At 64.2% G+C, this 54,751-nt stretch carries 61 protein-coding genes and 1 tRNA gene (1 of these 62 cut by a window edge); 33 read left to right on the top strand and 29 right to left on the bottom strand.

What is annotated here, in order from left to right; genetic code table 11:
- The 5 genes from mltG to fabD all read right to left on the bottom strand — a co-directional run.
- Positions 1–602: the 5' portion of an endolytic transglycosylase MltG gene (mltG, locus tag Q0139_RS06400; RefSeq protein ID WP_298019187.1), read on the bottom strand. The gene continues 367 nt to the left of window position 1, outside the view; the window shows 602 of its 969 coding nt (coding positions 1–602); the start codon lies at positions 600–602; its stop codon lies off the left edge, out of view.
- Positions 603–606: 4 nt separating this feature from the next.
- Entirely contained in the window at positions 607–1,863 is a 1,257-nt protein-coding gene (gene fabF / locus Q0139_RS06395; protein WP_298019184.1) for a beta-ketoacyl-ACP synthase II, read from the bottom strand.
- Positions 1,864–2,031: 168 nt separating this feature from the next.
- Complete coding sequence (locus Q0139_RS06390; protein ID WP_298019181.1) at positions 2,032–2,265, bottom strand: acyl carrier protein; 234 nt, start codon at positions 2,263–2,265, stop codon at positions 2,032–2,034.
- Between the two features lie 82 nt (positions 2,266–2,347).
- A complete protein-coding gene (gene fabG / locus Q0139_RS06385) occupies positions 2,348–3,085 on the bottom strand; it encodes a 3-oxoacyl-ACP reductase FabG (RefSeq protein WP_298019178.1) in 738 nt (245 codons plus the stop codon).
- Positions 3,086–3,238: 153 nt separating this feature from the next.
- Positions 3,239–4,174: an ACP S-malonyltransferase gene (fabD, locus tag Q0139_RS06380; RefSeq protein ID WP_298019175.1), complete on the bottom strand. Its 936-nt coding sequence runs from the start codon at positions 4,172–4,174 to the stop codon at positions 3,239–3,241.
- A gap of 99 nt (positions 4,175–4,273) precedes the next feature.
- Between fabD and Q0139_RS06375 the strand changes: the two genes are divergently transcribed.
- The 3 genes from Q0139_RS06375 to Q0139_RS06365 all read left to right on the top strand — a co-directional run bounded on the left by Q0139_RS06375 (position 4,274) and on the right by Q0139_RS06365 (position 7,654).
- Positions 4,274–5,683 carry a phosphotransferase family protein gene (locus Q0139_RS06375; protein WP_298019171.1) on the top strand — a complete coding sequence of 470 codons (1,410 nt, stop codon included), beginning with the start codon at positions 4,274–4,276 and terminating at the stop codon, positions 5,681–5,683.
- Positions 5,680–6,951: an acyl-CoA dehydrogenase family protein gene (locus Q0139_RS06370; protein WP_298019166.1), complete on the top strand. Its 1,272-nt coding sequence runs from the start codon at positions 5,680–5,682 to the stop codon at positions 6,949–6,951. Before Q0139_RS06375 ends, Q0139_RS06370 begins: the two co-directional genes overlap by 4 nt.
- 88 nt (positions 6,952–7,039) lie before the next feature.
- Positions 7,040–7,654 carry a hypothetical protein gene (locus Q0139_RS06365; RefSeq protein ID WP_298019163.1) on the top strand — a complete coding sequence of 205 codons (615 nt, stop codon included), beginning with the start codon at positions 7,040–7,042 and terminating at the stop codon, positions 7,652–7,654.
- On the opposite strand, the gene Q0139_RS06360 is transcribed toward Q0139_RS06365, so the two are convergent.
- Entirely contained in the window at positions 7,651–7,962 is a 312-nt protein-coding gene (locus Q0139_RS06360; RefSeq protein WP_298019160.1) for a PilZ domain-containing protein, read from the bottom strand. The two genes, Q0139_RS06365 and Q0139_RS06360, sit on opposite strands and share 4 nt — an antisense overlap.
- A gap of 269 nt (positions 7,963–8,231) precedes the next feature.
- On the opposite strand from Q0139_RS06360, the gene rpsF reads away from it, so the two are divergent.
- From rpsF to Q0139_RS06335, 5 genes are read left to right on the top strand one after another with little or no spacing between them, the layout of a single operon-like run.
- Complete coding sequence (gene rpsF, locus Q0139_RS06355; protein WP_298019157.1) at positions 8,232–8,600, top strand: 30S ribosomal protein S6; 369 nt, start codon at positions 8,232–8,234, stop codon at positions 8,598–8,600.
- A 3-nt stretch (positions 8,601–8,603) separates the two neighbouring features.
- Entirely contained in the window at positions 8,604–8,828 is a 225-nt protein-coding gene (rpsR, locus tag Q0139_RS06350) for a 30S ribosomal protein S18 (RefSeq protein WP_185801459.1), read from the top strand.
- A gap of 10 nt (positions 8,829–8,838) precedes the next feature.
- Positions 8,839–9,540 (top strand): 50S ribosomal protein L9, encoded by a 702-nt coding sequence (rplI, locus tag Q0139_RS06345; RefSeq protein ID WP_298019152.1) that lies wholly within the window; start codon positions 8,839–8,841, stop codon positions 9,538–9,540.
- Between the two features lie 47 nt (positions 9,541–9,587).
- Positions 9,588–10,607, top strand: a complete 1,020-nt coding sequence (locus tag Q0139_RS06340) for a hypothetical protein (protein WP_298019150.1) — start codon at positions 9,588–9,590, stop codon at positions 10,605–10,607.
- A 3-nt stretch (positions 10,608–10,610) separates the two neighbouring features.
- A complete protein-coding gene (locus Q0139_RS06335) occupies positions 10,611–11,273 on the top strand; it encodes a Fe2+-dependent dioxygenase (RefSeq protein WP_298019148.1) in 663 nt (220 codons plus the stop codon).
- A 53-nt stretch (positions 11,274–11,326) separates the two neighbouring features.
- Here the strand turns inward: Q0139_RS06335 and Q0139_RS06330 are convergent, their stop codons facing one another.
- The 8 genes from Q0139_RS06330 to Q0139_RS06295 all read right to left on the bottom strand — a co-directional run bounded on the left by Q0139_RS06330 (position 11,327) and on the right by Q0139_RS06295 (position 16,258).
- On the bottom strand, positions 11,327–11,857 hold the full coding sequence (locus Q0139_RS06330) for a hypothetical protein (RefSeq protein ID WP_298019145.1): 531 nt from the start codon (positions 11,855–11,857) through the stop codon (positions 11,327–11,329).
- A 19-nt stretch (positions 11,858–11,876) separates the two neighbouring features.
- Entirely contained in the window at positions 11,877–12,494 is a 618-nt protein-coding gene (folE, locus tag Q0139_RS06325) for a GTP cyclohydrolase I FolE (RefSeq protein WP_298019142.1), read from the bottom strand.
- Positions 12,495–12,549: 55 nt separating this feature from the next.
- Positions 12,550–13,611 carry a methyltransferase domain-containing protein gene (locus Q0139_RS06320; RefSeq protein WP_298019139.1) on the bottom strand — a complete coding sequence of 354 codons (1,062 nt, stop codon included), beginning with the start codon at positions 13,609–13,611 and terminating at the stop codon, positions 12,550–12,552.
- A gap of 200 nt (positions 13,612–13,811) precedes the next feature.
- A tRNA-Arg gene (locus tag Q0139_RS06315) sits at positions 13,812–13,888 on the bottom strand.
- 33 nt (positions 13,889–13,921) lie between these two features.
- Positions 13,922–14,398 carry a DUF1178 family protein gene (locus Q0139_RS06310; protein WP_298019136.1) on the bottom strand — a complete coding sequence of 159 codons (477 nt, stop codon included), beginning with the start codon at positions 14,396–14,398 and terminating at the stop codon, positions 13,922–13,924.
- Entirely contained in the window at positions 14,395–15,231 is an 837-nt protein-coding gene (locus Q0139_RS06305) for a carbon-nitrogen hydrolase family protein (RefSeq protein WP_298019132.1), read from the bottom strand. The genes Q0139_RS06310 and Q0139_RS06305 overlap by 4 nt, the downstream gene beginning before the upstream one ends.
- 3 nt (positions 15,232–15,234) lie before the next feature.
- A complete protein-coding gene (gene grxC, locus Q0139_RS06300) occupies positions 15,235–15,492 on the bottom strand; it encodes a glutaredoxin 3 (protein ID WP_298019129.1) in 258 nt (85 codons plus the stop codon).
- Between the two features lie 31 nt (positions 15,493–15,523).
- Positions 15,524–16,258: a ComF family protein gene (locus Q0139_RS06295; RefSeq protein WP_298019126.1), complete on the bottom strand. Its 735-nt coding sequence runs from the start codon at positions 16,256–16,258 to the stop codon at positions 15,524–15,526.
- On the opposite strand from Q0139_RS06295, the gene Q0139_RS06290 reads away from it, so the two are divergent.
- Positions 16,257–17,150 carry a methyltransferase domain-containing protein gene (locus Q0139_RS06290; protein ID WP_298019123.1) on the top strand — a complete coding sequence of 298 codons (894 nt, stop codon included), beginning with the start codon at positions 16,257–16,259 and terminating at the stop codon, positions 17,148–17,150. The two genes, Q0139_RS06295 and Q0139_RS06290, sit on opposite strands and share 2 nt — an antisense overlap.
- Positions 17,151–17,199: 49 nt before the next feature.
- Here the strand turns inward: Q0139_RS06290 and Q0139_RS06285 are convergent, their stop codons facing one another.
- Positions 17,200–17,613 (bottom strand): (deoxy)nucleoside triphosphate pyrophosphohydrolase, encoded by a 414-nt coding sequence (locus Q0139_RS06285; RefSeq protein WP_298019121.1) that lies wholly within the window; start codon positions 17,611–17,613, stop codon positions 17,200–17,202.
- 63 nt (positions 17,614–17,676) lie between these two features.
- On the opposite strand from Q0139_RS06285, the gene Q0139_RS06280 reads away from it, so the two are divergent.
- Together Q0139_RS06280 and Q0139_RS06275 are read left to right on the top strand one after the other, a co-directional pair.
- Positions 17,677–17,850 carry a Flp family type IVb pilin gene (locus Q0139_RS06280; protein WP_298019118.1) on the top strand — a complete coding sequence of 58 codons (174 nt, stop codon included), beginning with the start codon at positions 17,677–17,679 and terminating at the stop codon, positions 17,848–17,850.
- Positions 17,851–18,005: 155 nt separating this feature from the next.
- Complete coding sequence (locus Q0139_RS06275) at positions 18,006–18,167, top strand: Flp family type IVb pilin (protein ID WP_298019115.1); 162 nt, start codon at positions 18,006–18,008, stop codon at positions 18,165–18,167.
- A gap of 168 nt (positions 18,168–18,335) precedes the next feature.
- Here Q0139_RS06275 and Q0139_RS06270 read toward each other — a convergent pair whose 3' ends face one another.
- The 4 genes from Q0139_RS06270 to Q0139_RS06255 all read right to left on the bottom strand — a co-directional run bounded on the left by Q0139_RS06270 (position 18,336) and on the right by Q0139_RS06255 (position 23,601).
- On the bottom strand, positions 18,336–19,805 hold the full coding sequence (locus Q0139_RS06270) for a M48 family metalloprotease (RefSeq protein WP_298019112.1): 1,470 nt from the start codon (positions 19,803–19,805) through the stop codon (positions 18,336–18,338).
- 73 nt (positions 19,806–19,878) lie between these two features.
- Complete coding sequence (locus Q0139_RS06265) at positions 19,879–20,823, bottom strand: acetyl-CoA carboxylase carboxyltransferase subunit alpha (RefSeq protein ID WP_298019109.1); 945 nt, start codon at positions 20,821–20,823, stop codon at positions 19,879–19,881.
- Positions 20,824–20,833: 10 nt separating this feature from the next.
- Positions 20,834–21,754 carry a tyrosine recombinase gene (locus Q0139_RS06260; protein ID WP_298019106.1) on the bottom strand — a complete coding sequence of 307 codons (921 nt, stop codon included), beginning with the start codon at positions 21,752–21,754 and terminating at the stop codon, positions 20,834–20,836.
- Positions 21,755–21,759: 5 nt separating this feature from the next.
- Positions 21,760–23,601 (bottom strand): hypothetical protein, encoded by a 1,842-nt coding sequence (locus tag Q0139_RS06255; protein ID WP_298019103.1) that lies wholly within the window; start codon positions 23,599–23,601, stop codon positions 21,760–21,762.
- A 178-nt stretch (positions 23,602–23,779) separates the two neighbouring features.
- On the opposite strand from Q0139_RS06255, the gene Q0139_RS06250 reads away from it, so the two are divergent.
- On the top strand, positions 23,780–24,337 hold the full coding sequence (locus Q0139_RS06250) for a shikimate kinase (RefSeq protein WP_298019100.1): 558 nt from the start codon (positions 23,780–23,782) through the stop codon (positions 24,335–24,337).
- Positions 24,334–25,431 (top strand): 3-dehydroquinate synthase, encoded by a 1,098-nt coding sequence (gene aroB, locus Q0139_RS06245; RefSeq protein WP_298019097.1) that lies wholly within the window; start codon positions 24,334–24,336, stop codon positions 25,429–25,431. Before Q0139_RS06250 ends, aroB begins: the two co-directional genes overlap by 4 nt.
- Here aroB and Q0139_RS06240 read toward each other — a convergent pair.
- The 6 genes from Q0139_RS06240 to murC all read right to left on the bottom strand — a co-directional run bounded on the left by Q0139_RS06240 (position 25,428) and on the right by murC (position 31,726).
- Positions 25,428–27,245, bottom strand: coding sequence for a cation:proton antiporter (locus Q0139_RS06240; RefSeq protein ID WP_298019095.1), 1,818 nt, complete (start codon positions 27,243–27,245; stop codon positions 25,428–25,430). The two genes, aroB and Q0139_RS06240, sit on opposite strands and share 4 nt — an antisense overlap.
- Complete coding sequence (locus Q0139_RS06235; protein ID WP_298019091.1) at positions 27,245–27,676, bottom strand: iron-sulfur cluster assembly scaffold protein; 432 nt, start codon at positions 27,674–27,676, stop codon at positions 27,245–27,247. Before Q0139_RS06235 ends, Q0139_RS06240 begins: the two co-directional genes overlap by 1 nt.
- Positions 27,677–27,686: 10 nt before the next feature.
- Positions 27,687–28,241, bottom strand: a complete 555-nt coding sequence (locus Q0139_RS06230) for a hypothetical protein (RefSeq protein ID WP_298019088.1) — start codon at positions 28,239–28,241, stop codon at positions 27,687–27,689.
- A gap of 92 nt (positions 28,242–28,333) precedes the next feature.
- Positions 28,334–28,858 (bottom strand): CvpA family protein, encoded by a 525-nt coding sequence (locus Q0139_RS06225; RefSeq protein ID WP_298019085.1) that lies wholly within the window; start codon positions 28,856–28,858, stop codon positions 28,334–28,336.
- Positions 28,859–28,867: 9 nt separating this feature from the next.
- Positions 28,868–30,241, bottom strand: coding sequence for a DNA repair protein RadA (radA, locus tag Q0139_RS06220; protein WP_298019082.1), 1,374 nt, complete (start codon positions 30,239–30,241; stop codon positions 28,868–28,870).
- 87 nt (positions 30,242–30,328) lie between these two features.
- A complete protein-coding gene (gene murC, locus Q0139_RS06215) occupies positions 30,329–31,726 on the bottom strand; it encodes a Mur ligase family protein (RefSeq protein WP_298019079.1) in 1,398 nt (465 codons plus the stop codon).
- A gap of 51 nt (positions 31,727–31,777) precedes the next feature.
- On the opposite strand from murC, the gene Q0139_RS06210 reads away from it, so the two are divergent.
- From Q0139_RS06210 to Q0139_RS06155, 12 genes are all read left to right on the top strand, one after another.
- The gene (locus Q0139_RS06210) at positions 31,778–32,623 is read left to right on the top strand and encodes an LD-carboxypeptidase (RefSeq protein ID WP_298019077.1); all 846 of its coding nucleotides are present in this window, start codon (positions 31,778–31,780) and stop codon (positions 32,621–32,623) included.
- A 150-nt stretch (positions 32,624–32,773) separates the two neighbouring features.
- Positions 32,774–33,976, top strand: a complete 1,203-nt coding sequence (locus Q0139_RS06205) for an ATP-binding protein (protein ID WP_298019075.1) — start codon at positions 32,774–32,776, stop codon at positions 33,974–33,976.
- A gap of 48 nt (positions 33,977–34,024) precedes the next feature.
- A complete protein-coding gene (locus Q0139_RS06200) occupies positions 34,025–36,325 on the top strand; it encodes a patatin-like protein (RefSeq protein ID WP_298019071.1) in 2,301 nt (766 codons plus the stop codon).
- Positions 36,326–36,392: 67 nt separating this feature from the next.
- Positions 36,393–36,743, top strand: coding sequence for a lipopolysaccharide assembly protein LapA domain-containing protein (locus tag Q0139_RS06195; protein WP_298019068.1), 351 nt, complete (start codon positions 36,393–36,395; stop codon positions 36,741–36,743).
- Positions 36,740–37,414, top strand: a complete 675-nt coding sequence (gene pyrF / locus Q0139_RS06190; protein WP_298019065.1) for an orotidine-5'-phosphate decarboxylase — start codon at positions 36,740–36,742, stop codon at positions 37,412–37,414. Before Q0139_RS06195 ends, pyrF begins: the two co-directional genes overlap by 4 nt.
- 96 nt (positions 37,415–37,510) lie before the next feature.
- Entirely contained in the window at positions 37,511–38,158 is a 648-nt protein-coding gene (locus Q0139_RS06185; RefSeq protein ID WP_298019062.1) for a phosphoribosylanthranilate isomerase, read from the top strand.
- Positions 38,155–39,384 (top strand): tryptophan synthase subunit beta, encoded by a 1,230-nt coding sequence (gene trpB / locus Q0139_RS06180; protein ID WP_298019059.1) that lies wholly within the window; start codon positions 38,155–38,157, stop codon positions 39,382–39,384. The genes Q0139_RS06185 and trpB overlap by 4 nt, the downstream gene beginning before the upstream one ends.
- Positions 39,381–39,695 carry a hypothetical protein gene (locus Q0139_RS06175; protein WP_298019056.1) on the top strand — a complete coding sequence of 105 codons (315 nt, stop codon included), beginning with the start codon at positions 39,381–39,383 and terminating at the stop codon, positions 39,693–39,695. Before trpB ends, Q0139_RS06175 begins: the two co-directional genes overlap by 4 nt.
- Positions 39,692–40,480: a tryptophan synthase subunit alpha gene (gene trpA / locus Q0139_RS06170; protein WP_298019053.1), complete on the top strand. Its 789-nt coding sequence runs from the start codon at positions 39,692–39,694 to the stop codon at positions 40,478–40,480. Before Q0139_RS06175 ends, trpA begins: the two co-directional genes overlap by 4 nt.
- On the top strand, positions 40,480–41,334 hold the full coding sequence (accD, locus tag Q0139_RS06165) for an acetyl-CoA carboxylase, carboxyltransferase subunit beta (protein WP_298019050.1): 855 nt from the start codon (positions 40,480–40,482) through the stop codon (positions 41,332–41,334). Before trpA ends, accD begins: the two co-directional genes overlap by 1 nt.
- Positions 41,335–42,648, top strand: coding sequence for a folylpolyglutamate synthase/dihydrofolate synthase family protein (locus Q0139_RS06160; protein ID WP_298019047.1), 1,314 nt, complete (start codon positions 41,335–41,337; stop codon positions 42,646–42,648).
- Positions 42,649–42,706: 58 nt separating this feature from the next.
- A complete protein-coding gene (locus tag Q0139_RS06155) occupies positions 42,707–43,120 on the top strand; it encodes a DUF6628 family protein (RefSeq protein ID WP_298019044.1) in 414 nt (137 codons plus the stop codon).
- Here Q0139_RS06155 and Q0139_RS06150 read toward each other — a convergent pair.
- Entirely contained in the window at positions 43,117–44,832 is a 1,716-nt protein-coding gene (locus tag Q0139_RS06150; RefSeq protein WP_298019042.1) for an MFS transporter, read from the bottom strand. The genes Q0139_RS06155 and Q0139_RS06150 overlap by 4 nt on opposite strands.
- A 93-nt stretch (positions 44,833–44,925) precedes the next feature.
- On the opposite strand from Q0139_RS06150, the gene Q0139_RS06145 reads away from it, so the two are divergent.
- The 5 genes from Q0139_RS06145 to Q0139_RS06125 all read left to right on the top strand — a co-directional run bounded on the left by Q0139_RS06145 (position 44,926) and on the right by Q0139_RS06125 (position 49,218).
- Positions 44,926–45,687: a pseudouridine synthase gene (locus Q0139_RS06145; RefSeq protein WP_298019038.1), complete on the top strand. Its 762-nt coding sequence runs from the start codon at positions 44,926–44,928 to the stop codon at positions 45,685–45,687.
- Complete coding sequence (gene rsmD, locus Q0139_RS06140; RefSeq protein WP_298019035.1) at positions 45,684–46,220, top strand: 16S rRNA (guanine(966)-N(2))-methyltransferase RsmD; 537 nt, start codon at positions 45,684–45,686, stop codon at positions 46,218–46,220. Before Q0139_RS06145 ends, rsmD begins: the two co-directional genes overlap by 4 nt.
- A 96-nt stretch (positions 46,221–46,316) precedes the next feature.
- Entirely contained in the window at positions 46,317–46,493 is a 177-nt protein-coding gene (locus Q0139_RS06135; RefSeq protein WP_298019032.1) for a hypothetical protein, read from the top strand.
- Between the two features lie 71 nt (positions 46,494–46,564).
- A complete protein-coding gene (locus Q0139_RS06130) occupies positions 46,565–48,850 on the top strand; it encodes an ATP-dependent helicase (RefSeq protein WP_298019029.1) in 2,286 nt (761 codons plus the stop codon).
- Complete coding sequence (locus Q0139_RS06125; protein WP_298019026.1) at positions 48,847–49,218, top strand: DUF4180 domain-containing protein; 372 nt, start codon at positions 48,847–48,849, stop codon at positions 49,216–49,218. Before Q0139_RS06130 ends, Q0139_RS06125 begins: the two co-directional genes overlap by 4 nt.
- Here the strand turns inward: Q0139_RS06125 and Q0139_RS06120 are convergent.
- Complete coding sequence (locus tag Q0139_RS06120; protein WP_298019024.1) at positions 49,215–49,832, bottom strand: hypothetical protein; 618 nt, start codon at positions 49,830–49,832, stop codon at positions 49,215–49,217. The two genes, Q0139_RS06125 and Q0139_RS06120, sit on opposite strands and share 4 nt — an antisense overlap.
- A gap of 145 nt (positions 49,833–49,977) precedes the next feature.
- On the opposite strand from Q0139_RS06120, the gene Q0139_RS06115 reads away from it, so the two are divergent.
- Genes Q0139_RS06115 through Q0139_RS06105 form a run of 3 tightly spaced genes read left to right on the top strand, consistent with a single transcriptional unit; the run spans position 49,978 to position 52,946 of the window.
- Entirely contained in the window at positions 49,978–51,270 is a 1,293-nt protein-coding gene (locus tag Q0139_RS06115; RefSeq protein ID WP_298019021.1) for an MFS transporter, read from the top strand.
- The gene (gene cysK / locus Q0139_RS06110) at positions 51,267–52,187 is read left to right on the top strand and encodes a cysteine synthase A (protein WP_298019018.1); all 921 of its coding nucleotides are present in this window, start codon (positions 51,267–51,269) and stop codon (positions 52,185–52,187) included. The genes Q0139_RS06115 and cysK overlap by 4 nt, the downstream gene beginning before the upstream one ends.
- Before the next feature lie 18 nt (positions 52,188–52,205).
- Positions 52,206–52,946 (top strand): NRDE family protein, encoded by a 741-nt coding sequence (locus Q0139_RS06105; RefSeq protein ID WP_298019015.1) that lies wholly within the window; start codon positions 52,206–52,208, stop codon positions 52,944–52,946.
- Here Q0139_RS06105 and Q0139_RS06100 read toward each other — a convergent pair.
- Both Q0139_RS06100 and Q0139_RS06095 read right to left on the bottom strand, forming a co-directional pair.
- Positions 52,943–53,662, bottom strand: a complete 720-nt coding sequence (locus tag Q0139_RS06100) for a hypothetical protein (RefSeq protein ID WP_298019012.1) — start codon at positions 53,660–53,662, stop codon at positions 52,943–52,945. The genes Q0139_RS06105 and Q0139_RS06100 overlap by 4 nt on opposite strands.
- A gap of 38 nt (positions 53,663–53,700) precedes the next feature.
- A partial coding sequence (locus Q0139_RS06095; RefSeq protein ID WP_298019008.1) for an acyl-CoA dehydrogenase C-terminal domain-containing protein occupies positions 53,701–54,751 on the bottom strand: 1,051 nt, incomplete at its 5' end.

The following is a 54,751-nucleotide window of genomic DNA, read 5'->3' as shown; positions in this document are numbered from 1 at the left end:
ACGGCGGTTTCCTTTTCGACGATCGAGGCGAGGATCACGGCCTCTTCCGGCGTCCGCACGACGGTATCGGATGACCGGTTCGCCCAGGCGCGCGCCAGTTCCTCGTCCATCGCCGCCTGCATGCGCGCCACGACATCTGCACGCGATTCCCCACGTTCGTAGCTGTAGCTGTTCGCAAGAATTGAACCCTCTGCGGGCACCGGGATGTCGCCGGTCAGCAGCTCGGTTGCCATCAGCCGCTCGTGCACCAGCACCGAGGGCATCCCCTCGGGAATCGTCACGAGCCTTTGCAGTGCCGCGCCCTCCTGAAGGATCCGCAACGCTTCGGACTGGCTGACATAGGCCGGCATCTCGAATTCGCCGGCCTGGATATGGGCGTTGCTGCCGAGCACACGCGCGAAATATTCAAAGCGCTGCGCCGAGCGGATCACGCCGGCCTCTTCCAGCGTCGCGGCCGCGTCAGCCAGCGTCGAACCGCTGGCGATCGACACCGTTGTCGCTTCCTCGAGCGGCCCCGGCCCGCTCCATGTGCGGATTCCCGCAAAGACAAGGACGGCGGCGAGAACCGCGACGACGAGCGCGGTACAGCCGATGCGGCGCATGTCGCTAGACGGCCTTCATCACAAGGCTGGCATTGGTGCCGCCGAAGCCGAAGCTGTTGTTGAGCACGGCTTTGACCTCGCGCTCACGGGCCTCGAGCGGTACCAAATCCATGCCCTCGGTACCGTCCTCGGGATCTTCGAGGTTGAGCGTGGGCGGCACAACCTGATCGCGCATCGCAAGAATGCAGAAGATCGATTCGACCGCGCCGGCACCGCCGAGCAGATGGCCGATCGCCGATTTCGTCGAGCTCATCGAAAGGCTGTTTGCCGCATCGCCGAACAGCCGTTTGACCGATTCAAGCTCGATCAGGTCGGCCATTGTCGAGGTGCCGTGGGCGTTAATGTAATCGATGTCGCCCGGCGCGAGCCCGGCCTTGTTCAGTGCCATTTCCATCGAACGATAGGCACCGAGCCCTTCCGGGTGCGGCGCCGTCACATGATGCGCGTCGCCGGAAAGGCCGTAGCCGACGACCTCGGCATAGATGTTCGCGCCGCGCGCCTTGGCGCGCTCATATTCCTCCAGCACGACGACGCCCGCGCCCTCACCCATAACGAAGCCGCTGCGGCCCTTGTCATAGGGACGGCTGGCGCCTTCGGGATCGTCATTGCGGTTGGTGCATAACGCCTTGGCCTGCGCGAAGCCGGCAATGCCGATCGGACAGATCGTGGCCTCGGCGCCGCCCGCGAGCATCACATCGGCATCGTCGAGCGCGATCATCCGCGCCGCATCGCCGATCGAATGCGCGCCCGTCGAACAGGCCGTCACCACCGCATGGTTCGGCCCCATCAGGCCGTATTTGATGCTGACCTGCCCCGACACGAGGTTGATCAGCCGGCCATGAACGAAGTGCGGGCTGACACGGCCGGGGCCGCGCTCGGCGAGCAGCAGCGATTCACTCTCGATCCCGGGCAATCCGCCGATCCCCGATCCGATCGAACAGCCGGCGCGGAAACGTTCTTCTTCCGACATATCGGTCAGCCCGGCATCCTCGATGGCCTGGCTGGCGGCATCGATACCGTAGATGATGAACGGGTCGACCTGCCGCCGGATCTTGTGATCGACATGGTGTTCGGGATCGAAGCCATATTCGTGATCGGCCGACTTCACCTCGCAGGCGATCGTGCATTTCTGGTCGGAAGGGTCGAAGTGGGTGATCTGCCCGGCACCGGACTTTCCGGCGACGATGTTCTTCCAGCTCGTTTCGACATCACCGCCCAGCGGCGTGACGAGGCCCAGCCCGGTAACGACTACACGGCGCATTGCTGCTGCTCCTTGTTCATGCATCCACTTGCGGCGCACCGGCCGCTTACGATCTGGCGGGCCTTATAGACGCTTATCCGCCAATGAAAAACGGCTCCCTGCCGAAACGCAGAAGAGCCGTTTTCACGGGACCGGGCCCGCGGGCCCGTCCCTGTCGACAAAGCAGCCTCAGCTGTTCTTTTCGATATAGGTGATCGCGTCCTTGACGGTCGTGATGTCTTCGGCGGCGTCGTCCGGGATTTCGACCCCGAATTCTTCCTCGAAAGCCATGACGAGTTCAACGATATCAAGGCTGTCGGCGCCCAGATCGTCGATAAAGGCCGCATCTTCGGTAACCTTGTCGGCTTCGACGCCCAGATGCTCGGTTACGATCTTTTTCACCCGTTCGGCGGTATCGCTCATGGATTGTCCTTTGGCTTTGTGATTCCCAAGTTTCCTAGTGGGCGAGGCGAAATCGCGCAAGCCCCGTTCATGTTGACGCAAGCTAAATCATCGCCATTCCGCCGTTTACGTGCAAGGTCTGGCCGGTAACATAGGCCGCCTCGTCCGACGCCAGATAGACAGCGGCGGCGGCAATGTCCGCGCCCTCGCCCAGTTTCCCCGCCGGAATGCGTTGCTTCAGGGCTTCCTTTTGCGCGTCGGGCAGTTCGTCGGTCATGGCCGAGGCGATAAAGCCTGGCGCTATGCAGTTCACGGTGATGCCGCGGCTCGCGACTTCCTGCGCCAGCGCCTTCGACATGCCGATCAGTCCCGCCTTGGACGCGGCGTAATTGGCCTGCCCCGGATTGCCCGTGGCGCCGACGACAGACGTGATCGAGATGATCCGCCCCGTCTTCGCCTTCATCATCGGCCGCATCGAAGCGCGCGCGAGCCGGAAAGCGGCCTCCAGGTTAATCCGGATCACGTCCTGCCACTCCTCGTCCTTCATCCGCATGGCAAGATTGTCGCGCGTGACGCCGGCATTGTTGACGAGAATATCGAGCTGCCCAAGCGCTTCGACTGCGGACGGGACGAGTGCATCGACGGCATTGGAATCCGAGAGGTTGCACGGCAGAATCACGGGATCGCCACCGATTTCGTCTGCCACGGTCTTCAGCGCATCCTCGCGCGTCCCGGAGAGCGCCACCCTTGCACCCTGCGCGGCCAGCCCCTTGGCGATCGCCGAACCGATACCGCCGGAAGCGCCCGTAACGAGCGCGGTTTTGCCTGAAAGATCGAACATGGAATTCCTCTTGGGTCTGGATCTAATTTTGGGTCACACAAAGCCACAAAGCCACAAAGGCGTTTTCCCTCGGCGCACGCATTCGCGGGCCAATGATGAAGTTAAATGCGCTTCGCGCAATCTCTTCTTCGTGACTTCGTGTCTTTGTGTGAATCAAATTTCCTCCACCAACGCGGCGATATCGTCCATCGACACGATGCTCTTCTGTATGCTGTCGGAGGCAATGCGTTTCACCATCGGCGCGACGACCTTGCCGCCGAGCTCGATGAACTCGCTCGTACCTTCCCCGGCCATGGCGAGGATACTTTCGCGCCAACGAACCATTGCCGTGACCTGTTCTACCAACAGCCCGCGGATCGCTTCATGCTCGCCCACCGCGCCCGCCGTCACATTGGCGTAGAGCATCGCACTCGGCACATGGATTTCGACGTCTGCAAGCGCGTCGGCCATCCTGTCCGCCGCCGGTTTCATCAACGGACAGTGGAACGGCGCCGATACCGCAAGTGGCATAGCGCGCTTGGCGCCGCGCTCCTTGCCCAGCGCGCAGGCACGATCGACCGCCGTCTTGTGGCCCGAAATCACGGCCTGGCCCGGCGCATTGTCATTGGCAACGACGCAAACCTCGTCCCCCGCCGCTTCCTCGGCAATCGCCTTAACATCTTCGATATCGGGCCCGAGGAATACAGCCATCGCCCCCTCTCCCACCGGCACCGCATCCTGCATCGCCCGGCCGCGTGTCTTGAGCAACTTCGCCGTCGTCGTCAGGTCGATCGCGCCTGCGCCGCACAGCGCCGAATATTCGCCGAGACTATGACCGGCGACGAATTCCGCCTTGTCGCCCAGTCTGAATCCTCCCTCAGCCTCCAGAACACGCAGCGTCGCGACCGAATTTGCCATGATCGCCGGCTGCGCGTTCTCCGTCAGCGTCAGCTCATCCTCCGGCCCCTCGCACATCAGCGCAAAAAGGCTCTGCCCCAAGGCTTCGTCCACTTCCGCGAACACGTGGCGCGCAATCTGGGACGCATCGGCCAGCGCCCGGCCCATGCCGACCGCCTGGCTCCCCTGCCCCGGAAAGATGAACGCACGCATGCAATTTCTCCTGCTCTGTTCGGCGCGACACGCTTTCGCGCTTCGCCGCCCTTTAGGCAACCGTTGAAGCGGGCACAGCATTACGTTAGCGTCAACTCTGTGGAAGAGAGAGAATTCACCGAAAAGCTGACCCGGTTCTGCGCGCGCCAATTCGGTGGCGAGCCAGAGATCGCCAATCTGCGCCGATTGAGCGGCGGCGCCAATATGGAAAGCTGGTCGTTCGATCATGGCGGCCAAGGCATGGTGCTGCGGCGCCTGCCCGACGGCATGGCCGATCGCGGCGGCGACGAAGCGGCGATCGCGGCGATTTCGCTCGCGGCGCAGGCAAAGCTGATCGCGATTGCCGAACAGGCCGGCGTCACGGCTCCTCGCGTCCTGGGCGTGCTCGGCGACGAGGACGCGCTCGGCACCGGGTTCGTCATGGCGCGCGCCGAGGGCGAGACGCTGCCTCACAAGATCCTCGGCAACCCGGATTTTGCGGAGGCCGAGGCAGGTTTGAGCACCGCATGCGCGCGCGAGTTGGCGTTGATCCACGCCCTCCCCCGCGACGGTCTTCCCGGCGACATTCAGACAGTCACCGAACGGCAGCTTCTCGACCAGCAGGAAGCCGCCTATCGAGAGGTCGACGGCGCCATCCCGATTTTCGATCACGCATTTGGCTGGCTCGAGCGACACTTACCGCCGCCTGCCGAACCGAAGCTCGTGCACGGCGATTTTCGGATGGGCAATCTGATGATCGACAGTGACGGGATCAGTGCCGTTCTCGACTGGGAACTCGCCCATTTCGGCGATCCGCTGGAAGATCTCGCCTATCTGTGCACGCCGAGCTGGCGCTTCGGACATTATGAAAAGGAAGCAGGAGGCTTCGATAGCGCCGGAAACCTGATCGCGGCTTACGAGGCGGCGAGCGGGACGACGGTCGATCGCGCACGCTTCGACTGGTGGCTGGTCTATAACACATTGTGGTGGGGCGTTGCATGCCTGCGAATGGGCCACAGCTATCGCGACGGCAGCGCACATACCCTGGAACGCACGATTATCGGCCGCCGCGTCTCGGAGGTCGAGATCGATCTCGTCCTGCAGTTCGAAGCGATGCGCGACACCGAGAGCCGGCCGATCGAATGGGCCGAGCCGCCGCTGTTGCCGGAGACCGGCGAAGTCGCCTATGCCGAAATCCTCAACGCGCTGATCGAATGGGATCGCGAAAAGGTGATGCCGGGGCTGGAGGGCCATCCGCTGTTCGAGGCGCGCGTCGCCAACAATGCGCTCGGGATCGCGCAACGGGCCGCGGCCTGGGGCGGAATGTTCGCCGCGCGGCAGGCGCAACGTCTCGACGCGCTCGACATCGGCCATGGCGCATTCTGCGAGGCATTGCGCGGCGGCCATCGCGATCTCGCCGACGACGATCTTTTCGACCATCTGCGCCTCTCGGCGCTCGAACGCCTTTCGATCGATCAACCCAAATATGGCGGCCTGCGCGTCGCGAAAACACGATGGAGGATTAAGTGAACCCTTTTCAGATTCCCCGTGAAATCGAGGACTATCTCGCCGAACTGGACGCCTTCATCGAAGCCGAGATCAAGCCGTTGCAGTCGCAGGACGACAATGACCGATTCTTCGATCACCGCCGCGAACATGCGCGCACCGACTGGGACAATGACGGGCTGCCAAGCGAGGACTGGGAAGCATTGCTGCGCGAAATGCGCAAGCGCGCCGACGCCGCCGGGCATTTCCGCTATGCGCTGCCCGAAGAGTTCGACGGCAAGAACGGCTCGCACCTCGCCATGGCGCGGATTCGCGAGCATCTGGCGCACAAGGGGCTCGGCCTGCACAACGACCTGCAGAACGAAAGCTCGATCGTCGGCAATCTCGTTCAGCCGCTGATGGTGCGTGATTTCGGCACAGACGAGCAAAAGGCGGATTTCATTCCGAAAATGCTGAAGGGAGAGCTGCGCTGGACGTTTGGATTGACGGAAGAGGATCACGGCTCCGACGCCACCTGGATGGATACGCGCGCGGTGCGGCAGGACAAGGATGGCAAGCCCGGCTGGCTGATCAACGGCAACAAGATGTGGACGACGGGCAGCCACGTCGCGACGCATTGCATGGTCTTCGCACGCCATGCGGGCGAGGATGGCGACGCCAAGGGGATCGGCTGTTTTCTTGTCCCCTATGATGCCGAGGGCGTCGAAATCGGGGAATATCTGTGGACGTTCAACATGCCCACCGACCATCCCAAGGTGAAGTTCACCAATGTCTGGATTCCGGAAGACGCCGTGCTCGGCGATCCGGACTGGGGGCTCGCCTGCGCGCAGCATTTCGTCCACGAAAACCGCATCCGCCAGGCCGCGTCATCGCTCGGCGCGGCGCAATACTGCATCGACGAGAGCGTGAAATACGCCAACGAGCGCAAACCGTTCGGCAAGCCGCTTTCTGCGAACCAGGCAATCCAGTTCCCGCTCGTCGAACTGCACACCGAGGCGGCGATGCTCCGGCAGCTGATCTACTCGGTGTCCGCGGCGATGGACACGATGCCCAAGACCGAGGTTGCGAAGAAGCTCTCGGACCAGATCAGTATGTGCAACTATCGCGCAAACCGTCTCGTCTGCGACGCCGCCGACCGTGCGATGCAGGTCCATGGAGGCATCGGCTATTCCCGCCATAAGCCGTTCGAACACATCTACCGCCACCACCGCCGCTACCGCATCACCGAGGGCGCAGAAGAGATTCAGATGCGGAAAGTGGGCGGTGTGCTTTTCGGCTATATCGGCAAGTGACGGCATAGCCGACCGGCCAAAGGGGCAAGCAGCGTAACCTTTGGGGGCCGCCGCGCGAACCCGTCCCTGAAAAACAGGGGCAACGACGATGGTTCATCAGCTCTCGCCGCACGCGCGCATTGTTGCGCTCGGCCTTCTCGTCACCGTGGCGACGCAGATCGTCTATTTCCTCGCGTTGAGCGATGTGGGGATTGTCGAGGGCTGGCCGCTGCGTTCAACTCTTTGGGCCGTCGAAACGATAGTCTTCGCGCTCGTCGCAGCCACGGCCTTTGCCGCGCTGCCACGCGATCCGGGACGCGGCCTTGTCTGGGGGCTATTGGGAGTATCCGGCGTGTTCAACGCGCTGCAGTCGGGGATCGGGCTTTCGATGTTCCTGCCGCTGACCGAGGCGGGCGAAGATTTCGCACCGGTCCTTGCGACGGTCGTAGCGGGCGCCTTCCTCTTCTACCTTCTCGCCAAGGCGATGATCGGCGCTGCCGGCCTGATCCTGGGCGCAAAGCTTTTGCAGACGAGGTCAGGCGGGCAGAAGGCAATCGGAGCGATAACGGCGATTGCCGGACTGGCGGCGCTAGGTACCGGCCTTTTCGCCCTGCCGCAGGGAATGGCATTTATTTTTCCGGCCGGCGCAGCCGGTACGGTCGCAACCCTGCTTGTCGGACTGTGCCTGTTACTGAGCCCCGGTGAAGCCGTCAGCCGTAGTTAGGCAAACTGCCGCGCCAGATGATCGACCACGGCGATGTGGAGCGGCGTATCGAATTGCGAGCCGGTCCGCCCGTCTCGCTGCCACACCACGCGCGCCTTTTTCGGCGCAATACCCGGCAGGTAGATCAGCAGATCGGTACCGACCCCGAACTGCTCGGCTCCAAGCGTCTGCACACCGCCTTCCGAGACGTCGAGGATCGTGATCGCGGCATGAGTGCCGCCATTGGCGCGGCGCGCCTTGGCGGCGAGTGAGATGACGTGCCGCTCATATTCGCGCCGTTCCGCCTCGTGATTTTTCGCAGTCTGCACTTTTCCCGCCCGCTACTGGCCCGTACGCAACAGGCCAGCACCGGGTCTAAAGGGTTACGGATTACCGGCCGGTAATCATATATGCTTACGCTATCATTGCCGCGCTGACCGGATTCGCCGCGCCGCTTGCCATATCCCGCGAAACCGCTTATGTGCGCCGCCACCGGGGCGGAGCCGTCGTGCTTTCCGCCCCGTGATTTTTGAGACGACAGCCGGAGGGGCGTTCGCATCGTGCGGCGTCAGCGATCGGCCAAAAAGGACGAAGACATATGGCTCTCTACGAGCATGTCTTCCTCGCGCGTCAGGATCTGGCACAGGCCCAGGTCGATTCGCTCGCCGAGGAAGCAACCAAGATCATCGAAGCGAACGAAGGCAAGGTCACGCGCACCGAGACCTGGGGCCTGAAATCGCTCGCCTATCCGATAGCCAAGAACCGCAAGGCGCATTTCGTGATGCTTCACGTCGACGCGCCGGGTTCGGTTGTCGAGGAGCTGGAACGCCAGACCCGCGTCAACGAGGACGTCATCCGCTATATGACCATCAAGGTCGACGAGCATGAAGAAGGCCCCTCGATCATGATGCGCAAGGCGGAGAAGAAGCGCCGCCGCGACAGCGAAAACGAAGACGGAAGGGACTAGATCATGGCACGACCGTTTTTCCGCCGCCGCAAATCCTGCCCCTTTTCCGGCAAGGACGCGCCCGTCATCGATTACAAGGACGTCAAGCTGCTCCAGGGATTCCTGTCCGAGCGCGGCAAGATCGTTCCTTCCCGCATCACCGCCGTTTCGGCGAAGAAGCAGCGCGAGCTGGCCCGTGCGATCAAGCGCGCCCGCCATATCGGCCTGCTGCCGTACATCGTGAAATAGGGAGCGGACCATGGATATCATTCTGCTCGAACGCGTCGGCAATCTCGGCAATATCGGTGACGTCGTCACCGTGAAGGACGGGTTCGCCCGCAACTTCCTGCTGCCGAACAAGAAGGCCCTGCGCGCCAACGAAGCCAACAAGGCCGTTTTCGAAGCCAATCGCGAACGGCTCGAAAAGGAAAATGCCGAGCGCCGCGAAGCCGCCGAAAAGGAAGCGAAGAAGCTCGACGACATGTCGATCGAACTCATCCGCCAGGCCTCGCAAACCGGACAGCTCTACGGCTCGGTCACGGTGCGCGACATCGTTATCGCGCTTGAGGAAAAGGGGGAGGCCATCACCAAGAAGCAGGTGGTTCTCGAGCGTCCGATCAAGGAGATCGGCATGCACGAGGTGACGGTGAACCTGCACGCCGAGGTAGACGTCGTCGTCAAGGTCAACGTCGCCCGCTCGACCGAAGAGGCCGAGAAGCAGGCGGCCGGCATCGACGTCATCGCCGAGATGTTCGAACAGGCGCAGGCCGAAATCGTCTCCGAATTCGACGAGAACGCCGAACCCGGCGAGATCGCAGCGATCGAAGACGATGTCGAGGGTGAAGCCGAAAGCGGCGAAGCCGAGGCCAAAGCCGGCGACGGCGAAACAGCCGAAGCCGAAACAGCCGAAGAGTCGCCGGCCGACGCCGAAGCCGGCGAAGAAGGCGACAAGGACGCCTGATCGTCTCCGGCGAACCGCCGGAACTGAACAAGGGGAACGGGCAGGCAATGCAGTTCGACCGCACCGCCGGCCTGTTCCCCCATCAGCTCGATGTCATCAACGACCGCGTCCTGCTCGTCCCCATGGGCGAGCAGGAGTTTCGCGATGCGAGCTTTCTCGACCAGCGCCTGCTGACCCAGAATCGCCAGATGCAATGGGCGGACTGGGCGCAGCTCGAGGCCGCCAGCGCAGGCTGGCCCGCAAATGCGCATTTCATCTTCCATATCGGCCATGTCGGATCGACGCTGATTGCGCGCCTGCTCGGCGAACTCGACGGCCTGTTCGCGCTACGCGAGCCGCAGTTGCTGCGAAACTTCGCCGAACTGGCCGGGCTTCGTGACCGACCCGAATCGCCTTGGCCGCCGGATCGTTTGGATCCGCGTATGGAAACCGCTCTCGGCTGGCTATCCCGGACCTTTCGGCCCGGGGATCGCGCGCTGATCAAGGCGACAAGCTTCGCCAGCGAGATCGCCGGGCCGTGCCTGGGCGGCAAGCGCAAGGCGCTGTTCCTGACGCTGTCGCCCCAACGCTATATCGAAACCATTCTCGCCGGAGAAAATTCGCGGCAGGAGCTGGCCATGCTCTCCGGCCCGCGTCTCGTGCGCCTGCACCGGCGGATTGCCGCCGAACCATGGGCGCTCTGGGACATGCCCGAAGCGACGCACGCGGCAATGGGATGGGCGTGCGAGATGTCGGCCCTTGAGACAGCGGCCGAGGCCAATACCGTCAAATGGCTCGATTTCGATGCGTTTCTCGCAGCGCCGGGCGAGCATCTGGCTGACATCGCCACCTTCTTCGGCGTCGATGCAGACCGTGCGGCCATCGACGCGCTGGTCTCCGGGCCTCTCATGCAGCGCTATTCCAAGGCACCCGAACACGGCTATTCGAAGGAGCTGCGCGAGCAGGTTCTTGAACAGGCGCGACGCGAGCGGAGTGGCGACATTGCCGAAGCGCTCCGCTGGCTCGATGAGGCTGCCGCCAACCATCCCGTCATTGCCAGCGCGCTCGCCCGCGTGGCAAAGGACTGAACCATGTTCAAGAAGCTCGATCAGGTCCTCTCGGCTCAACAGGTCGCCGAACTGAAGCAGATCGCGTCGAACGCGCAATTTGTCGACGGCAAGATCAGCAATCCGCACAACAAGACGAAGAACAACCTGCACCTGAACGATCAGAACGCCTATCAGCGATCGGCCCAGATCATGACTCAGGCACTGATGGGCCATGAGGATTTCCGCAATTTCGCCTTTCCGCGCCAGATCGCCCCGCCGCTGATTACGCGTTACGATCCCGGAATGAACTACGGCCTGCATCCCGACGCGGCCATCATGAACATCAACAATGCAATTATGCGGTCGGACCTGAGCTGCACGATCTTCCTCAACGATCCCGACAGCTATGAAGGCGGCGCGCTCAAAATCTGCCTTGCCGATCAGGACGTACGCTTCAAGCTGTCCGCCGGATCGGCGATCGTCTATCCGTCGACGACGTTGCACGAGGTTGAAAAGGTGACGAGCGGCGATCGTCTAGTAGGAATCACCTTCATCCAGAGCCAGATCGGCGATCACGCGAAGCGCGAACTGCTCTACGAACTCAACGAAGTCGCCGCGCTCGAAGGCAATAACATGGCGTTCGAGAACTTCATCCGGTTGCAAGGCGTGCAGCAGAACCTGCTGCGCTGGTGGGTGAATAGCTGAATTGATTGTCAGACTCGGCCTGACGGCCGAGCGCTAGCGAGGTTTTGACAATATCACGCCCCGCAGTGCCACTCGCCTTCCATTTCGCCAGATCCCTCATTCTCTTCGGTGATCACGACGCGGGCGTTGCGGAAGGTGACTTCGCCGATGGTTTCACCCTCACCTTCCTCAGGCAGGACCTGGATCCGGATGGCACCGGCGTGAAAGCTACCACCATCGTAAAGCGCATTGAGTTCGGAGGGCCGTTCGCCATCATTGCCGGTGCGCTGCGGCACTTCGAATGTCATGTGGCGCAGCGTGCCATATGGCCGCGCAATCGCATCGCCCTCAACGGCGACGAGCAACGCCTTGCCGTCCTGCTCCAGGCTGCAACCGGCGCCCGCTTCAAGTTCGGCTTCGATCTCGGCCTGCGAAAGGGGCGCCAGTGCAGGCGCCTCGACCGCGGGCTCCGTATCCACCGGGGTCAGCGCCTGCTCCGGTTCTTCTTCGCCTGCTGCCGTTTCTTCGGCCGCTTCGCCGCCCTCGGGCTGCGTGCATCCCGCGATCAGCAACACGGCCGCAATACCCGGCCACACGGTCTTCATGCTTTTCAAACTCCGCATCTCAATATCCCATCAGCGACAGCACTTCCTTACGGCTTCTGTCGTCGTCGAGGAAGCACCCCATTAATCGGCTCGTCACCATACTCACGCCCGGGGTACGCACCCCGCGCGCTGTCATGCAGCTATGACTCGCATCGATCACGACCGCGACGCCATCGGGCTGCAGATGCTTCCAGATGCAGTCTGCCACCTCCGCCGTCAGCCGCTCCTGCACCTGCAGCCGCCTGGCGAAGCCGTGCAGTACGCGGGCGAGCTTCGATATCCCGACAACCTTGTCGCGCGGCAGATAGGCGATCGCCGCCTTGCCGATGATCGGCGCCATGTGATGCTCGCAATGCGACTGAAAGGGTATGTCCTTCAGCAGCACGACCTCGTTATAGCCGCCGACCTCCTCGAATGTCCGGTCGAGATGGATCGCGGGATCCTCGTCATAGCCCTGGCAATATTCCTTCCAGGCACGGCCGACGCGCTTCGGCGTATCGAGCAACCCTTCGCGCAAGGGATCGTCGCCGGTCCAGCGAATCAACGTACGGATTGCCTCCTGCACCTCGTCGGGCACGGCGATCTTGGCGGGCGGATCGGCGATGTCGCCGTCCACGGCATGGTCATATTCGCTCATGCGCCATCCTTTTCCAGATTTGGAGGGATGACGCCAGTGTGCAGCGAGCGCGAGCCTATCCCGTCACCTCGAGGATCATGTTCGTCGGCGTTTCGGCGGCGCGGCGGACATGGCGGAAACCCGCCTCCTCCAGCACCTCGGTCAGCCGCTTCTGCCCGGCCTGCGCGCCGAGGCCGAGCCCCACATCCTGCGCCAGCGAGGCGGGCGTGCAGACCGTTGTCGAGAAGCCGTAGAATATCTGGCCGACCGGATGCATGTTCTCGGCCATGCTGTCGCCCGCCATCGGTTCGACGAGCATGAAGGTGCCGCCCTCTTTCAGCGTCTCGCGGACATGCCGGGCGGCGCCGACCGGATCGCCCATATCGTGCAGCGCATCGAAAATACACGCGAAATCATAGTTTTCGCCGGGAAAATCCTGCGCCGTCGCGACGGTGAACTCGACATTGTCGACGCCCGCCGCCTTCGCCTTGGCGCGCGCCTCCTCGATCGAAGGTTCGTGGAAATCGAAGCCGTGGACGGTGGCGTTCGGAAAGGCCTCGGCCATCAGGATCGAGGATGAGCCATGGCCGCAGCCGATATCGGCGATCCGGCCGCCCGCGCGCAGCTTCTCCTCCACGCCGTCCAGCGCGGGGATCCATTCGCTCAGCAGGAAGGCCGCATAGCCGGGGCGGAAGAAGCGATCGACGCCGCAGAAGCAGCAGGCACCCTGGTCGCTCCACGGCCGTCCCTCGCCCGAGCGGAAGGTCTCGACCGCGCGCTCGTGATTCTCGAACTGCCCAACCACCGATTGCAGGAAACCCTGCATGCAGGCCGGCTGCCCTTCCGTTGCCATCACCAGCGCCTGTTCGGGCGACAGCGAGAATCGTCCGCTCGCGGGGTCGTGCGTCACATAGCCCGCCGCCGCGTTGCAGCCCAGCCATTCGTGGAGATATTTGGGATTGAGCCCCGTCTTCGCTGCAAGTTCGTCGACGCTCGACGGTCCCGCCTCGCGCATCGCCTCGTAAAGCCCGGCCTGGTCGCCGATATAGGCGAGCAGGACGCTCATCGAAGCGGCGATATCGCCGACCACCTTTTCGGCAAGCTGCTCCAGCTTCGTTTCGTCGATCTGTGTCGCCATCTTCGCATTCCTTCCATCCGTTGCATGGGTGCGCCCGAAGGATGCGTGTCCACGTTGGCGGGATGTCTCACGACGCGGCGAGTCGCGTCAAATAGTTCTCGCACGGTACAAGTTTGCACCGGCTTTGGCGCGGAGGCAGCACTCCAGTGGTCGCTTCTGCATCGCCCACCGCCTCTGCGTTGCGGGCATCGCCGGTGGTCTGGCGCGCCCGGCAGGATTCGAACCTGCGGCCCCCGGATTAGGAATCCGATGCTCTATCCGACTGAGCTACGGGCGCCCGGTTTCCCGTTAGGCCGGGCGCGGAGGGCGGTCAATTCTCGCGTTCGCGGCGGCGTACCGGCAGCGGCAGCGGCGCGACGGGAACGCCGTCTTCGACAAGCTTCTTCGCGTCGTCGAGCGTGGTTTCGCCGTGGATCGGGCGCTCATCCTGTTGACCGTCGTGCATGGCGCGGGCCTCGCGGGCGAAATCCTTGCCGACATAGTCCGATTTCTCGAGCATTTTTGCCTGGGCCTCGGCCAGCTTGGAGAGCAGCGCTTTCATTTCGGCCGGGCTGCCTTCCCCTCCCGATTGCATCGGCACGGGCGCATTGCCCTTGGCGGGCGTGTCGCTCTTGCGATTACCCTTGGCGCCGACAGCAGGCGCCATCAACGCCTTGCCGACTTTCTGCGAGCCGCAGATCGGGCATTCGACGAGGCCCCTGCCCTTCTGCTCCTCGAAATCGCCCGACGAGCCGAACCAGGCCTCGAACACATGACCGGTGTCGCATTTGAGATCGAGGACGATCATGACTGCAGTTCCGCTGCCGAAATTTCACGGCGGTGCTGGCCGACCGGGATGCGGCGGCGGACTTCGGAAAGGCGCGCGCGGTCTATCTCGGCAAAGCCCAGTCCCTCGCCGTCGCCCATGTCGAGCAGCACCTCGCCCCAGGGATCGACGACAACGCTGTGGCCGAACGTCTCGCGGCCATCCTCATGCTTGCCGTGCTGTGCAGCGGCCACGACGAAGGCGGCGTTCTCGATCGCTCGGGCACGAAGCAGAACATGCCAGTGCGCCTTGCCCGTCGGTACGGTGAAGGCGGCGGGCACGGTCAGCAGTGTTGCCTCGGCATCGGCAAGGTTCTGATAGAGGCGCGGAAAGCGGATATCGTAGCAGACCGAAAGGCCGATCCGCCCGACCGGGCTGTCGGCAACAACGGCTTTGTCTCCGCCATCGTAGACCGCCGACTCGCGCCAGCTCTCACCGGTGTCGAGATCGACGTCGAACAAATGCATCTTGTCGTAGCGCGCGCGAATCTGCCCCTCGCCGTCGATCAGGAAGCCGCGGTTGACGAAACGGTCCGACCCCGGCGCCGACCGCAATGCGAGACTACCAAGGTGGACCCATATATTGTGGGCGGCCGCCTCCGCGCGGACGGCCGCGAGAACGGTATCGTCGTCTTCGGTCGCGATGACGGAAGATGCGCGCTTGCGATCGCGATCGAGAAGCCCGCTCATTTCGGGCGTAAAGACGATTTCCGCGCCCTCTGCGCTCGCCGTGGCGATGGCGGCGGTCATCGTTTCGGTGTTCGCGGCCGGGTCGATGCCCGATCGCATCTGAAGCACGGCAATACGCTGCGTCATCGCTTACAGGCCCAGCAGCGGGTCGAGCTTGCCATCCGCCTCGAGCGCGGCGAGATCGTCCGACCCGCCGATATGCGCGCCGTCGATGAAGATTTGCGGCACGGTATGGCGGCCCTGCGCGCGCTGAAGCATTTCGGCACGCTTGCCGGCGTCCATCGTGATGTCGAATTCTTCGAACTCCACGCCCTTCGCATCGAGCAAATTCTTCGCCCGATGGCAGAATCCGCAGAGAAACTTGGTGTAGATTTCGACCTTGGCCATGGCCTCTATGTGTGTGCCGGGCGGGAATCCGTCAATAGTCGTCGCTTTCGCCCGGTATCACGCGTGCCCAGCAGCGCACATGAACCTCGGCCGCGCCGGCCCGCTTGAGCACGCTGGAGCAAGCGCGCGTTGTCGCACCGCTGGTGTAGACATCGTCGACAAGGACGAGGGTCCTGCCCTTCAATCGCGCGCGCCAGCGCTCGTCGATCCGGAAAACGCCGCGCACCGCGCGCTGGCGCTGGCCGGGCGTCATGTTCTTCAGCACGGGCGTCGGTTTCACCCGTTTGAGCGCGTCGAGCGCCAGCCGGTCCGCATCGCCCTGCGCCAGGCCGCGCGCAATGAGCGCCGCCTGATTGTAGCCGCGCCGCCAGATCCGCCCCCGATGCAACGGGACGGGCACGAGCAACGCCCCATCGAGATCGCGCACATGCCGCCGCATCGCCTTGGCGATCAACCGCGCCAGCCCCGTCCGGCCGCCATATTTGAGCTTCAGCGCGATCTGCCGGGCGATCTTGCCATAGGCGACCGCGGCGCGCATCGTATCGAAGGACGGCGGATCGGCGCGGCAGGCGCCGCAAACTTCGCCTTCGTAGCGCGGCTCGTTCGCCGGGGCGGCGCAGACCGGGCAGCCCCCATCGAGGTGCTCGAGCGCATTCCAGCAGGAGAGACAAAAACTGTCCTCGTCGCCGACGACGACTCCACAAGCCGGGCAGCGCAACGGCAGCGCGAAATCGACGAGCGGACGAAGGAGCGGGGCGAGCGCCATGGCCCGGTTGTTCCAGAGCCTCGGAACGGGCACAAGCCCGGCGATGGAGCAGACGGGGCCCTTCGATCGCGCATTGCGGCGCGTGCGGCGAGACCGGGCAGCATCGCGCTGGGATGAGGCCAGCTTCCTGCAGCAGCGGATGGCGGACGAACTGCTCGACCGGCTCGACAGCGTGAAGCGCGAATTCTCTCAAGCGCTGATCCTCGGTTATGTCGGCGATGATTTCGCCGAACGGCTCGCCGAACGCGGTATCGAAACGACGACGGTCGATCCGGGCCGGCTTTTCGCCGAGCGATCGGGCGGCCTTCAGGGCGACGAGGACGAGCAACTCTTCGATGACGGGTCGTTCGACCTGATTCTCTCCTGCGGGATGCTCGATACCGTCAACGACCTGCCTGGTGCGCTGATCCTCGCCAACCGGTCGCTCAAGCCCGACGGACTGTTCCTCGCCGCCTTTCTCGGCGTGGGAAGCCTGCCGGTTCTTCGCAAGGCAATGATGACGGCGGACTTGGCATCCGGCGGCGGCCAGCCGCGCATCCACCCGCAGATCGACGTGCGCTCGGCGGGCGATTTACTCTCGCGCGCAGGGTTTGCGCTTCCGGTGGCGGATGGGGACCGGGTCGAAGTGAAATATCGCAGCTTCGACGCATTGCTCTTCGATCTGCGGGGCGGGGCGATGTCGAGCCTGCTCGGCGGCCGGCCGCTCTCCAAAACAGGCTATTCACTGGCGAAGGAGACGTTCGAGAACGCCGCCGAGGATGGCCGCACGACGGAAATCTTCGAAATCGTCTATCTCACGGCCTGGTCGCCCTCCCCCGATCAGCCCAAGCCCGCTCGGCGTGGTAGCGGCGGCGCATCGCTGGCCGATGTGTTGGGAAAACAACCGAAGTAGCCGCCGTCATTCGATCGATAGGAATGGCACACCGCCTGAACAGTTCCAGCTAGATCAAAGCGTCCAATATCCCGATCAGCGGGATATCGGCGGGCGGCATCTCAAGTCGGAAAAGTTCGGGCGGGCGCACCCATTTCAGTGCCGAGGCGTGGAGCGGCTGCGGCGTACCACGCCATTTGCGGCACACATAGAGCAGCAAGAGCAGATGTTGCCCGTCCAGCGGTGCGCTGGCGAAGGTTGCGGGTGCGAGGCAGCTTTCCTCTGTGTCGATACCCAGTTCCTCGCGTAATTCGCGAACAAGCGCCGATTCGGGCGTTTCCGCGTCCTCGATTTTGCCTCCGGGGAACTCCCACAGTCCCGCCATCGGGGTGGCCGGGGGGCGTTGCTGGACGAGCACGCGCCCGTCTCCGTCGACCAGAGCCGCCGCAACGATAGGGAAAAGCTGCACTTCGGCCCGCGTCATAACCGTTTCTTAAGCCCTCCATGCAATGAGTGAAACCGGGTATGGAACAAGGGGACGTGTGCCATGAAACAGTGGCTGCGAAGGCTGTGGCGTGACCAGAAGGGCGCGACCGCAATCGAATATGGGCTCATCGTGTCGCTCGTCGTGATCGCGATGATCGCTGCGCTCGGGAATTTCGCCAATTCGACGGTCGGCATGTGGAACAACGTGTCGGACAATGTGGCGGCATCGAGCTGACGAAAGGCCGGAAATGCTTAACGCCGCATCAATCCGCGGTTTTAAGCATTTTATAAGACCTGTTTCGTAAAAACCCGCTGTCGGTTCGAATTGGAATGGGCCGGCAGGGTGAATGGAAACCTGCAATATTGCATTGGAACTCAAGGAGACCAGTAATGAAATTCTTCCGCAAGATGCTGAAAGACAGCAAGGGCGCCACGGCTATCGAATATGGCCTGATCGCCGCTCTTATCGCCGTCGCCGCGATCACCGCGATGTCGACGCTGGGTAACACCCTGGGTGATACCTTCAACAACGTTTCGGACGAAATGGCCTAAACCTGATCGTCACTGAGACAAAGGACGGGCGGCGAGGCAACTCGCCGCCCGTTTTTTTTTGGTGTTTGTCTGTCAGACTCGACCTAGCGGTCGAGCGCCGCACCGAGCCATAGGCGAGGTCTGACAATCAAATATGCTGCTGCTTGGAATTAGCCGAAGTCTGATCCTCTAACTCCCGTAAACGATCAGCTTCACCCGCTGCCCTACGCGCAACTGATCGCCCGATCCCATGTCGTTGAGCACGCGGAACCGCTCCTCGCGGTAATTCTCATAGGCCATGCGCGAGGCGAGGCTGCTGATCGTCTCGCCGCTGCGAACCGTCACGACATCGAGCACGCGCGGTCGGATCGCCGCGGCTTCGCTTGCCGAAAGCCGCGAGACCGATCCGATCAGCGACGAGAACGGCCCCGTCCCCTGCCCCGCCTGGGCGATCGTCACGAAATGATAGCGCCGGTTGTTGCCGAATTCATAGGCGGTCACGGTCACGTCGACCTGATTCTGACCGCTCGACATGCGCGCACCGGCCTGTGCGGCGGGAATGCCGTTGACGGTGAACGAGCGGACATTGCCGATCGAAGGCGCTTGCCCCTGCCCCGCCAGGCCGCGGAACACCTGACCGATATAATCGGTGAGGCTGCCGTTGGCGGTACCGCCACCGAACTGGGCCTGACCGGCATTGCCGCTGACCACGACCGCGCTCGTTCCATTCTGGATGGTGTAGCCATTGGGCACGGTGAACTGCAGCCGCAGATCGGGATGCTTGAACGTCTGACCTTCGATCACGCCCTGCGAGGGATCGTCATCGTACATCATCCCGTCGATCGCCGTCAGGAATGCATCGCGACCCGTTTCGCCCCGGCCGCGCACAGCTCCGCGCTGGCTCGCGACGCTTTCGGCGCGCGAAACGCGGGCACCGGGATCGGGGTGGGTGCTCGCCCATTCGGGGAGTGCGCGTGCATCGCGCCCGGCAATCCGGGCGTCGAGCGTCGTCTGCGCCGCCAGCGAGCGCAGCATATCGGCTGCCGCGAACGGATCGTAGCCGGCGGAAGTGAGATAGGAGATTCCGAGCGAATCAGCCTCATATTCCTGGCTACGCGAATAGCGGAGCGTATAGAGTTGCGCCGCCTGACCGGCGATATTGGCGACATCGCCGCTGCCGGTCAGTATGCCGAGGCCCAGCGCGAGGATCTGCGTGAGCGTGCTGGTGCTCTGGCGTCGCGAACTGTGACGCGCAGCGACATGGCCGACCTCATGCCCCATGACCGAGGCAAGCTCGGCCTCGCTATTCATTAGTCCGACCAGATTGCGTGTGATGTAGACATAGCCGCCGGGAAGCGCGAACGCGTTCTCAACCGGCGAATTGAGCATCGTCACGGTGAAATCGTTCTGCGAATTGGACAGGCCGGACTGGACCGCTATGCGCTGTCCGACCCGCACCACATAATTGCTCTGCGGCCCCGAATAGGCACCGCCGAACTGCTGGACGAGCTGGGTATGCGCCTGTGCGCCCTGCTGCCGCTCGCTTTGGGTGATCTGTTCGCCCGGCCCGGGGCCGGTGCCGGGAATCGGCAGCCCGGCGCAGCCGGTTGCCACCGCAAAGGCGGCAATGGATATGGAAAGCTTGAAACGGATCGGCATCGAACGTCCTCCCAGAGCGAATGATCTATGGACGTTCAACCGCGCAGTCGAGCAAAGGGTTCCGGTCGCGGGCTTACTTGCCCATGTCGAGAAATTTGGCGCGTCGCCGCTGGCGCACGGTATCGGCGTCGAGTTTGACGAGCTTGACCAATTCCTCGCCGAGCGCCTTGCCGAGCGAATCGATCGCCTCGTCGGGCCTGCGGTGTGCGCCGCCCACGGGTTCGGCCACGATCCGGTCGACGACGCCCAACTTCTTGAGTTCCTTCGCCGCGATCCGCATCGCCTCAGCCGCGTCGGCAGCCTTGTCCGCCGTGCGCCACAGGATCGACGCGCAGCCTTCGGGCGAGATCACCGAATAGATGGCATGCTCGAACATCAGCACGGTGTTCGCGGTCGAGAGCGCGATCGCGCCGCCGGACCCGCCCTCGCCGACGATCGCGGTGATGTTCGGGACTTTCAGATTGAGGCACGCCTCGGTGGAACGGGCGATCGCCTCTGCCTGAGCGCGTTCCTCGGCCTGGATACCGGGAAAGGCGCCGGGCGTGTCGACCAGAGTCACAACGGGCAACCCGAACCGGTCGGCCAGCTTCATCAGCCGGATCGCCTTGCGATAGCCTTCGGGCTTGGCCATGCCGAAATTGTGCTTCAGGCGCGATTGCGTGTCGTCACCCTTTTCATGGCCGATCACCATGACGCGATGGCCGGAAATCCGTCCAAATCCGCCGATGATCGCCTGATCGTCGGCAAAGGCGCGATCCCCGGCGAGCGGCATGAAATCGGCGACGAAACCGGCGATATAGTCCTTCAGATGCGGCCGGTTGGGATGCCGGGCGACCTGCGTCTTCTGCCACGGCGTCAGGCTGGCATAGGTCTCGCGCAGCATGTCCTCCGATTTGCGCTCGAGACGGCGGACCTCCTTGTCGATATCGACCGGCCCGTCATCGGCGGTTTCGCGCAGTTCGGCGACGCGCGCCTGCAGTTCGGCGATCGGTTTTTCGAAATCGAGGAAATGCTCCATGGAGGCGCGGTTAGGCTGCGGAACCCGGCTCGTCAACGAGGGGGTGACGGGCGTTCACGAGTTCGACGAGCCGGGCGCTGTCGACATGGGTATAGATTTGCGTCGTGGCGATATCGGCGTGGCCGAGCAGCGTCTGTAGCGCACGGATATCGGCGCCACCCTCCAGCAGATGCGTCGCGAATGCATGGCGCAGCACATGCGGGCTGATGCGGTCGGGCGGGATGCCCGCCTTGGCGGCAAGCTCCTTGACGATCTGATAGAGGCGGATGCGCGTCAGGTGCTTCTTGCCCGAGGGGAACAGCCAGGCTGCATCGCCCGGCACATGAACGCGCCACGCTTCGACCGCCGCCAGCGCGCGATCGGAGATCGGCACCAACCGCTCGCGCCCGCCCTTGCCGGCAAGAATAAGGAAGGGAGAGCCCTTGCGTATTGCCGCGCGCGGCAGCGAAACAAGTTCGGTCGCGCGCAGGCCCGATCCGTAAAGCAGCTCGAACAACGCAGCGAGGCGGAGCGCCAACGGTTTGCCGGTTGCGACTTCCGCCGCGATCGTATCGAACAATCGCTCGACATCGCCCCTGCCCAGCGTCTTCGGCAGCGGGCGGCCTTGCGACGGGCGCGGCAATGCGGCGGAGGGATCGTCGCCGCGAAGGCCTTCCTCGGCCAGAAAGCCGTAGAAGCGTCGCAGCGCGGCCGATTTCCGAGCCACGGTCGACCGCGCGAGCGTCATCCAGCTTTCGCCCAGAGACCGGATGTCGTCTCTTCCCGCCTCGCTCATTCCGCCTTCGAGTTCGGCCGAGGCGCCGCGCAGGTCGCGTTCATAGGCGAGCAGCGTGTTGCGCGCCGCCCCCGCCTCGGCCGCCATCATTTCGAGGAAGCGCTCGATCAGTCGCGCGTCATCGCCGGATGCGGGAACCGCGGGCTCCTTGGCCACGCCGGTCAGGCGCGGGTGATCGCTTCGGCGGCGATCATCCGGGCCTCGGCCATCCGGCCCGACAGGCGCAGTGCGCGGACGACATGGTAGAGATGCGCGGGCGGGATACCGCTCCAGCTTGGCGATTGCATGCCGATTGCGGCGATGACGGCCACCATCCCGGCATTTTGCCGCTGCGCCGCGCGATCCAGAGTTTGCGTCCAGATATTCTGCCGGTCGAGGCCAAGGTCCAGCGCTTCATTCGCATCGCCGATCTCGCCTTCGTCGAGCCGCCCCAGCCCGGCGAGCGCGGCGGCGAGAAGCTGTGCGCGATGCCTGCCCTCCGCGCCTTGAGTATCCGCATAGTCATCGACGCGGCCGTAGCTGACCTCGACAGCCTCGGTCGGCGCGCCGACGGCGAGCAGCGCCCAGCCCTGGCTGCCGCTTTCGACCGAATCAGCCCAGCGTGCTGCCCGGATATCGAAACCGGCGCTCAGCATCGATGCAATCAGGTTTGCGCTGTCATCGGCCAAATCCTCGGAAGGTTCGACGCGCGCAGCGGCCCGGGCCGTCAGCACCAGCGCGGCATAGCGATCGTCCCTGCCCTGCCATTCGGACCAGATCTCGCGCATCGCCGATAGCCGCTCGGCCTGCGTCCCGCGAACATAGGCCGCGCGTAGATTGCCGGTCGTCGATCCGGGCACGTCTTCGGGATCCATCTCCGGCAGGACGGCGCTGTACATGGTCACCAGCGCTTCGTTGGAGAGCACACCGATTGCCGTTGCCGTCCGCGCCGGGGCGAGGCGATCGGCGATCGGAATGGAGGGCGCCCGTGCGCGCCATGCCTGGACACGCTTGTTGACCGTGCCGAACAACTCCTCGGGAATTTCCTCACCGGTTGCCGTCGCCATGCCGTAGCGCCAGATATTGAGTCGCTCGACGCCTTCCCACTCGATCGTGACCGCGCGAGAAGTGCCGCCGGCCGATGCCAGCTTCTCGCCGAGCAACAGATCGAAACCGTTGGTGAGCCCGGCGCGGCGCGCGGCGGAAATCTGCGCCGTCGCCCGCGTACTTTCTCCGCCGAACCCGGCGCAAATGGCATCGGCCATTACCCAGGCCGGTGTTTCGGCGACGCGCCGGGCGCCACTGACGAGCGGGCAGAAGGCGGCCGGGTCGGCCGCCGCGAGCCCGACCTGCATGGCGACGGCGTAGAGCTTCGGCGTGAACCGGTCACTGTCGACGCGTTGGACCAGCATCCGCGCCGCATCGACCTCGCCCATGCGCAGGAGCAGCCACGCCCGCTCAGCGATCCAGTCCGGCGGCGAGACGTTGGCCGGCGTCGGCACCTGGCTCAGCAGCCCGCGGCGGAGCGTGATATTGAGCCAGCGCGACGGCAGCGGCGCATCGACGCGCCGCATCAGCGTTTCGACATAAGGCCCGTTCCACCCGGAAAAACTGTCCTCGCCATAACCGCCGAGTTCGGGCGTCAGCGGGCCGACCAGGTCGAGCGATCGCCGCGCGCCGGGCGGCAGTTCATACTCCATGGGAATGTCTTCGAATTCGAGATCGGACATGCCGAAATCGTCGATATCCTCCTCTTCGCCGCCATCATCGTCGGACCGGGAGGCGGAACTTGACGGCGGAGGTGGCGGCGGCGCGACGGATGGCGGTGCGGGGGGTGCAGGCGTGGCCGGGCCGGTCGGCGCGGGAGGCGACGGTGTCGCGGGCGCGGGCGGCGTCGGATCGTCGAAACCGGGGGGCAGGATCGATTCGGGTGAATCCTGCCCGGCCGCGGGAACGCTCAGCGCGTAGGCGCCGATCGCCGTTCCGGCTCCGAGCAACAATAGCCTAAGTTTGAAGTGCGTCATCCGCGACTGGGGTCTCGATTGTCTGGGTTTCGACCTCTGTATCTACCTGCGACAGAAAATAAAGCGCGATCGCCAGACCTATGAGAAAAACCAGAAGCACAATTGCCGAGCGTGACATATTCGATCCCTTGCTGCGGGGCGATTGCCCAAAGCGCGGCCAGTCTATAGCGTCGCGTCCATGCCGACTAGTCACACTAATGCGCCTCCCGCCTATGCCACGCGCGCGACGATCGACCGTCCGATCGTGCTGATCGGAATGATGGGTGTCGGCAAATCGACCGTGGGACGCAGGCTCGCGACGCGGCTCGGCCTGCCCTTCATCGACAGCGACGATGCGATAGAGGAAGCCGCGGGCATGACCGTGGGCGAACTGTTTGAAACTTATGGGGAAGCTCAATTCCGCGACGGTGAGCGGCGGCTGATCGCACGGCTGATGGACAAGGAGCCGAAGGTCGTGGCAACCGGCGGCGGCGCCTTTGTCGACGATGAAACTCGGGCGCTCATCCTCGAAATGGCGACCGCGATCTGGCTGAAGGCGGATGTGGATATCCTCGCCGAGCGTGTCTCGCGCAGGGACACACGCCCACTGCTTCGCCACGACGACCCGGCCAAGGTTCTGGCGGAACTGATGGCGAAGCGCGAACGCTTCTACGCCGAGGCGCACCACCATATCGAAAGCGGCAATGGCGCGCATGAGCAGACCGTCGACCGCATCCTGCAGGCGCTGGCGTCATGACATCGGTCCAAGTGCCGCTTGGCGAGCGGAGTTACGATATCGTCATCGAAACGGGCGCGCTTGACCGGGCCGGTGAACGGCTTGCGCCCTTCGCGCCTCGCGGGCGATTGGTCGTGATTACGGACGAGCATGTCGCCGACACGCAACTGCAGCGACTGACGGCATCGCTCGAAAAGGCGGACATCGCCGCTCACACGATCGTTCTCGCACCCGGCGAGGGAACCAAGAGCTGGGAGCAACTCGCCCTGCTTACCGACGAATTGCTGTCGCTCGGCACCGAGCGCGGCGACCATATCGTCGCGCTGGGCGGTGGGGTGATCGGCGATCTGGTGGGGTTCGCCGCAGCCATCCTGAAGCGCGGTTGCAACTTCATCCAGATCCCGACGACCCTGCTCGCGCAGGTCGACAGTTCGGTCGGCGGCAAGACGGCAATCAATTCGGCTGCGGGCAAAAATCTTGTCGGTGCCTTTCATCAGCCTTCGCTCGTCCTTATCGATCCGACCGTCCTCGATACGTTGCCGCCGCGCGAAATGCGCGCCGGCTATGCCGAGGTCGTCAAATACGGCCTAATCGACGACGCGGATTTCTTCGCCTGGCTCGAAGACCATGGCGAAGCCGTGCTGGCCGGCAATCGGGACGCGCAAATCCATGCGATCGAAACCAGCGTCGCGGCCAAGGCGCGGATCGTCGGCGAGGACGAGACAGAGCGGACCGGGCGGCGCGCATTGCTCAACCTGGGGCATACATTCGGCCATGCGCTGGAGGCGGAAACCGGTTTTTCGGACAGGCTGCTGCACGGCGAGGCCGTTGCGGCTGGAATGGCGCTGGCCTTCGCTTATTCGGCGCGGCGCCGGCTGTGCCCGGGAGAGGATGCAGCGCGCGTCTCCGATCATCTGCGGCGGTCGGGCCTCCCGGTTTCGCTGTCGGATGCAGGAATCTCAGCAGGTGGCGAGACGCTGGCAGCGCATATGCGCCACGACAAGAAGATGGTGGGCGGCACCCTGCCCTTCCTGCTCACTCGCGGCATCGGGCAGACATTTCTGGCCCGCGACGTCGATCTTGCCGACATCGCTGTATTTCTTGATTCGGCTTAGTCGCTGCCCCGCGACCCTGAGGGGTCGAATGCGATCGATTCGGCCAGTCCGAAGCTGATCTCCTTGCCCGCCTGCATATCGCCGTCTTCGATCTGGCGTTCGAGACGGCGCCGGTCACGGTCGCGATATTCATCGATGACGATCTCGATCGTCTCGTCCTCGATCTCGATCGCTACCATGGCAAGACGCGCCAGTTCGACCGCCGATTCGAAGACTTCGCGCACCGTGCCGTCGATATGCGCCCGGTGCAGTTCGATCAGGTGGCGGCGGTCGAAGGCGCGAACGAAGATCTTGGTATCGGGAAAAGCCTTGCAGACCGCGTCGAGCCTTTCCGACTCGATCGGATCGCCGTCCTGGCAAAAGAGGATCGCCTTCACATGGGCCGCGCCTGCCTCCCGAAGAAGATCGACCCTCGTCCCGTCGCCATAATAGACCTTGCGCCCAAATTCGTTCGACACGTCGATCTGGTCGGGATTGACGTCGATAAGGGTGACCGAAATCTGTGCCGCCTCGAAAATCTGGGCAACCGTCTGGCCGAAACGGCCATGCCCAACGACGATCACACCCGCCTGCCCTGCCGCCTCCGGGCCATCGAGATCGTCGCGCGCCGTTTCACGCACTCCGCCGAAGACCCGGGTCAGCATCATGAGAAACGGCGTCGTCGCCATCGATATCGTGACGACAGCTCCGAATAGGCTCGACGCCTCGGGCGCGATCAAGAAAGCCCGCTCGGCCTCGGTAAACAACACAAAGGCGAACTCGCCGCCCTGGCTCAAAAGCAGGCCGATGACCAAGGCGGGCCGCGTCGCCATTCCGGAAAGCCGCGCCAGGCCGAAGATGATCGCGACCTTCGTGGCAACGAGCGCGGCGGCCATGCCTATCACGAAGAGCGGCCGCGAGAGCACGACATCGACATCGAGCATCATCCCGACGGCGAGGAAGAACAGGCCGAGCAGGATCGAGCGAAACGGGTCGATATCGGCCTCCAACTCGTGCCGGTAAGGCGAATCGGCGAGGATCACGCCGGCGACGAAGGCGCCGAGCGCCATCGACAGGCCCAATGAATCCATCAGCACCGCCGCGCCGAATACGGTGAAGAGCCCGGCGACGATGAACAATTCGCGTTCGGCGAAACGGCCGACGACTCGGAACAGAGGCGTCAGCAGGAACCGCCCGGCGACCACCAGACCGACGATCGCAAGAACCGCATAGACCGCAAGCAGCCAGCCCGGCGGCGCGCCGGGATCGGCCGGCGCCCGGGAAAGCGCGGCGATAATCGTCAGCAGCGGGATGATCGAGAGATCCTGGAACAGCAGCACTGAAAAGGCGCGCTCGCCCGTCGGGGTGTTGAGGCGACCGCCCGATTGGAGCAGCGGCAGAACCTGTGCGGTCGAGGAAAGCGCCAGAGGCAGGCCGATCGCGACCGCCGCTGCGAGCGTGAAGCCGGCGAAGAACAGGACGAGTCCCGTCAACGCGATACCGCACAAGGCGACCTGCAACAGGCCGAAACCGAAGATCTCCTTTCGCAACCGCCAGAGCCGCGCCGGTGCGAGTTCGAGCCCGACAAGAAACAGCAGCAGGATGATGCCGATCTCCGCCGCACCGAGCATCGATTCGGCGCTTCCGGCGAGGTTCAGGCCGTGCGGCCCCACGGCGACACCGGCGATTAGGTAACCCAGCACCGCGCCCAGGCCGAGGCGACGGAAGATCAGGACGAACGCCAGCGCGGCGCCGAGCAGGATCAGGCCGCTCATCAGCAGATCGCCCGTGGCGCTATGACCCGCAGCTTCCGTTGCTGCGTGCTCGACCGCCATCAGGCGGAGACCCGGGCGTTAGCGACTGCCTCTGCGGCGGCTTCGAACGCGAGCCGGATCGAAGCATGGCGCGCCTTATGCGGAACTGCGGCGGCAAATATCTCCAACCCCGGCCATTTACCGGGATCGTCCCGCTCGCCGGCCAGGAATGCCGTCAATGCGTTGCGCGCCGATTCGAGTTCGGCAAAGTCGCGGCCGATCGCATGGCGCGCCATCAGCGCCGAAGACGCCTGGCCGAGCGCGCAGGCGCGGACTTCGAGCCCGAGATCGGCGACACGGCCATCATCGGCGAGCGCGACGTCTACGATCACCCGGCTGCCGCAAATGGGCGAACGTCTTTCGGCCGTTCCGGCAGGATCGCTCAACCGACTCAGATGCGGGATCGCCGTTGCGAGACGCAGGATATCGGCGTTGTAGAGAGCGGCGGACATACCGCCAGATTTAGTCGGTTCGCGTATAAATGCCAGTGAACCAGTTGCCCCATTCGCCAGTTTCCGGATCCCGCTCCCAGAATTCCTGCAGCACGCTGCCGTCGTCGCGCGCCGTCCAGCGGCCGCGGAAAGGTCGGGGCGCGTCCTGATTGGCATAGGTGATCGTGCCGTCGAGGGTCAGTGTCCCCTCCTCGATCGCCGGGCCTTCCATGCGGATGATGACGCCGCGACTCAGCCAAAGCTGCGTCCAGGTGCCGCGGACATGATCGTAGAAATTGTATGACTGGCCGGCGGGATTGCCGCCCTGGCTATAGCGCTCGAGCAGCGCGCAGCCATTGTTGATCGGCTGGATCGAATTGGTGCCGGCCAACTGCCCCTGCGGCGTGCGGACCTCCCATTCCCCAACCCAGAAGTCGAAAGAGCGATAGGCATCGGCCTCGCAGGAGGGCGGCGCCTGGGGACTCGGCGGCGGCGTGGGTTCGCTTTCGGTCTGCGCCATCGCCGGAACGGCGCAGATCATGGCGATGCCATAGGAAACGCCACGGATTCGCTTGAGAACGGACATTGCTTCTCCCCCTGTTGCCTCAAGAGGAACCTAGACCCGGGCGGCCACGAGTCAGCGGCTAATCGACGAATGCCCGAACCCGTTCGACGGTCTCAGACTTCTTCCGCTACCTCTTCGCCGCCTTCCGACTGGCGATATTCGACGAAATCGATGATCGCGCGGCCCGAGGCGTTGAGTAGCGGATAGCTGCGCGATTCCGTGAGCCAAGCGGGGCGTTCGGTGCCTCCGCCATAGGCGATATCGAGCGCCAGATTGACCAGCAGGAACAGCAAGGTCACGCCGACGAGCCCCTTGAGCGCGCCGAATCCGACGCCGAGCATCCGGTCGAACGGGCCGACGAACGATTCGCGCACGCCGATGCCGAGCTTGCGTCCAACGAACCGGCTGCCGAAAAAGGCGGCGGCGAAGAGCAGTGCGAAGGCGAGCACGGGCGCGCCATCGCCCGCTCCCAGCGAATCCGCCATCCATGCCGTCACCGGCGCATGGAACAGCCGCAGCGCCAGCACCGCGAACACCCAGGACAGCAGCGTCAGCGCCTCATAGGTGAAACCGCGAAACCCGCCGCGAATAGCGCCGCCGAGCACGACGACGAGGACAATCGCATCGAACACCGTCATGGCGCCCCGCTAGGCTCGCCCGAGCAGATGGTCAACGAGTTGTCGCAGTCCGGAAAAGCCCTGCAGACTCACCCCCGGTTCGCGGCAATCGACCGACGCTGGCAGCAACGCCTTGGAAAAGCCGAGTTTCGCCGCCTCGCGAAGCCGCAGCGCGGCATGGGCCACCGGCCGAACCTCACCGGAAAGCGAGATTTCGCCAAAGGAAACCGCATCGGCAGGGATGGGCTGCTCGGACAGCGCTGAAACCAGCGCGGCGGCGACGGCAAGATCGGCCGCCGGATCGGCGATGCGATAGCCACCCGCGACGTTGAGATAGACCTCCGATGACGCGAAACCGAGGCCGCAGCGAGCCTCCAGCACGGCGAGGATCATTGCCAGCCGGCTCGAATCCCAACCGACCACGGCCCGGCGCGGCGTCGCGCCCGAGGCGAGCCGCACGACAAGCGCCTGGATCTCGACCAGGACGGGACGTGTGCCCTCGAGCGCAGGGAAGACGACCGCGCCGGAAACATTCTGGTCGCGCGAGGTGAGGAACAGCGACGAGGGATTGGAAACCTCCTCCAACCCCTGCTCCTGCATCGCGAAAACACCGATCTCGTCGGTGCCGCCGAAACGGTTTTTGATCGCGCGCAGGATGCGGTACTGATGGCTGCGCTCGCCTTCGAAGCTCAGCACCGTGTCGACCATATGTTCGAGCACGCGCGGGCCTGCGATCGATCCGTCCTTGGTGACATGACCTACAAGGACGAGGGCACTCCCGCGCTCCTTGGCGAAGCGGATCAGTTCCTGCGCCGAAGCGCGGACCTGGCTGACCGTGCCGGGCGCGCCTTCGATGAGGTCCGAATGCATGGTCTGGATCGAATCGATGACGAGCAGCGCCGGCGGTGCGCCTTCGCCCATCGTCGTCAGGATATCGCGCACCGATGTCGCCGAGGCCAATCGGATCGGTGCGTCGCCCAAGCCAAGCCGCTGTGCGCGAAGTCGGATCTGGTCCCCGGCCTCCTCTCCCGAAATATAGACGACATCACGGCTCGCCCCCGCCAGCTTGGCGCTGGCCTGCAACAACAGCGTCGACTTGCCGATCCCTGGATCGCCACCGATCAGCGTTGCCGAACCCGGCACGAACCCGCCGCCCAGCGCGCGGTCGAACTCGGGAATGCCCGTGCTCATGCGTTTCGGCAGCGGTACGTCGGCGTCGAGACTGGCGAGTTGGAGCTTCGACCCGCCCGATTGCAGATTGTGCTTCTTCTGAAACGGCGTCACGACGCCACCCGATTCCTCGACCAGCGTATTCCAATCACCGCAATCGGCGCACTGGCCCTGCCATTTGGAAGACACCCCGCCGCAGGATTGGCAGACATAGCGCTTTTGCGGTTTGGCCATGATGCCATCTATAAACGGAACATTTGCGGAACGCTAGCGGGAACATTACCGAGCATCGTCATTCTTGCGGCAGCAGAAATGACCAAGTTAATTCAATCTATTCAATATATTCTGGGCAAATATTGAGAGTGAATCGTCGCGAGCGCCCATCACGATAATCCGGTCGCCCTGTTCGGCCATCACGGTGAGCCGGTCGCCGCAATCTCCCCGGTCCGCAATGTGCTCGGCCGATCGGCCACCCTCCTCCACCTTTCCGACAATCTGTTCGCTCCCGACACTTTTATCCGTTGTGCCGCCAAAATATACCGGATCACAGAGAATTAGCCTGTCCTTCTCATTCATATTCTCAACAAAACAGGTGGCGAGTTCCGCCCCCATCTGCTTCAGCGGGCCATAGCCATGCGGCTGGAAGAAGATGAGCAGCCGGCCCGGAAAGGCGTGCAGCGTCTTCAGCGTCGCCGCGACCTTGTCCGGATTGTGCCCGAAATCGTCGATAACGGTGATGCCGTTCTTCGTGCCGACGATGTCGAAACGCCGCCTGAGGCCCTGAAAACCACCGATCGCATCGGCAGCCTCGGCGAGCGGAATGCCACAGGCGAGTGCCACCGATATCGCAGCGAGTGCGTTCTGCGCATTGTGCCGGCCGGGCACGGCCAGGGTTACATCCGCCTCGGCACCCGTTTTTCGCTCGGAAACGCGGAACGCTACCGAAAGTGGCTGCTCGATCAAATCCGAACCGCAAAGGTCGCAATCGGCTCCAAATCCGAAGGAAAACGCCGTCAGGCCGTCTGAAGCATCGACCAACGCCCTCGTTTCCGCATCGTCGCCATTGACGATCGCGGTCCCGGCCCGCGCCAGAAAGCCCCCGAACAGCATTCGCAGTTCGTCCATCGACTTGTGATCGAGCGAGACGTTGTTCAGCACCGCGATATCGGGCTCGTAGAGCGCGATCGAACCGTCGCTCTCGTCGACCTCGGACACGAAGACGTCACCCTGCCCCACCAGCGCGCTGGCGAACGGTGTATCGTCGCTGACGAAGTTCTTCATCACGGCGCCGTTCATCACCGTCGGATCGCGCCCGCAGGCGTGCAGGATCCAGCCGACCATTCCGGTGACGGTCGACTTGCCGCTCGTACCGGCAATACCGATGCCGCAGCCCGAAGCATTGAACAGCCGCGACAGCAGCTCTGGCCGCGTAATCCGCTCCAGACCGAGGCGTCTTGCCGCCATGACGTCAGGCACGCTGTCTTCGACCGCGGCCGAAGCGACGAGGATTTGTCGCTCGTCCGCCAACCCGCTGCCATCCTGCGGAAACAGTTCGATTCCCTGCGTTTCGAGCCAGTCGAACTTCGCCGCCGTCCGGCCCTGGTCGAGCGCTCTGTCCGAGCCCTTCACGGAAAAGCCGCGGCCGCGCAGGATGCTTGCGAGGGGCAACATGCCGCTGCCGCCGATACCGCAGAAGAAATAGGATTTGTCGTCGGCCATCGCGCCTCGCTATGAGCCGGAGCCGGTTTTGGCAATTTCGAAGGAGCGGCAATGGGGAAAAGTCCCGTCCGGATCGGCGTCGTCGCCCCCAGCTCGCCGTTCGAAAAGGACGTGGCCGACCGCGTCACAGCGCTAGCCGGTCGCGTCTTTCCCGACGGAACACCCGAAATCCGCTTCCACCCGCAATGTTTCGAGCGCGACCATCACTTCGCGGGCAGCGACGCTGCGCGTCTCGCCGGTTTCCTCGAATATGCCAACGATCCCGATCTCGACGCGATATGGTTCGCACGCGGCGGATACGGTTCCTGCAGAATTGCCGATAAGGCGTTGGCTGATATAGGTAATGAGGCGCGTGGAAAGCACTTTCTCGGCTATAGCGATGCAGGGATGCTGCTTGCCGGGCTTTACAATGCCGGATTCAGCGTCGCGCACGGGCCGATGTGTCAGGACATCGTTCGCGACAAGGGCGAGGAGGCGATCGTTCGCGCACTCCGCTGGCTCGTGACGAGGGATCCTGAAACGCTTGAACCGGATCTCGATCCGGACAGGCCGAACGCCGCATTCAACCTGATGGTGCTCAGTCAGATCGTCGGCACGCCGCTGGAGCCCAAGCTCGACGGCCATGTCCTGCTGCTCGAGGAAGTGTCCGAGCATCTCTATGCGATCGACCGGTCGATGCACCATGTTACGGCGACCGCCACGGCGTCAAAACTTGCCGGAATCCGCCTCGGCCGGTGCAGCGATATTCCCGAGAACGACGTCGATTTCGGCCACGATCCCGGACAGATCGCACGATATTGGTGCGAGCGGCGCGGCATCGCCTGGCTCGGACATGCCGATATCGGCCATGACGCGGCGAACAGGATCGTTCCGTTTGGATATTTAACCGGTCTTTAACCATGAATCGCGCATCATGTATTTGAACAGCGCACACGAGCGGGCGGGGAGCGAGACATGGCAGACCTGGCTTTTGCGAGACGAAAGAACTGGCATCGCGAAGGGATTCCCGTTGCAATTCCAGCGCCGGCGAACGAAGTCGATGACGGCATGAAACTCGACCAAATCGAATATGCGACCATCCTGGACCAGCTTGGCGAAGGCGTGATCGTGACCGATGCGACGGGACGGATCACCTTCGTCAACGAAACCGCGATACGCCTCCATGGCGTCAAACGGCTCGATGTCGAACCCGACGACTATTCCGATCACTATCACCTGTTTACCGAAGACGGCGAACCCTATCCGCCGGAAAAGCTGCCGCTGACCCGGGCCGTACGCGACGCCGAGATCGTTTCCGATGCGCGCTGGATGATCCGGCGGCCGGACGGCAGCGAGGTGCTTGCCATTGGGACGGCGCGCCCCCTGTTCGACGCCGACAATCGCCAGAGCGGCGCGGTGCTCACCATCCGCGACGATACCGCACGCCATGCCGCCGAAAACCAGCTCGCGCGATTGAACGAAACGCTCGAACAGCGGATCACCGAAGCCGTCGCCGAGCGCGAGTCGCTCGAGGCCGCCTATCGCCAGTCGCAGAAGATGGAAGCGGTCGGCCAGCTCACCGGCGGTATCGCGCACGATTTCAACAACTTGCTCACCGTGATTTCGGGCAGCACCGAATTGCTGGCGATGCGGCTGAGTGCCCATGACGATGAGAAGACGCACCAACACCTGCTCGGAATAGCAAAGGCGGCCGACAAGGCCGCGTCGCTGACGCAGCGGCTGCTCGCTTTCTCGCGCCGCCAGCCGCTCGATTACCGGAAAACCGACATCAATGCGCTGATCGCCAGCCTCGAGGAACTGTTCGCACGCACGATCGGCGAGACGATCATGCTCCAAACCGATTTCTCGCCCGGTGCGAACGTCATCCATGTCGACGCGAACCAGCTCGAAAACGTCCTCCTGAATCTCGCGCTCAACGCCCGCGACGCGATGCCCGATGGCGGCGTCGTAACGATCCGGACGGCGCGCGAATCGCTGGCCGAACGGCGCGACGAACTGCTGCCCGGCGATTATGCCGTCATCGCGGTATCCGACACGGGCACGGGCATGGACGAGGCCACCCGTATTCAGGCCTTCGAGCCCTTCTTCACGACCAAGGGCGTCGGCAAGGGCACCGGGCTTGGCCTGTCGATGATCTACGGCTTCGCCAAGCAATCCGGCGGCGATGTCGAAATCGATTCGCGACCGGGCGAGGGCACGACGGTGCGCGTGCTCCTGCCCGTCGACCGACCCGCCCCCTCCCCCGCCTGAGTTTCTCGCGGCTCGACATGGCGCGCAGGCAGTGCCACGCTCGCCCCGATGCGCGAGAAAGAGCTACGGCTGGCCCTGATCTGCTATGGCGGCATCAGCCTTGCCGTCTACATGCACGGGATCACCAAGGAGGCTTGGCGGCTGGCCCGCGCGAGCCGCGGCTTTCACGATCATAGCGAACCCGCGGCGTCCTCACAGGGCATCTACCGCGAATTGCTCGAGGCGATCGAGGAAGAATGCGGCGTCAAGCTGCGCGTGCTGATCGATATCGTCGCCGGGGCCAGCGCGGGCGGCATCAACGGCATCTATCTCGCCCATGCCATCGCTAGCGGCAAGTCGCTCGAACCGCTGACGGACTTGTGGCTCGAAAAGGCCGATGTCGACATGCTTCTCGCGCCCGATAAGCGCCCGATCGGGCGGTTTACCAAATTCTGGGCGACGCCGATTGCCTGGATGGCGGCGCGGCGGCGTGGCGGCATGGTGGAAACGACGGTCGATCCCGACACGCAGGACGAGGTCAGCGGCAAGCTATCGCGCTTCGTCCGCGCCAAATGGTTCCAGCCGCCCTTTGGAGGGGTCGGGTTCGATCACCTGCTGCTCGACGCCTTCGAGGCGATCGAGGCGACCAAGGCGTCGCCGCCGCTGCTGCCCGAGGGCCAGCCGCTCGACCTGTTCGTCACCGTCACCGATTTTCACGGCTATCCGCAGCAATTGCGCCTGAACAGCCCACCCGAAATCACCGAGACCGAGCACCGCATCACGCTCGGCTTTCGCGATGCGGGCCGGTCGCCGCGCATTCTCGGCGGTATCCCCGCCCTCACCTTCGCCGCCCGTGCCACGGCAAGCTTCCCCGGCGCCTTCCCCCCCTTCACGGTCGCGGAGCTCGACGAAGCCCTCGCCGAGCGGGACACCGCCTGGCCCGAGCGCGAATCCTTTCTCGCCCGCGCCTTTCCGCGGCAGCACGCCGCCGGAACGATCGACCGGATGGCGCTGATCGACGGGTCGGTGCTCGCCAACGCGCCCTTCGGCCCCGCCATAGACGCGCTCAAGAGCCGCCCGGCCCGTCGCGAGGTCGATCGGCGTTTCGTCTATATCGATCCCAAGCCCGGCATGCGCAGTATCGGCATGGGTTCGGGCGACGAGGCGCCAGGCTTCTTCCGCACGATTTTCGGCGCGCTGTCCGATATTCCGCGCGAACAGCCGATTGCCGACAATCTCGAGGCGATCGAGGGGCGATCACGGCGGATCCGTCGAATGCAGCGCATTATCGAAGCCATCCGCCCCGAAGTCGAAGCCTCGATCGACCGGGTGTTCGGCCGTACGCTCTTCCTCAATCGGCCGACCGAGGCGCGGCTGTCGGCATGGCGGCAAAAGGCGCAGAACGAAGCGGCTGCGCAGGCCGGCTATGCCTTCGCCTCCTACGGCCATCTCAAACTGTCCGGAATCGTCGAGGACATCGTCGCGACGCTCACGATGATTGCAGGTGACGAAGCGCCGGACGAGCGGCGCCTGCGATCGGCCCTGTGGGCGCATGTCCGCACGCTCGAGTTGGAAGGGCCCGACGCACTGGGTGGGGGCCATGCCAGCGAGGCCGCGATCGCCTTCTTCCGGACGCACGACCTTCAGTTTCGAATCCGCCGGCTGCGCTTCCTGCTGCGGCGAATCGGCCAGATCGAGGAGAGCGAACCGCTCGGGCAGGACGGTTACGACGCCGCTCACGATGCGATCGTCGAGACGCTGGGCGACCATCTCGAACGCCAGAGGCGCGACTATTATGGAAAGGCTGCTCGCGAGGCCGCGATCGGCGCGCCGGACGATCCGGCGGCGGCGCTTGCCGCTCTGGCCGGGGCGCGGCGGTTGAAACAGGCCGACGAGACGGCCGAAGCGGCGCTCGTCCGCGCCTTCTCCGCACTGCCCAAGGCGCCGCGGCGCACGCTGATCCTCGCCTATCTCGGCTTCCCCTTTTACGACATCGCGACCCTGCCGCTGTTGCAGGGCGAAGGGCTAGACGAATTCGATCCGGTCAAGGTCGATCGCATCGCGCCCGAAGACGCGCCATCGATCCGGGAAGGCGGCGCCGAAGCCTGCCTTCGCGGCATCGAGTTCAACAGTTTCGGTGCATTTTTCAGCCGCGCCTATCGCGAGAATGATTATCTCTGGGGCCGGCTGCACGGCGCCGAACGCTTTGTCGACATCGTGATCTCCGCGATCCCCGAGGGGAAATCGCTGCCGCCGGGCAGGGTCAGCACGCTGAAAACACGGATTTTTCGCCGCATACTGGATGAAGAACGCGATCGGCTGACCCATATCGGCGCGCTGTTCGACACGCTGGAAAGCGAGATCGGCTGAGAAACGCGCGCTAGCCAAGGGGCGCGCCCGTCACTAATATCGGCGCGACACAAAATACGGGATCGCAATGAATTTCCTCAAGACCCTGTTCTGGATCGTTCTCTCCGCGGTGGTCGTCATCTTTTCGCTCAACAACTGGCTGCCGGTGACGCTCAACCTATGGGGCGGATTGCAGGCCGATGTGAAGCTGCCGGTGCTGCTGCTGTTTGTCTTCCTTGTCGGCTTCGTCCCGGCGATGATCTATTACCGCACCAGGACCTGGCGGCTGACGCGCCGGCTGGAGACGGTGGAGCGCGAACTTGCCGACGCGCGCGGCCTGAAACAATTCCGCACGCCCGAACCGGCCACCAAGGCCAAGCGCGAAAAGTCCGCGGAACTGACGCTCGACCAGCCCGCGCCGCCGGAGCCCCAGACATGAGGAGCCCGATCTTCGTCGCGCTCGACACGCCCGACCTCGAACGCGCCAAGGCGATCGCCACCGCCGTCCGCAACCATGTCGGCGGAATCAAGCTCGGCCTCGAATTCTTCGCCGCCCATGGCCAGCAGGGCGTGAAGGAAATGGCCGATCTCGATATGCCGATCTTCCTCGACCTCAAATTGCATGACATCCCCAACACCGTCGCCAAGGCGGTGCAGGCGCTTCGCCCCATCGAACCGGCCGTGCTGACCGTTCACGCAGGCGGCGGCCGCGCGATGATGGAAGACGCCAAGGCGGCGGCGCCGATCGATACAAAGGTCGTCGGCGTGACGATGCTGACGAGCCTCGACGATCAGGATCTTGCCGATACCGGCATTTCCGGTGCGGCGCACGATCATGTCATGCGGATGACGGAACTCTCCCGCGAGGCGGGCCTCGACGGTGTCGTCTGCTCGGGCAAGGAGGTGAAGGCGGCCAAGAAGCTCTGGCCCGACGGTTTCTTCGTCGTCCCCGGCGTGCGCCCCGCCAACGGCCATGCCGCCGACCAGAAGCGTACCGTCACACCCGCCGACGCGCTCCACGCAGGTGCGTCGATCCTCGTCATCGGCCGTCCGATCACCCAGGCCGACGAACCGGACAATGCGGCACGGGCTATCGAAGCGACCTTGTAGCGCTGCGTCTTCGATGATGTGGCGTTCTTGGAGCCGCCCGCGAAATATTCCCCCTTTCCCCTTCCGTTCGCTCCAACGCACGCTAAGTCAGGCGAAATGTCCGAAGCACTGATCAAGATCTGCGGCGTCACATCCGCCGAAGCCATCGCCGCCGCCGCCGAGAATGGCGCGAGCCATGTCGGTTTCGTCTATTTCGAGGACAGCCCGCGTTACGTGGCGCCGCGCGATTCGATGAAGCTCGCAAAGGCCGTGCCGGACGGCGTGAAGCGCGTCGGCGTCTTCGTCGATCCCGACGATGCGCTGCTCGAGCGTGCGGTCATGGGCGGACGGCTCGACGTGATCCAGCTCCACGGCAGCGAGAAGCCCGAGCGCGTCAAGGAATTGAAGGCGCGGCACCAGGTGCGAATCTGGAAGGCGGTACCCGTCTCTGCCGCCTCGGACCTCGAAAATGCGAAACGCTATGCCGGGATCGCCGACCGGCTCATTTACGACGCGCGCACGCCCAAGGCCTCGCGTCTTCCCGGCGGCATGGGCATCGCCTTCGACTGGAGCCTGCTCGACCGCTACAACCACAAGGCCGAGTGGGGCCTGTCCGGCGGCCTCAGCGCCGAAAATATCGGCGAGGCGATCAGGACGACGGGCGCCCCGCTGGTCGATGTATCCTCAGGCGTGGAAAGCGAGCCGGGTGTCAAGGATCCCGACAAGATCGCGGCCTTTTGCGCGGCGGTGAAGCGCGCGGTATGAACACGCCCAACTCCTATCGCAACCAGCCTGATGAGCGCGGGCATTTCGGCGATTTCGGCGGCCGTTACGTCGCCGAGACGCTGATGCCGCTGATCCTCGCGCTGGAGAAGGAATATCGCGCGGCAGAGGTCGATCCCGATTTCAAGGCGGAGTTCGACGACCTGCTCGAACATTATGTCGGCCGCCCCTCGCCGCTCTATTATGCCGAGCGGCTGACCGAGCTGCTGCGCCGCGATGCGCCCGAGGGAAAAGGCGCGCAGATCTGGTTCAAGCGCGACGAGCTCAACCATACGGGCGCGCACAAGATCAACAATTGCATCGGCCAGATCCTGCTCGCCATCCGCATGGGCAAGACACGGATCATCGCCGAAACCGGCGCGGGCCAGCACGGTGTCGCGACGGCAACCGTAGCGGCGCGCTTCGGCCTGCCCTGCGTGATCTATATGGGCGCCAAGGATGTCGAGCGGCAGAAGCCGAACGTCTTCCGCATGAAGCTGCTCGGCGCCGAGGTTGTGCCCGTCACGAGCGGCGCAAACACGCTCAAGGACGCGATGAACGAGGCACTGCGCGACTGGGTCGCCAATGTCGAGGACACCTTCTACATCATCGGAACGGCGGCAGGCCCGCACCCCTATCCCGAACTCGTCCGCGATTTTCAGAGCGTGATCGGCACCGAAGCGCGCGCGCAGATGATGGCGCGGACCGGGCGGCTACCCGACGTGCTCGTCGCCGCGATCGGCGGCGGATCGAACGCCATCGGGCTGTTCCACCCGTTCCTCGACGACAAGATCGTCGAAATGATCGGCGTCGAGGCGGCAGGCGAAGGGCTGGAGAAGCGCCACGCCGCCAGCCTTGCCGGCGGATCGCCGGGCGTGCTTCACGGCAACAAGACCTATCTCTTGCAGGACGAGGACGGCCAGATCGCCGAGGCGCATTCGATCAGCGCGGGCCTCGATTATCCCGGCATCGGACCCGAACATGCCTGGCTCAAGGATATCGGCCGCGTCGATTATCGCAGCGTCACCGACGACGCCGCGCTCGACGCCTTCCAGCTGCTGTGCAAGGCCGAAGGCATCATCCCCGCGCTCGAACCGAGCCATGCGCTCGCCGTCACCGTCGCCGAAGCGATGGAGCGCGGGCGCGATGAGATCATACTGATGAATCTGTGCGGCCGGGGAGACAAGGACATCTTCACCGTGGCGGATGCGCTGGGAGTAGAGATGTGAAGCGCAAGCAGTTCGGCGAGCTTTTCACACGTGCGATTTCAAACGCAATAACGGCCGCTGGCCTAGACGAATCGCTCTTTGCAGACGAGGTCGAACTGCACCTTGAAGGCCGACATAATCTCGATGTTCAAACTGCAATTTCGCGCCTATTCTTGGCTGACGACAGGTTCTTCAAAATTATCGACGTCAGTGTTCATCCACGACGGAGCAACCAGATTTTCGTCGGAGTGAGTGGTCATGAACCCGGTCCCTGGAGCGAGACGTATGCACCAGATGAATTGGGTCCCTATAAGGTAATGGCCGTCGCATGAATCGCTTCGCTGCCACCTTTTCCCCCGATCACCCCGCCCTCGTCGCCTTCATCACAGCAGGCGATGGCGACACGGCGGCGAATCTCGATGCGCTGGTCGAGGGCGGCGCGGATGTGATCGAACTCGGCATGCCCTTCACTGATCCGATGGCGGACGGACCCTCGATCCAGGAGGCCAATCTTCGCGCGCTCGGCAAGGGCACGACGACGGCGGATATCTTCGCCATCGCCAAGGCGTTTCGCGAGCGCCACCCCGACGTCCCGCTCGTCCTGATGGGCTATGCCAATCCGATGGTGCGGCGCGGGGCGAACTGGTTTGCCGGGCAATGCGCTGAAGCGGGCGTCGACGGCGTGATCTGCGTCGATATTCCGGCCGAAGAGGATGAGGCGCTCGGCCCGGCATTGCGCGAGGCGGGCGTCGCCGTCATCCGCCTCGCCACGCCGACGACCGATGCGGCGCGACTCCCCGCCGTGCTCGAGGGTGCGGGCGGTTTCCTCTATTATGTCTCGGTCGCCGGGATCACGGGCAAGCAACAGGGGGCGCAGGACAGCATCGAGGCGGCGGTGAAACGGCTCAAGGCCACAACCGGCCTTCCCGTCGCCGTCGGCTTCGGCGTGCGCACGCCCGAACAGGCCGCCGCCATCGCCCGCGTCGCCGACGGCGTCGTTGTCGGTTCCGCCATTGTCGAGATCGTAGGCGAGCACGGCAACGACGCCCCCGATCATGTGCGCGACTATGTCGCCTCGCTTTCAGCCGCTATAGGGGCGGCACGAAAGGATATGTGATGAGTTGGTTCAACAAGGTCCGCAACCGGATTCCCTTCATCTCGAAGCGGTCGACCGAGGACACGCTCTGGCACAAATGCAGTGATTGCCAGCAGATGGTCTACACCAAGGAATATGAGGCCAACCTGTCCGTCTGTCCCGAATGCGGGCATCACGGACGGATCGGCCCGGTAAAGCGTTTCCTCCACGTGTTCGACGAAGGGAGCTGGGAATTGCTCCCCGCGCCGACCGTAAAGGAAGACCCGCTCAAATTCCGCGACCAGAAGAAATATACCGACCGGCTCAAGGCGGCGCGCACCGAGACCGGCGAGAGCGACGCACTGGTCAACGCCAAGGGCACGATCCACGGCAATGACGCCGTTATTGGCGTCCAGGATTTCGCCTTTATGGGCGGATCGATGGGGCTTGCCGTCGGCGAAGCGTTCGTGCGCGGAGCGCGCGCGGCGATCGCCAACAATTGCCCTCATATCGTGTTCACCGCGAGCGGGGGCGCGCGGATGCAGGAAGGCGCGCTTTCGCTGATGCAGATGCCGAAGATGACGGTCGCGGTGCAGGAGCTGCACGAAGCCGGGCTGCCCTATATCGTCGTGCTGACCGACCCGACGTCGGGCGGCGTGATGGCAAGCTACGCCATGCTCGGCGACATCCAGATCGCCGAGCCCAAGGCCCTGCTCGCCTTTACCGGCCGGCGCGTGATCGAAAACACGATCCGCGAGAAGCTGCCCGACAATTTCCAGACGGCGGAATATCTGCTCGACCATGGCACGATCGACATGATCGCCGCGCGCGCGGACCTGCGCGATACGCTGGGGCGCGTGATCGGTTATCTGCTGCCGAAGAAGGAAGCCGCCTGATTGGCTGACGGGGCCCGTTCGGACGACCCGGCCGTCCAGAAACAGCTGGACCGGCTGGCGCAGCGTTCCCCGGGCGCCGACATATTGGGGCTCGAGCGCATCGCGGAACTGTGCGCGCGGCTCGGCCATCCCGAACGATCACTACCGCCCGTCTTCCATGTCGCGGGGACGAACGGAAAAGGATCGGTCTGCGCCTTTCTGCGCGCGGCCATCGAGGCGGCGGGGCTGAAGGCGCATGTCTATACGAGCCCGCATCTCGTCCGCTTCAACGAACGGATCCGCGTCGCCGGACAATTGATCGACGATACCGAGCTGGCCGCGTTGCTCAAGGAAGTGCTCGACGTTTCGGACGATCTTTCCGCCAGCTTTTTCGAGGTCACGACGGCTGCGGCGTTCCTCGCATTCTCACGCAATGCGGCCGATGCCACGATCCTTGAGGTCGGCCTCGGCGGACGGCTGGATGCGACCAATGTCGTGCCGCGCCCGGCCATTTGCGGTATCGCCAGCCTCGGCGTCGATCACGAAGCGTTCCTCTCCGCCGATATCAACCGGATCGCCTCCGAAAAGGCCGGTATCGCCAAGCCGGGTGTCGAGATCGTCACGCAGCGTTACGGCGAGGAAGTGACCGAAGCGATTGCCCGCACCGTCAAGCAGCGCGGTGCCGAGGCGATCGTACGCGGCACCGACTGGGACGGCACCACCTATGACGGGCAACTCCACTATCGCGACCATGAGGGCAAGCTGCGGCTCCCCCTTCCCCGCCTGCCCGGCCCGCACCAGATCGACAATGCACTCCTCGCTATCGCCATGCTGCGGTATCAGCAGAAACTGGCGCTGCCCGAAAGCGCACTGCGCGCCGCGATGGAATGGGCGGAATGGCCGGCGCGGCTGCAACGGCTCCAGCCGGGGCCGCTGCGCGACCTGCTGCCCGCCGATGCGGAGCTTATCCTCGACGGCGGCCACAATCCGCTCGCCGGCGAAGCCATCGCCGCGGCCCTTCCCGCCGGCGAGCGAATCTATCTCGTCATGGGCCTGCTCGCCAACAAGGATCCCGAGGGACTGCTCGGCCCTCTCGCCCCGCATATCCGTTCGGCGCGCTTTGTTGACGTTCCCAACCACCAGTCGCATGATCCCGAAACCATGGCGCAATTGGCCCGGAATATGGGGTTCACTGCCTCGACCGCCGATTGCGTCGAACAGGCGCTGTCGGACATCGCCGCCAACGGAAAGCCCGGCAAAATCAGCGTGCTGATCGCCGGTTCGCTTTATCTGGCAGGCGAAGTGTTGCGCGCGAACGAACAACCGCCAAACTAATTATTGCGAACGCCTCGCAATAGCGTTAATCATGGCTCCGTCATTCAAGGAGCCTGTCATGACCGATCCGACCAGCCAGACGTTGTTGCCCCATCCGCTGCCGAATTGCGCGGATAGCCGAACTCTCCTCATCGCGATGCGCCGTATGGCCATTCATGGTTTGCGCGACGCGGTGGCGGCGAACCTGCTGCTCGGCCAGTTCGGGCTCGGCGCGCAGAAAGTCGGCACGCTGCTGCGGGCGATGCTGACCGATATCGCCCTCGCCGCCCAAGGGAATGTCGTGATCGCACCCTGCTGCGTCCCGCGCATGACGCCGCACGAGCGGTTGATGCTGCTCGCCATCGCAGATTCCGATCGATCCGCCGAACCGCTGCTCGAACTGACGAGCAGCGCGGATTGCCTGCGTCCCGTTGTCGCGACCCGCACGCTGGCAGATGCGCTGGCGGCGATGGGACGGCCTGTACGGCTCTAGGGCGCTGCCGCTTCCCTGTCCTCTTCGGCCGGGGGCTCGCTTGCCACCTCGCCCGCCGATCCGATCGACCGGTCTACCAGGCCGCTCCGCATCATCCACCAGAACAGGAAAACGCCCGGAAAGGCGAGCAGCGTCGTCAGCAGGTAGAAATTCACATAGCCCATATCTTCGATCAGCGTCCCCGCCGTCGTGCCCGTCAGGAAACGCCCGAGGATGCTCGCCGCGGCGGAGAGCAAAGCGAAATGGGTCGCCGTGAATTTAAGATTACACAGCGCCGAGAGATAGGCGACGACACAGACACCGCCGATGCCGCTGGCGAAATTTTCGAACCCGATCGCGGCGGCCATGCCCCAATTGCTATGACCGACCGCGGCAAGCCCGGCGAAGCTGAAATTGGAAACGGCCATCAGAACCAGGCTCAAAAGCACGGAGTTCTTCATGCCCATCCGCGCATAGAGCACACCACCGACGAACACACCGGCGAGCAGCGCCCAGAAGCCGAGACCGACATCGTAGATCGCAATCTCGTCATTGGTGTAGCCGAGATCCTCGAACAACAGGCGGAAGGTGAGATTGGCGAGCGTGTCCCCGATCTTGTGCAGCAGCACGAAGATCAGAACGATCATTGCTCCTTCGCGGCTGAAGAATTCGACCAGCGGGCCGACGACTTTCGATTCGGTCGTCCCGGCGGTTCGTGTCGGGGTGATGCAAAGCCATGCGGTCAGTGCCGCGCCGATGGCGAGAAGCGGATAGATCAGAACAGCAGCCCCGCCGAGCCAGCCGGTTACCGCCCCCCAGCCGGCGATCAGCACCGCCAATAGCGCAACGAGCGAAGGCAGCAGCGCCCAGTTGATATGGCCCGACCAGCCGATATCGCGCGCACGCCGCGCGGTCAGATCGAAGAACGGAAAGACATAGCCGACGATGACCATGAGGCTCAGTATTTCGACTTCGAGCCACCGGTCGAGCAGGACCGCCAGCCCATAGGCGACCGGGAAGCTGAGAATGAAGATGGCGTAGGGCGTGCGCGTCATGAAACGCGGCCATTCGCGCGTCACCTTACGCGTCGGCTCGCCCATCACGAGCCCCGTCAACACGGCAGGCAGCGCCAGCGATGCACAAGCGATATAGGCCCAGCCCCAGCCGTATCGCGCGGCCACGACCAGCGCCAGGGCCCCCGCCACCGCCGCGCCGATCCGCCAGCCATATTGGCTCATCCCCGAGCCGATGCCGAGTTCATGCGGTTCGAGCAATTCGATCCGGTATCCGTCGATGACGATATCGAACGTCGCGCCCATCATCCCGACGAGGATCGCCGCGAGCGCCACATATTCGAGCGAACTATCGGGATCGATATTGCCGAGCAACGTCACCGCGCCCATCACGGCGAGGCCGATGACGATCAGCCAGGATCGCCGCTGGCCGATCCGCCCGAGAATCGGGATCTTCACCTTGTCGATGATCGGCGCCCAGGCCCATTTGAGATTGTAGGAAAGAAAGGTCAGCGCAAAGGCCGTGACGGCGGATTTGTCGATGCCGTTCTGCGCCAGCCGCGTCGTGAGCGTCGCGCCGATCATCGCGAAGGGGAAGCCTGAGGAAATGCCGAGGAACAGCGCGGCGAGCGGCGCTGGCATCGTGTAGGGCCGAAGGCCGGCGGGCAACACGTCGCGCCACGTCCCCGTCTTCAACGCATCGGTGTCGCCTTCCGCCATGTATCGCTCCCCTGCACTACGCAACGTGGCTGGTTAAGCGGAATAGAGCGGCTTGGATAGACCGGCTATGAACAGGCGCGCTATGGCGGCGTTATGACAAACACATCGAAACATGGCGGCGCCCGCAAATCTCAACGCGAGCCGCAGCGGATCGCCAAATTGCTTGCCCGCGCCGGCGTCGCGTCGCGCCGCGAGGTGGAGCGGATGATCGAGGCGGGGCGCGTCGCGATTGACGGCAAGGTGCTCGAAACGCCGGCTACGCTCGTGCCGACGCTGCACGGCGTGACGGTGGACGGTGAGCCGGTGAAGCAGCCGGTGCCGGCGAAGCTCTACCGCTTCCACAAGCCATCGGGCCTGCTGACGACCGAGCGCGATCCGAAGGGGCGGCCAACCATCTATGACCGCCTGCCCAAGGGCCTGCCGCGGCTGATGCCCGTCGGGCGGCTCGACATGAACACCGAGGGCCTGCTGTTGCTGACCAATGACGGAGGGCTGAAACGCCAGCTCGAATTGCCGAAGAACGGCGTCGAACGCGTCTATCGCGCGCGTGCTTTCGGCGAGGTCAGCCAGGACCAGCTCGAGGAGCTGATCGAGGGCGTCACCGTCGAAGGCGTCCGCTACGGTTCGATCGATGCCAACCTCGAACGCCGGACCGGACGCAACCAGTGGATCGAGATGAAGCTGACCGAAGGCAAGAACCGTGAAGTCCGCCGCGTGCTCGAACATCTGGGGCTCAAGGTAAACCGGCTGATCCGCACGGCCTATGGTCCCTTCGGACTCGGCGATCTGGAGACAGGCGCGGTGGACGAGGTGCGGCAGCACGATCTCGTGGCGTTCCGCAAAACGCTGAAATGAGGATCATCGCCGGCGAATGGCGGGGGCGGCGGCTGCGCGCGCCCGAGGGCCGCAATACGCGCCCCACCGCCGACCGCGTGCGCGAAACGCTGTTCGCGATGCTGGCGAGCCGGCTCGGCAGCTTCGAGGGGCTGCGAGTCGCCGATCTGTTCGCCGGAAGCGGCGCGCTCGGCCTCGAAGCCTTGTCGCGCGGCGCGGCGCATTGCACCTTTGTCGAGAATGACCGCGATAGCCTCGCGGCGCTCAAGGCCAATATCGCGACCTTCGACGCCCCGGCGACGGTCAGACCGCAGTCGGCCGTCGCGCTAGCACCGGCGCCCTCGCCGTTCGACCTGGTCCTGATGGACCCGCCCTATGGCAAGGGACTTGCCGATCAGGCGCTTGCCGTGTTGCGCGACCGGGATTGGCTCGCGCCGTCGAGCTGGATCGCCGTCGAGACAGCGCGTGGCGAGCCGCTCGATGCCGTCGGCTTCGCCACCGACGCCGTCCGGCCGGTCGGTAAGGCGCAGATCAGCTTGCTTCGGCCCGAATGAGCAAAGCTGTGGCTATGGTCACAGCGGCGAATCGGCACGGCGCGTAGAACGATCTCCGGGAGCAGACCAAGGTTGGCCCGCTCCAGGAGAAGAACGATGAGTTACCGACAGGATCTATTGCTGGACAACGAAGCGATCGCGCGAATGCTCGCCGCGACGGCCGGTGTCGAGTGGACCGAGCTCCGCGATTATCCGGGCTATGGCAAGAATTACTGGCGCGAACAGGCGCGCAGGCTCTTCGCCCGCGGAATCCCGGCGCGCTTCGCCGCCTAGCGCTGCGACTTGATCACAGACCGGCGGAGCGGCGCTTGCCCCGCCCCTTCGCGTTCCCTAACTGTTCACGGGTGACCCAGCCCGCTTCCCAATCCGCCGACACTGCCCCGGAACCGCCCTATCTGCGCTCGCTCAACGCGCCGCAGAAGGAGGCCGTGCTGGCGACCGAGGGCCCGCTGCTCGTTCTGGCCGGCGCCGGGACGGGCAAGACGGCGTGCCTCACCGCGCGGCTCGCGCACCTGATCTGGTCGGGCAAGGCCTGGCCGTCGCAGATCCTCGCCGTCACTTTCACCAACAAGGCCGCGCGCGAGATGAAGGAGCGCGTCGCCCGCGCGCTCGACCAGGATATCGAAGGGATGCCGTGGCTTGGCACCTTTCACGCGATCGGCGCGAAAATGCTGCGGCGGCATGCCGAGCTCGCCGGGCTGCAATCGAATTTCACGATCCTCGACACCGACGACCAATTGCGGCTGCTGAAGCAGCTGATCCAGGCCTCGGAAATCGATGAGAAACGCTGGCCCGCGCGGCAGCTCGCCGGGCTGATCGACCGCTGGAAGAATACCGGCTGGATGCCCGCCGATGTGACCGCGGACGAGAGCGAGCATTATGCCAATGGCAAGGGCCAGCAGCTCTACGCCGCGTACCAAGAGCGTCTGAAGTCGCTCAACGCCTGCGATTTCGGAGATCTGCTGCTGCACCCGCTGGTGATCCTCAAATCGCATCGCGACGTGCTTGAGGATTATCAGCGTCGCTTCCGCTACATCCTCGTCGACGAATATCAGGACACGAACAGCGCGCAGTATCTCTGGCTGCGGCTGCTGGCGCAGAGCCACAAGAATATCTGCGTCGTCGGCGACGACGACCAGTCGATCTATAGCTGGCGCGGGGCCGAGGTCGCCAATATCCTCAAATTCGAGAAGGATTTTCCGGGCGCCAAGATTGTCCGGCTCGAGCAGAATTACCGCTCGACCCAGCATATCCTGTCGGCGGCGGGCGGTGTGATCGGGCAGAATGCCGGGCGGCTTGGCAAAGAGCTGTGGACCGAGGCTGGCGATGGCGAGAAGATCAAGGTCATTGGCGTGTGGGACGGCCCCGAAGAGGCGCGGCGGATCGGCGAGGAGATCGAGGCGCACCAGGCGCGGGGCGGCTCGTTGGATGACGTCGCGATCCTCGTGCGCGCGCAGTTCCAGACGCGCGAGTTCGAGGACCGGTTCATCCAGATCGGCCTGCCCTATCGCATCGTCGGCGGCTTCCGTTTCTACGAGCGCGCCGAAATCCGCGATGCGCTCGCCTATCTGCGGGTTGTGATGCAACCGGCCGACGACCTCGCCTTCGAACGCATCGTCAACGTTCCCAAGCGCGGGCTGGGCGACAAGGCGGTCGGCACGATCCACAGCTTTGCGCGGGCCGAGGGCATTCCTTTGAGCCTCGCCGCCGCGCGCATCCTCGACACCGACGAGTTGACGCCGCAGGCGCGCAAATCGCTCGGCAATCTGGTCGGCGATTTCGCGCGCTGGCGCGACATGGCCAACAACCTGCCCCATCCCGAGCTGACGCGGCAGATCCTCGATGAATCGGGCTATACCGCGATGTGGCAGAACGACCGCTCGGCCGAGGCGGCGGGGCGGCTCGAAAACCTGACCGAGCTCGTGCGGGCGATGGAAGAATTCGAGACGCTGGAAAGCTTCCTCGAACATGTCAGCCTCGTCATGGACAACGACGCGGATGCGGAAAGCGAAAAGGTCACGATCATGACCATCCACGCCGCCAAGGGCCTGGAGTTCGACACGGTGTTCCTCGCCGGGTGGGAGGAAGGCGTTTTCCCCTCGCAGCGCTCACTCGATGAGGGCGGTGTGAAGAGCCTCGAGGAGGAACGTCGCCTCGCCTATGTCGCGATCACGCGCGCACGGCGGCTCTGCCACATCATGCACGCGGCGAACCGGCGCATCTACGGCCAGTGGACGAGCTCCATCCCCTCGCGCTTCATCGAGGAACTGCCCGAGGATCATGTCGATACCGAAACGACGATGACCGGCGGCGCGAGCCTGTGGCGCGCCAACTGGTCCGAACGCGACGATCCCTTCGCCAATGTCGGCCGCGCGAAAAGCCGCGGCCCCGGCTGGCAACGCGCGACCGCCGCCGGCACGCTGCCGCAGAACCGCAAAGTGATGGAGGCGAAAGGCAGCGCCGCAAGCTTCGCCGCCAAGCCGCGCAGCGACGTCAGCGTCGGCCAGCGCGTCTTCCACCAGAAATTCGGCTATGGCGAGGTGAAGGAGATCGAGGGCAACAAGCTCGAGATCGATTTCGAAAAGGCCGGGTCGAAGCGGGTGCTCGACAGTTTTGTGGAGGTGGCATGACCGGGTCGGCTCAGCATATTGCCGGACATTCGGTTTATATCCTCGACTCTGACGGTTCGGCGATTGGGTCCGAACGCGATGCCACAGACCTCATCTCTGAGGCCGCCGGCACCGATGCGCAAATGATCGCCATTCCAACGGCACGGCTTGATCCCGGCTTTCTCGATCTATCAACGCGCATGGCGGGATTGTTTGTCGAGAAGCTGCAGACCTATGGATGGCGCCTCGCGTTCCTTGGCGACATATCGGATCACCTCAACCGAAGCGGTGCGCTCACCGATTGGGTCCGAGAGGTTAACAAGGGCCGCTCGCCCTGGTTCGTCGCAGACCGCAGCGAATTGTCCGCGAAACTGGAAGCCGAAGGCTAGAGGCACCCCTCGACATATTGGATGCTCGGGCCACCAGCGTGGATGATCTCGACATTGCCGTCCATGCCGATTTCGTAGCGGATGCCGCGGGCGTCGGGATTGTCGGTATAGGGTTCGTCGGTCTCGCCCGTCATCCAGACGGTCAGATATTCGCCGGGCGGGTCGACATAGGTGTGGGGCATCTGGCGGATGCGGTCGCCATAGGCTGCGCGGACGGCCGATGCGGCATCGCCGACCGACAGCCCTTCGGACGTCTCGACCGGCGATCCTTCGCCGAGCGAAATGCTGGTCAGCACGCCCTGCTCGATCATCACGATCATGCCTTCGGGCGCGTTTTCGGGATGGAACTGGTCGCACATTTCGGGTTCGGGCCCGCCAATGGCATCGGGGTCGTCGTCGGGGCCCATAGCAGCGTTGACCTCCTCGAGCGTCATTCCGATGCGCAGCGGACCATAACCTTCGGCGGTCAGTACCGGCTCGGCGCTTGCGGCCTCACCGCTCTCGGCAGGTGCCTCGGCGGTGGCCTCTTCTGCCGCTGCGGTGTCGCTTCCGCCTTCCTGTGTGCAAGCCGCCAGTGCCGTCGCCGCAATAAGCGGCACCATCCATTTCGCCATCGTTGAACCTCCCAAATGAGCCCCGGTGATAATGCCCGCCGCCTGAACGACAGGCAACGAGCGATTCGGAGCCGAAAGCAGCGCTTTGCCGCCGCCAAGCGCCTTTGGCTTGCGCATCGCCCGGCGGCGCTTCATTCCACCCCGGATGGCCGATCATCCCCACCCTTTTCGGATCGCCAATTTCCGCGCCTATTGGGTGTCGCGGCTGGCGATGACGCTCGGCCAATATGCGATGATGCTCATCATCGGCTGGCAGACCTACAATATTGCGCGAGACGGCGGGATGGGCGTTGCCGCGGCGTCGGGACAGCTGGCGATCATCGGACTGTTGCAGTTCGTGCCGCTGTTCCTGCTGACGCCCTTTTCAGGGTTGGCGGCAGACAGGCTCAATCGGCGCAATGTTGCGCGGCTGACGGTGGCGCTGCAGGCATTGTGTGCGCTCGTTCTCGGCTATGTGACGTGGCAGGGCACAATGAGCCTGCCGGTGCTGTTCGGCGTCGCCGTCGCGCTTGGCTTGGCGCGCGCCTTTGCCGGGCCGGCGCTCTCCGCACTCGCACCCAACCTCGTGCCCAAGCCGGTGCTGCCCAACGCCATCGCGCTCTCCTCGATCGCCTGGCAGGCGGGGATGATCGTCGGCCCGGCGATCGGCGGCTATCTCTATGTCGTCGCCCCTGCTTTGCCCTATGCCGCAACAGCCGGACTGCTCGGCATATCGCTGATCGCGCTCAGCCTGATCGGCCATGTCCCCCGCACGCCGATCGCCGGGGCGGAACGCCCGATAGGGCAGGTTGTCGATGGCCTGCGCTATGTCGTCAGGAACAAGATGGTGCTGGGCTCGATCACGCTCGATCTGTTCGCCGTGTTCCTCGCCGGGGCGACCGCGCTCTTCCCCGTCTATGCGCGCGATGTCCTGCATGTCGGCGCAACGGGGCTCAGCCAGCTTGCCGCCGCACCCGCGGTAGGTGCGGCGCTGACGGCGCTGTGGTTCTCGTTCAGGCCGCTCAAGTACAATGTCGGCCCGCTGATGCTGATCGCCGTCGCGGTGTTCGGGATCGCGACGATCGTCTTCGGATTCTCGACATGGATGCCGCTGTCGCTCGCCGCGCTCGTTGTCGTGGGATCCGCCGACATGTTCAGCGTCTATATCCGCCAGTCGCTGATCCAGCTGCACACGCCAGACGACAAGCGCGGCCGCGTATCCTCGGTCTCGCTGCTGACAATATCCGCATCGAACGAGTTCGGCGATTTCTTTTCCGGTACGCTCGCTTTCCTCATCGGGCCGGTCGCAGCGGTCGTATCGGGAGGCGCGGGCGCAATCGCGACGGTTCTGCTATGGGCGAAATGGTTTCCGGTGCTGCGACACACGCGGACCTTCGACCCGCCCGAAACGTTGGATGAAGAAATGCCCGAACAAACTTTGCAGGAGAAGCTGACATGAGAGCCGAGACGATCCTCGAAACCGTAGGAAACACGCCGCATATCCGGATGCAGCGACTGTTCGGCGACGCCGAAGTGTGGATCAAGTCGGAACGCGCCAATCCGGGCGGATCGATCAAGGATCGGATCGCGCTGTCGATGGTCGAGGACGCGGAACAGTCCGGCGCTCTCAAGCCCGGCGGCAAGATCATCGAGCCGACATCAGGCAATACCGGCATCGGCCTCGCCATGGTCGCGGCGGTGAAAGGCTATGAACTGATCCTCGTCATGCCCGAAAGCATGTCGGTCGAGCGGCGGCGGCTGATGCTGTCCTATGGCGCCAAGTTCGATCTGACGCCCAAGGAAGGCGGCATGAAGGGCGCGATCGAGCGCGCGCAGGAACTCGTCGCACAGGACGACAATGCCTGGATGCCGCAGCAATTTGAGAACCCGGCAAATGTGAAAGTCCATCGCGAGACGACGGCGAAGGAGATCTTCCGCGATTTCAAGGACGATCCCATCGACATCATCGTCACCGGCGTCGGCACGGGCGGCCACATCACCGGCACCGCCGAGGTGCTGAAACGCCGCTGGCCCGGCTTGCAGGTCTTCGCGGTCGAACCCGTCGGATCGCCCGTCATTTCGGGCGGACAGCCCGGCCCGCACCCGATCCAGGGCATCGGCGCCGGCTTCATCCCCGAAAACCTCCACACCCAGGCGATTGACGGCGCGATCCAAGTCGACCCGGAGGAGGCCAAGGAGATGGCCCGCCGCGCGGCGAAGGAGGAAGGCATGCTCGTCGGCATCAGCTCGGGCGCGACGCTGCAGGCAATCAAGCAAAAGATCGCCGAGGTCGGCGACGGCAAGCGTATCCTGGGCTTCAACTACGACACCGGCGAGCGCTACCTCTCGGTGCCGGACTTCCTGCCGACGGAATAGCGCGGCGGCACCCAAAGCATGTGCGTGCTCGCCTTCGCATGGGATACGCATCCACGCTGGAAGCTGGCCCTGATCGGCAACCGGGACGAGCTGCACGCGCGTGCCGCGGCACCGCTGGCGCGGTGGGAAGACCGGCCGGGTGTCATCGCGGGGCGTGACCTCGAATCGGGCGGCAGCTGGCTCGGCGTATCCGGCCATGGCCGGCTCGCCGTCGTCACCAACCGCCGCAATCCGGCAGGCCCCGCATCCGACAAGGCGTCGCGCGGCGCGCTGGTGGCGGACTGGCTGGCGGGCGACGGGCGCTATGAGCGGCCTGCTCTGGAAGATCTCGACGACTTCAACCCGTTCAGCCTGATCGTCGCGACGCCGGAGGAGGCGCGCTTTCTGAGCAACCGGCCCAAAGCGGAGCAACGGACATTGTCCCCCGGTCTCTACGGCCTCTCCAACGGTGTGCTCGATGAAGGCTGGCCGAAGACGAAGCGGATCAAGGCGTTGCTCGAACAGTGGCTGAACACCGGTGACGCGGAGCCGCAGCCGCTCCTCGACGCCGTGCGCGCCGAGGATGCCCCGCAAGTGCCGCCCGAACGCGCCATCGAAAGCCCGATCTTCATCCTCAACCCCAACTATGGGACGCGGTGCAGCACCGTCGTGCTCGTGGATCGGGACGGCGAAGGACGGATCGTCGAGCGGCGGTACGACGCGCAGGGCGATGCAACTGGCGAAACGACGCTTGCCTTTTCCTGGCGAGGCGCGGCCTAGGGCCTCTCGCCGTCTTCCTGCATCGCCGGGGGCAGGATGTCTTCCGGTTCCTCGCCGCTGTCGCGCGGCGGACGTGCGGGACGATTCGGCGTGTCGAAGCCGGGTTCGGGAAGCAGGTCTTCCGGCTTTTCGCCAGAGCCCTCCTCGTCCTCGAACTCGTCGAAGCCATCGAAATCCGGCTCGTCGCGCCGGCCGGCGAGATCGGCGCCGGCCAGCCGGTCGATCAGCCCGTCCGCGCCGGACATGCGCGCGGCGCGCCCCTGCCCGTTGATACCCGGCTCGGCGACATAGGTGAGATTGGCGGTCAGGCGGCGATTATAGTTGAATGCCGGTTCGGTGCCGCGCGGCAGTTCGAGGATCAGGCGTCCCTCGCACTCGGCACGCTCGAGGCCGTCGTCATAGTCGATCAGCCGCGGCTCGTCGATCCGTGCGATCGTGCCGGTTTCGAGCCGGCTGATCGCGGCCGCGTCGCCATCGGTGGTCGCGCGGGCGCGCTCGAAAATCCTCCGCCGGATATCGTCGACCGTGGTCTGCAGTGAGCAAAGCCGTTCGCCCGGCGTCATGTCGGCAAGATCGGTATCGCTGTCCTCGCTGTCGGCCGCCGGTGCATCGCCCGCGATATCGCCGAGCCCCATCTGCATCGAAGCGACATAGGCGATGCCGGCAACGAGGATGATGCCCAACAAGCCGAAAATGATCTGGGTTCTACGCGACATGGCCCCGATTTACGGTTTGCGGCCCGCCGCGTCCAGCATCACGCCGCGACGAACATCTCCGGCTCCAGCGCCATCAGGCTGTCCGATCCACCCTCGATCTTGGCGCGCAGGCCCGCCGCATCGGGCATGATCTTCGCCGCATAAAAGCGCGCGGTGACGAGCTTGGCTTCGTGGAACGCCTTGTCGCCGTTGCCATCGGCAATCGCCTTGGCGCTGGCCTTGGCCATGCGCAACCACATCAGGCCCAGCGTTACGATGCCCATCAGTTCCATGTAATTATAGGCGGCGGCACCGGCATTGTTGAGATTGGCAAAGGCGTTCTGCATCAGCCACATCGTCGCGCCGCGCAGTTCGCCATTGGCTTTTTCGAGCGCGCTCTCGACGGCATTGACCGCCTCGTTCTCGTGCACTTCGGAGACTTCCTCGGCGACCATCGCAAGAAACGCCTGGATCGCGCGGCCACCGTCCTTGGCGAGCTTGCGACCGACAAGGTCCATCGCCTGCACGCCGTTGGTGCCTTCGTAAATCATCGCGATCCGGGCATCGCGGACATACTGCTCCATACCCCATTCGCGGATATAGCCATGCCCGCCATAGACCTGCTGCGACTGGGTCGCGATGCGATAGCCGAGATCGGTGACATAGCCCTTGATAACCGGTGTCAGCAGCGAGATGAGATCGTCGGCTTCCTGCCGCTCCTCCTCGGTCTGCGCCTTGTGCGACAGATCAACCTGCAGTCCGCCCCAGATACAGAGCGCGCGGCTCGCCTCGAGGAACGCCTTGGCCTCCATCAGCATGCGGCGGACATCGGGATGGACGAACAGCGTATCGGCCTTTTCTTCCGGGTCGGCTGGGCCGGTGAGCGCCCTGCCCTGCCGCCGGTCCTGCGCATATTGCACCGCGTTCTGGAAGGCCACTTCGCCGACGCCAAGTCCCTGCAGACCCACGCCGAGGCGCGCCGCGTTCATCATTATGAACATGGCGGCCAGGCCCTTATTTTCCTCGCCGACCATCCATCCCGTAGCGCCGTCATAATTCATGACGCAGGTCGAGTTGCCGTGAATGCCCATCTTCTCTTCGATCGAGCCG

This window comes from uncultured Parasphingopyxis sp., from assembly GCF_937129435.1.
GTDB lineage: Bacteria > Pseudomonadota > Alphaproteobacteria > Sphingomonadales > Sphingomonadaceae > Parasphingopyxis.
This window is presented reverse-complemented; position numbering and strand designations above follow the sequence as displayed.

What these genes read in the sequence shown, in the direction of transcription:
- fabF (WP_298019184.1), bottom strand. Translation starts at nt 1,863, where the DNA reads ATGCGCCGTGTAGTCGTTACCGGGCTGGGCCTCGTCACGCCGCTGGGC.
- Q0139_RS06390 (WP_298019181.1), bottom strand. Translation starts at nt 2,265, where the DNA reads ATGAGCGATACCGCCGAACGGGTGAAAAAGATCGTAACCGAGCATCTG.
- fabG (WP_298019178.1), bottom strand. Translation starts at nt 3,085, where the DNA reads ATGTTCGATCTTTCAGGCAAAACCGCGCTCGTTACGGGCGCTTCCGGC.
- fabD (WP_298019175.1), bottom strand. Translation starts at nt 4,174, where the DNA reads ATGCGTGCGTTCATCTTTCCGGGGCAGGGGAGCCAGGCGGTCGGCATG.
- Q0139_RS06365 (WP_298019163.1), top strand. Translation starts at nt 7,040, where the DNA reads ATGGTTCATCAGCTCTCGCCGCACGCGCGCATTGTTGCGCTCGGCCTT.
- rpsF (WP_298019157.1), top strand. Translation starts at nt 8,232, where the DNA reads ATGGCTCTCTACGAGCATGTCTTCCTCGCGCGTCAGGATCTGGCACAG.
- rpsR (WP_185801459.1), top strand. Translation starts at nt 8,604, where the DNA reads ATGGCACGACCGTTTTTCCGCCGCCGCAAATCCTGCCCCTTTTCCGGC.
- rplI (WP_298019152.1), top strand. Translation starts at nt 8,839, where the DNA reads ATGGATATCATTCTGCTCGAACGCGTCGGCAATCTCGGCAATATCGGT.
- Q0139_RS06340 (WP_298019150.1), top strand. Translation starts at nt 9,588, where the DNA reads ATGCAGTTCGACCGCACCGCCGGCCTGTTCCCCCATCAGCTCGATGTC.
- Q0139_RS06335 (WP_298019148.1), top strand. Translation starts at nt 10,611, where the DNA reads ATGTTCAAGAAGCTCGATCAGGTCCTCTCGGCTCAACAGGTCGCCGAA.
- Q0139_RS06330 (WP_298019145.1), bottom strand. Translation starts at nt 11,857, where the DNA reads ATGAAGACCGTGTGGCCGGGTATTGCGGCCGTGTTGCTGATCGCGGGA.
- folE (WP_298019142.1), bottom strand. Translation starts at nt 12,494, where the DNA reads ATGAGCGAATATGACCATGCCGTGGACGGCGACATCGCCGATCCGCCC.
- Q0139_RS06320 (WP_298019139.1), bottom strand. Translation starts at nt 13,611, where the DNA reads ATGGCGACACAGATCGACGAAACGAAGCTGGAGCAGCTTGCCGAAAAG.
- Q0139_RS06310 (WP_298019136.1), bottom strand. Translation starts at nt 14,398, where the DNA reads ATGATCGTCCTCGATCTCAAATGCGACACCGGTCATGTGTTCGAGGCC.
- Q0139_RS06305 (WP_298019132.1), bottom strand. Translation starts at nt 15,231, where the DNA reads ATGACGCAGCGTATTGCCGTGCTTCAGATGCGATCGGGCATCGACCCG.
- grxC (WP_298019129.1), bottom strand. Translation starts at nt 15,492, where the DNA reads ATGGCCAAGGTCGAAATCTACACCAAGTTTCTCTGCGGATTCTGCCAT.
- Q0139_RS06290 (WP_298019123.1), top strand. Translation starts at nt 16,257, where the DNA reads ATGGCCCGGTTGTTCCAGAGCCTCGGAACGGGCACAAGCCCGGCGATG.
- Q0139_RS06295 (WP_298019126.1), bottom strand. Translation starts at nt 16,258, where the DNA reads ATGGCGCTCGCCCCGCTCCTTCGTCCGCTCGTCGATTTCGCGCTGCCG.
- Q0139_RS06285 (WP_298019121.1), bottom strand. Translation starts at nt 17,613, where the DNA reads ATGACGCGGGCCGAAGTGCAGCTTTTCCCTATCGTTGCGGCGGCTCTG.
- Q0139_RS06280 (WP_298019118.1), top strand. Translation starts at nt 17,677, where the DNA reads ATGAAACAGTGGCTGCGAAGGCTGTGGCGTGACCAGAAGGGCGCGACC.
- Q0139_RS06275 (WP_298019115.1), top strand. Translation starts at nt 18,006, where the DNA reads ATGAAATTCTTCCGCAAGATGCTGAAAGACAGCAAGGGCGCCACGGCT.
- Q0139_RS06270 (WP_298019112.1), bottom strand. Translation starts at nt 19,805, where the DNA reads ATGCCGATCCGTTTCAAGCTTTCCATATCCATTGCCGCCTTTGCGGTG.
- Q0139_RS06265 (WP_298019109.1), bottom strand. Translation starts at nt 20,823, where the DNA reads ATGGAGCATTTCCTCGATTTCGAAAAACCGATCGCCGAACTGCAGGCG.
- Q0139_RS06255 (WP_298019103.1), bottom strand. Translation starts at nt 23,601, where the DNA reads ATGACGCACTTCAAACTTAGGCTATTGTTGCTCGGAGCCGGAACGGCG.
- Q0139_RS06250 (WP_298019100.1), top strand. Translation starts at nt 23,780, where the DNA reads ATGCCGACTAGTCACACTAATGCGCCTCCCGCCTATGCCACGCGCGCG.
- aroB (WP_298019097.1), top strand. Translation starts at nt 24,334, where the DNA reads ATGACATCGGTCCAAGTGCCGCTTGGCGAGCGGAGTTACGATATCGTC.
- Q0139_RS06240 (WP_298019095.1), bottom strand. Translation starts at nt 27,245, where the DNA reads ATGGCGGTCGAGCACGCAGCAACGGAAGCTGCGGGTCATAGCGCCACG.
- Q0139_RS06235 (WP_298019091.1), bottom strand. Translation starts at nt 27,676, where the DNA reads ATGTCCGCCGCTCTCTACAACGCCGATATCCTGCGTCTCGCAACGGCG.
- Q0139_RS06230 (WP_298019088.1), bottom strand. Translation starts at nt 28,241, where the DNA reads ATGTCCGTTCTCAAGCGAATCCGTGGCGTTTCCTATGGCATCGCCATG.
- Q0139_RS06225 (WP_298019085.1), bottom strand. Translation starts at nt 28,858, where the DNA reads ATGACGGTGTTCGATGCGATTGTCCTCGTCGTCGTGCTCGGCGGCGCT.
- radA (WP_298019082.1), bottom strand. Translation starts at nt 30,241, where the DNA reads ATGGCCAAACCGCAAAAGCGCTATGTCTGCCAATCCTGCGGCGGGGTG.
- murC (WP_298019079.1), bottom strand. Translation starts at nt 31,726, where the DNA reads ATGGCCGACGACAAATCCTATTTCTTCTGCGGTATCGGCGGCAGCGGC.
- Q0139_RS06210 (WP_298019077.1), top strand. Translation starts at nt 31,778, where the DNA reads ATGGGGAAAAGTCCCGTCCGGATCGGCGTCGTCGCCCCCAGCTCGCCG.
- Q0139_RS06205 (WP_298019075.1), top strand. Translation starts at nt 32,774, where the DNA reads ATGAAACTCGACCAAATCGAATATGCGACCATCCTGGACCAGCTTGGC.
- Q0139_RS06200 (WP_298019071.1), top strand. Translation starts at nt 34,025, where the DNA reads ATGCGCGAGAAAGAGCTACGGCTGGCCCTGATCTGCTATGGCGGCATC.
- Q0139_RS06195 (WP_298019068.1), top strand. Translation starts at nt 36,393, where the DNA reads ATGAATTTCCTCAAGACCCTGTTCTGGATCGTTCTCTCCGCGGTGGTC.
- pyrF (WP_298019065.1), top strand. Translation starts at nt 36,740, where the DNA reads ATGAGGAGCCCGATCTTCGTCGCGCTCGACACGCCCGACCTCGAACGC.
- Q0139_RS06185 (WP_298019062.1), top strand. Translation starts at nt 37,511, where the DNA reads ATGTCCGAAGCACTGATCAAGATCTGCGGCGTCACATCCGCCGAAGCC.
- trpB (WP_298019059.1), top strand. Translation starts at nt 38,155, where the DNA reads ATGAACACGCCCAACTCCTATCGCAACCAGCCTGATGAGCGCGGGCAT.
- trpA (WP_298019053.1), top strand. Translation starts at nt 39,692, where the DNA reads ATGAATCGCTTCGCTGCCACCTTTTCCCCCGATCACCCCGCCCTCGTC.
- accD (WP_298019050.1), top strand. Translation starts at nt 40,480, where the DNA reads ATGAGTTGGTTCAACAAGGTCCGCAACCGGATTCCCTTCATCTCGAAG.
- Q0139_RS06155 (WP_298019044.1), top strand. Translation starts at nt 42,707, where the DNA reads ATGACCGATCCGACCAGCCAGACGTTGTTGCCCCATCCGCTGCCGAAT.
- Q0139_RS06150 (WP_298019042.1), bottom strand. Translation starts at nt 44,832, where the DNA reads ATGGCGGAAGGCGACACCGATGCGTTGAAGACGGGGACGTGGCGCGAC.
- Q0139_RS06145 (WP_298019038.1), top strand. Translation starts at nt 44,926, where the DNA reads ATGACAAACACATCGAAACATGGCGGCGCCCGCAAATCTCAACGCGAG.
- rsmD (WP_298019035.1), top strand. Translation starts at nt 45,684, where the DNA reads ATGAGGATCATCGCCGGCGAATGGCGGGGGCGGCGGCTGCGCGCGCCC.
- Q0139_RS06135 (WP_298019032.1), top strand. Translation starts at nt 46,317, where the DNA reads ATGAGTTACCGACAGGATCTATTGCTGGACAACGAAGCGATCGCGCGA.
- Q0139_RS06125 (WP_298019026.1), top strand. Translation starts at nt 48,847, where the DNA reads ATGACCGGGTCGGCTCAGCATATTGCCGGACATTCGGTTTATATCCTC.
- Q0139_RS06120 (WP_298019024.1), bottom strand. Translation starts at nt 49,832, where the DNA reads ATGGCGAAATGGATGGTGCCGCTTATTGCGGCGACGGCACTGGCGGCT.
- Q0139_RS06115 (WP_298019021.1), top strand. Translation starts at nt 49,978, where the DNA reads ATGGCCGATCATCCCCACCCTTTTCGGATCGCCAATTTCCGCGCCTAT.
- cysK (WP_298019018.1), top strand. Translation starts at nt 51,267, where the DNA reads ATGAGAGCCGAGACGATCCTCGAAACCGTAGGAAACACGCCGCATATC.
- Q0139_RS06105 (WP_298019015.1), top strand. Translation starts at nt 52,206, where the DNA reads ATGTGCGTGCTCGCCTTCGCATGGGATACGCATCCACGCTGGAAGCTG.
- Q0139_RS06100 (WP_298019012.1), bottom strand. Translation starts at nt 53,662, where the DNA reads ATGTCGCGTAGAACCCAGATCATTTTCGGCTTGTTGGGCATCATCCTC.